A 57,671-nucleotide genomic window follows, 5' to 3' on the forward strand; every position below is an offset into this window, starting at 1 on the left:
TAGAAATAGTCGGGTCAAACAGTGAATCGATTTTCGCTACTTCTAGGTTCTTCTTATAGACTTCTTCCGTCATATTATTGAAACGGAGTTCATCTTCTCGTTCCTGCACATAAGCCCGAACTACCCGAACTCCCGCAATGGATTCAAGTACTTTATCATTTAAATGACCAAAAGCAGATTGTGCATCTGTAAAACGTTTATGAATTCTTTTGCCATATACTTGCAACATGATTGCCATAATTGGAAGAGGTAAAACGGCTGTGAGTGTTAACGTCCAGCTGATCGTAGCGCCCATCACAAGCAGAATGGTTAAAGTAAACAATACAGCATCGGCAAGAGTTAAGACTCCAAATCCGGCCGTCATGGAAATAGCTTTCAAATCATTGGTAGCTCGGGCCATCAAATCGCCTGTTCTATTTTTTTCATAAAATGTAGGGGTCATTTTCAAAAGATGGCCCATAAATCCAGTCCTTAACTTACGTTCGACCAAGTGAGCGCCACCAAACAGTAAGTAACTCCATAAATAGCCAAAGACATAGGTTGCCAACCCAACTGCTACTAAATAAACGATATATCGAATAATCCCTTCACTCGTTAATACTCCATTGCTAATGTCATCAATTACCATCCCAATCAGCTTTGGCGGAATGACCTCCATAATATTTACTAAGCATAAAAAGAAAATCGCAATTGAATATCGTCTCCATTGTTCCTTAAAGTACCAGGATAATTTTCTAAAAATCGAAAACATCTATTTTCCTCCCTTGTTGTTAAATCTGCTCTGCCTAACCGCTTTCTGGATCTCCTACATTGAATTGTCTCACCTTTTTAAGTACTTTCATTTTTGTCCCTCCTTAAGGTTGATATTGCTTATATTGAAAGGATGCGAATGCACCTTATTCAAAAAACAAAAAGCTCCCGCCACTTAGCGAAAGCTTTTACATAACTTTACGTTCAAACAAGAACGCAAACCATAGAAAAAGCGCAAGCCACGACAATCTCGCAGCCTGCACTTGTTTAAGCACCAGTTAATAACTCTGTCAAAACGTCAAGACAAAGTACATGGGTAGGCTGTGATTGTATTCAAATAGATACGTTTATGGACTCGCATAGCTATTGTCATCATCACGATCGCCTCCCATTAATTGGATTTTTTATACATTTATGTTAATTAGATTACTACCGGTAAAATTTTTTGTCAATTTATTTTTTGATTTTTTGTATATTATTAACAAATTTATTACGAAGTACTTTCTTATCTGTATAAATATCATTACTCAGGTAAAACTAAGTCTTAAAAACTCGAGGTGGAAAAATGAACGGTATTATTCTCATAAACCCTAATTATGCTATTAATGATACAAGCCGACAGGAAAGCTTTATCATTCAGAAAACATTATTATCCAAGTACGCAGAAGAGAACAACATACAATATACTATATTAAACCCTTACCAAATACATTCTTTCTACACGATTCCCCACGCTCTTCTTTATGACCTAAATAATATAAAGGAAGGTGTCTTGGATTGTCTACTTCTCTATTCCATGAATACGCAGAGCCGTTTTATTGGCATGTATCCCGAGAAATGGCTCGCAATTGTAAGTTTTTTTAGAAATATTTATACCATAAAGGATGGCCTGACTACACAAGAAGAAAAAATATCTTCATGATCAATTATCTATTCCTTCTGTTGAAGGGGCCACACTTTGAATTTCACTTCTCCAATAATAGATTTCATGGGAATGTATCCAAAATACCGGCTATCATTACTAATCAAACGGTTATCTCCTAAGACAAATACATAGCCATCAGGGACTATCGAAAGTCCCGTCACACTTTGCAATGTAAAATCTCCCGTAAGCACTGTTGTCCCATTAAGTTGTTCCTTTGCTTTCAATAAATAGGATTCAGGATGCGGTGCTCCATTAATATATAAAAGGTCATCTTTCATTTCCACTCTATCCCCTGGCAGACCGATTACTCGTTTCACATAGTTTCCATCCCCGCTAGGCGCTTGAAAGACGACTGTATCAAACCTATCAATCTCACTCATTTTACTGATGATTACACAGTTACCATCTTGATAATTGGGCATCATGGATTCACCACTCACCAAAGTGGGTGTAAATAGAAAGGTACGGCAAATTATAACAATCATGATAGCAATTACACACGCTTTGAGACACGATACAATTTCACTCTTAACTTGATTAAAGCTCATCAAATCCCCCCTTCCCCAGTCATTACTTTAAGTTTACCATTCTTTTTTTCGAATAATATTAAGATTATGAAAATATGTCGAAAAAATCTTAATATTACAATTGTAAGGAGAAGCGAAAGTTGAATATCGTTTGAGATTTGCTAGCCTGAGCCAAATTTACACCTAAATTCATTAAACTACCTTTCTAAATTTGTACGATCCCCCCCTTTTATTACGGTTTTTATAAAAAATCGTAACTAATTGTTGCAGTGCTGGCGATTATTAGAGGCTACACCGGAATTGGCGTGGGCATCCCCCTTCCTTTTCAAACATTTCAATCCGGTAATTAAATTTGCGCGCCGGATTTGCTTATTTGCGCGCCAGAATGAAAGGTTTTCGTGCCAGAATCTGCACTTTTCGAGCGAGATTTGAGAATTGCGCACCAGCGTACATTTATGCTGAAATTCATGAACCCACCTTTCCAAGTTTGCACGATACATCTTTTATTACACATTTAAAAAACTTCTTATTTATATGATGAAATGCGGATACTTATAGCTAATGGCATCAAAGCACTGTCTCCCCGGTCCTCAAGTAGTACTTTATACGCGAAAGGTCTAGAGAATATTGCTCCTTTTAAAAAAAGTTTCTTACATTACTTAAATAGAAAATTTTCCAGATTCATACATAACAAATAAAGGCCATCCTCATTATGATTGGATGACCTTTCATTTATTGAGCCTTTTACTATTAATAAAGTAAATACTGAGATCTTATTTTCTTAAAGTCACTTAATTCTTTTTCCCACTGCTTCTTCATATCTTTCACGCTTCGCCCTTCTTCAATTCCTTGTCGAATCCAACCATTGCCAACAAGTTGGTCGAAGAATGAGATGCCTGTGCTATTAGGTGCACGGAATTGGAACTGATTTGGATATAAATCATGAACAGCCTTTACCATATGAACACCTGTTTCAAATGATTGAAACTTCTTCCGATCTGTTATATGGATCTGTACCCCATGTGATAATTGGTTGGCAAATTTAGAAGTCGTCGGTGTAAAGGATGCCGCCCTGAAAGTTACCCCAGATAATTTGAGCGCGTTTAACTGCTGGGCTAACTCCGTTCCATCGATAAATGGTGCACCAATTAGTTCAAAAGGCTTTGTTGTACCTCTTCCTTCTGATATATTCGTACCTTCAAACAAAGCTGCGCCCGGATAGACGATAGCCGTGTCAAGTGTAGGCATGTTTGGCGAAGGCAGGACAAATTGCAAAGGTGTCTCATCATAATACATATCCCGCTTCCAGCCTTTCATCTTGATAACAGTTAAATCCGCACCGATTTTGAACTTGCTATTAAACAGCCGCGCCAATTCCCCTACTGTCATCCCATGCCTTAGTGGAATGGAGTAATTCCCTATAAAAGAAGCATACTTCATGTCTAACACGGTCCCTTCAAATTTAGATCCGGTCAATGGATTTGGGCGATCCAAAACGATGAATGGGATACCTTTTTCCTTTGCTGCTTCCATTGCATATGCCATCGTATAAATATACGTATAGAATCGTGTTCCGACATCCTGAATGTCAAACAAAAGCACATCAATATTTTCTAGCATTTCAGGTGTTGGCTTTCGTGTTTGACCGTACAAGCTATAAACAGGGATACCTGTTTTATCATCGGTATAAAACTCCACATATTCGCCAGCCTGTGCAGAGCCACGGACACCATGTTCTGGTCCGAATAAAGCAGTTAGTTTAATATCATCTTCTTCATTTAAGAGATCAACAATACTAGTAAGCTCTTGATCCACTCCAGTTGGGTTCGTGATCAGTCCCACTCTTTTTCCTTGCAGTAACTTCTTTTGTTCTGAAAGCAATACTTCAACGCCTAATTTGAAATTTTTATCTGTTATTCCTTTATCCTTGTTTGATTTTTCACTCTCCGCCCAGGTAAAGGATAGTGCTGAAAGAACGAGAGCCATGGTCAAAATCGCAATGAACCTTTTCTTCAACATTCCCCCTCCTCCTTTAAAAGGTTAGTCCATGACCATATTCATATAGCATTCCACCGTCTAGTGTTGGAATAGAGACTGGTAGCTTCCCTTGAGGAGTAATTTTCCCAAAAATAGCTGCTCCAGCGGCTTCAAAACTTACCGGTCTAAATCCGTACATAGCGAGATACGAATCAATCTCCGGAAATGCCATAACATCATATGGATTACGGATGCCAATTCCGATTACTGGTGCACTTGTCTCAGCAATTACGTGATTAATCATTCTCATTTGTGGATTATCAATTGAACGACCTGCCACTGTCGATGTATGTGATCCTATAATAACGACTTTAGCATCACGAATCCTTTCCCATTGTTCAGGTGATAGAGTATAGTCTGCATTCGCCTCAACAACCGTTACATGTTGATGGTGTTTTTTAACCGCGTTTGCTAAATCAATGAGATATGTTCGTCCAAGGACGACAATTTCATCCCCTTCATTAAGTTGTAACGGCAATACGTAATTGTTTTTTACAAGCGTTATCGATTGTTCAGCAACTTCTTTTTCAATTTGTTTATGCTCTAGAGAGCCAACAATACTCCGTGCATAAGCGATTTTTTCTTCAATTGGCTGCGGGGATTCTTCCTTCATAATTCCCCGCTTCAATTTCAAAGTGAGAATTCTTTCAACAGATTGTTCAATTCTTTTTTCTGATAGGTCCTTCGTTTTTACCGCTTTAACTAAACCACTGGCAACATCCTCCAAACCAACAGGCATTAAGACGATATCAGTACCCGCTTTTACAGCACGAATTGCCGCATCGACTGATCCGAAATGCTCGGCAATGGCGTTCATATTCATCGCATCTGTCGTGATAACTCCTTCAAATTTCATTTCATTTCTCATCAATTCAGTTAAGACTTTGTAGGATAGTGTTGCAGGGAGCGCAATTTCCTCTCCCGTTTTTTGCGAAATGGCTTTTGTATCATCGATTTTTGGGAAGGTAACATGCGCCGTCATAATCGTATCTATATTTGCCTCCATTGCTATTTGGAAAGGATAAAGTTCAACCTCTTTTAGCCTTTCTTTGTCATAGGGTACCTCAGGTAGACCAAGATGAGAATCGACTGCGGTATCTCCATGCCCCGGGAAATGCTTGGCCGTGGCCGCAACTCCAGCTGCTTGCAAACCTTTAGCATAGGCAGTCCCAAGTTCGGCGACAAGCTTTGGATTCCCTCCAAATGATCGAACACCAATCACTGGGTTATCAGGATTATTATTCACATCTAGGTCAGGAGCAAAGTTCATGTTGATGCCGAGTGAAGCTAATTCCTCTCCAATCGAAAGTCCAACCCTTGAAGCTAATTCAGTAGAACGAGTGGCCCCTAATGCCATATTTCCAGGCATATCAGTTCCAGATTGTAGCCGTGTAACAACCCCACCTTCCTGATCAATTGTCACAAGCATTCCATATTTATCAGCTGCTTCTTGATAATCTGCAACAAGTCTCGCTGTTTGTTCAGTTGATACGACATTTTCTCGGAATAGGATAACCCCACCTAAATGATACTTCTTAACAAGTGCTTCAATCTCTGGAAGCATTTTCGTTACATCACTACCTTTCCACGTTCGAAAGTCTGGCATCAACATTTGTCCAATCTTTTCTTCCAAAGTCATTTTTTTTATGGCTTGATCGATAACGTCATATCTTTTCCCTTTTTTCTTCACCAGCTCACCTTGCTCCTTGTACCGAACACCAATCCGATCCTTTAATTTTCCTTTCGAGACTTTAATCTGAGCACTACCCTTCGTGCCCGTAAACTCTACGTTCCCCAATTGATCAACCTTTGCTACCTTCGGATTCGTTGATTGCCACTTTACCTCTGAAGTTGTGTGTTCAAAGTGACCATCTTCATATTTATAAATCGCTTTTAATACAAACAGATTCCCTGCAATCGTTTCAGTTTGAGGAATATTTTGAAAAATAATCAAGTCTTGGACCATAGTATTCTTTTTCTTTGCTAGAACAGGACTCGCTACTACTAGTTGAGAAATAAGGATTACAATAGTCACCATATACATCCAAATCATTTTCATTCTTTGACTCATTACACTCCTCCTCTTTAACAGTAATTCATATTCTCCCCTAATCAAGAAAAAACTTCCTATTTTGAAAACGATTACAAATAGAATATCGAAAATTGATTAGCTCCGTCTATATTACTTTAGTCCTTTTCAATCGCCTTAAACCCCGAATATTCTACCTAACCTACCCGTTTATTAAGGTCCCTTTTATTCATTACTTAATAAAGTGAAACTTTGGTTTTCTCCATCCCCTATTGATTGTTAATCTATAGTCGCTAAGATCTCATGGCCTGTGAGCAACATAGACGCCCTCACATTTTGAGATAGTCAGACGGAATAATAAACATGAAAAAGGACAGCTTCCTAGGCTATCCTCATACTTTCTCTATTATATTTCCTGCCTTTTTAATTGAGTAATGGCAACAGTTAAAACAAGAGAGATTAACAAAACTGTACCAAGTAAAGGTCCTGCTAATTCAATTATGTTCCCTTTCATAAACTCATTAGCTCCATTCACCAAACCATGCGGCAAATTGTTTGCCCAGGGTGATTGAAAAAGTTTAGGGATATTCATGGTCAGCAAATAAAGGACCACAGCGGTAAACCCAGCTGTGACCGGAGTTTTAGAAATCGATGATGCGCAGATTGAAAATGTGATAATTAAAACGATAATCGGTAGATAAAGCAGGATACCAGCGGTTGCATTTGCCCATATTAGTTTCTCTGAGAATAATAAGTTCGTATAATAAGCAGTTAACAGCATACCGAAGATAAAGCTCCCAACAGCTAACAATGAATATGCTGACCATTTTGCGAGTAAGTAAACAGCTCTACTGACTGGTTTGACAAGCACCATCGCAGCTACTCCTTTTTCTCTTTCACCGGCAATGCTTCCCATTGAAATAAGAACTAATATGATGACACCCATCAGTTCAAAATTACTAAATGCAGCTGACATCATTTCTGATGTTGATAGTTCTGGTATTTCAATGACAGCCCCTTTAGGCATTTCACTCGCTAATAAATCGGGTAAAAGTTTCATTGATAGTGGGAAACTAATCATTAAGATAGCAAAGGCAATCGGTACGAAAATAATCTTGTACGTACACATCAGTTCTTTCCATTCTTTTTGGAACACACTTATGAAAGTCGTCATATTAACGCACCTTCCTTAAAAAGATATCTTCCAAAGATGGTGTGTCTACCTGATAAGAAACAAGCATGGCACCTGAATAAGAAATAAGTTTTGGCAATTGGGCACTTGCTATTGTCATATCCTTCACATGCAAGATATAGTCTGCCATGTTCACTTGAATATCCATGACCCACTCCTGTTCATTTAGTACCTTTGTTAATTCTTGCTTTGCTTCCGAAAGGGAAAATCGAATGACTGGACTTGTATATGTTGATTTTAGTTCTTGCATACAAGATGACAAAACGATCTCTCCTTTATCAATCATGATGATGTGATCAGCTATTTTTTCGACATCTTCTAGAATGTGACTTGACATAAAAATCATCATGTCTTCCTTTAGCTTCATAATCATCGTTAACATTTCATGACGCCCAACAGGATCTAAAGCAGATACAGGTTCATCAAGAATTAACAATTTTGGCCGGTTCATTAATGCTTGAGCGAGCCCCAATCTTTGTTTCATGCCTCCGCTGTATCCTGAAATTTTCCGATTGCGAGCCTCCCATATTCCACAATCCTTCAATAAGTTTTCTGTTCGCTCTTCAACCGTCTTCTTCTCCAAACGAAATAGCTGGCCAACCCAGTGCATCCATTCATTCCCTGTCATATATTCATAGAATGCAGGATGCTGAGGCAAATAACCCATTATTTCAGCTAATTTTTCTTTCTCTTGTTCCACATCCAATCCATTCACTTTCACAATTCCCGAGGTAGGCTTTAAAAGTCCTGCCAAGATTCGGATTGCTGTCGTCTTTCCAGCACCATTTCTTCCGAGAAAACCGAAACAGCCATTTCCTTCAATTGTAAAACTAATTCCATTTAGCGCCTGAAATGAATTATACTTTTTCGTTACATTCTCACAATATATCATAATACCTCTCTCCTCCCGAATCTCAATCAGTTTTTCTTCCGTATAGTAAGTAGAATATCGGTCCAATCGTGCTAATCAGTAAAATTACTAGCACCCAAACGAGTTTATTCTTCCCCTTCACCTCGCCCCTCTCTCGTTTGAGTAAATCCCTGATTGAAATCCCTTTTAAAATGAGTTCAAAAATAATAATTGGAAATAATAGTTGAATATATTCCATAATGCCTCTCTCCTTATCATTTAGTTATTTAGGTAAATAATTAATTATATGAAACGATTGTAAAATCCGTTATTTTTTTTGGCTGTTTTCACATACTTTGTTGCTTTTCAATCATTTTTACACTAATAACCCGGGTTGATTTCCGTTGCAGGTACTCGCTTTCCGCGGGCGGTCTCAGAAGCCTCCTCAGTGCTTTGCACTTGCGGGGTCTCCCTCAACACGCTTTTTCCGCAGGAGTCTCGCACCTTCCACTACAATCAACATCTGTTCGAATTGGTTTCTTGCTAAAAACAACATTCTTTACGAAAAGAGCCTTTTTTTTATTAATGGAAGCCCCTTTCATCCTAAATTCATACATGTTTGAAATAAGTCTAATATGTCGCCTTGTCCAATCAATTTTTCGAACCAAGAATATACTATATCTGTGTAGAGGAGGTGTTTTCATGAGTCACGGAAATAGGAATCATTCTTGCAAGCATTCGAATAAAGATTGCTGTCACAAGTATAGCCATTGTTATTGGGATAATTTCTTGGATAATGTATTATATGAATGTTCTAATTGGGAAGATCGGTATGGAGGATCTAACCGAAGGTAGTTTTATCTTAGACAAGTGATGAGAGAAACCATGTAAATTGCTGCATGGTTTCTTGTGTTTTTTTAACTGCATTAGCATTTACAGACAGTTCCATTGCATCTTCTTCATCACGGATATTCTCAGAGTATAATACTACAACTAAATAAAAGAGAACAATGAAGCCTAACGTGAGCTATTAGAATCGCTCATTCATGGACTGTTCCAAGAAGTCACAAAGGACTACCCTAGATCCGTTCTTCGGAATATCCAATACGAATAAGCAATAGGTAGAAGGATGATTAGAAAAATAACCGAAAACATGAATTTTCCAACCAATAGACTTGGTAAAAAAGGAATAAGCATAAATAATACACCAGCTAGAATAAAGATGCGTGACCCAAAGCGATGCGTTTTTTTCCAAACGGTATCATTGCTTAATGTCCAAGGTGTTCTTATCCCAATAAAATAATTTGGTTTGACAGAATGCATATAATTTCCCAGCACGATAAACAAGATGCCAACGATAAATGGAACCACCTTTCCAATAGGGATGTCATAGCCTATTCCAGTAAAAATAACGAGGGCATTTAACAAAAAAAGAAAAAATAAAATCGCCATTGTAATCATAGAATAAGGTCTTGAAAATTTCTGATAATTCTTCCTCTTTGGATCAAATTTAGGTGAAAAAATCAGCAATACGTGTAGAAAGATCATCATGCCTAGATTTATTAACAGTGCATTAAATTTCGTTGCATACCCATCTGCGACTCCATTGAGATTCCAATGAATCGGTATTCGCGCTGGCAACTGTTGATAGAAAACAAACCATAAGATAGCAGTGGCCGCGATCAATAATCCAGGTAAAAGATGCTTCTTCATTTCTGTCCATCTCCTTTGTCAATAAACTCCAGTGCCCAGCTGATTAATTCCTGGAACACCGTCGTATTTAACGAATATACAACAAACTGACCCTTTTTTTCATCCTGCACAAGATCGGCATTTTTCAATAATTTGAGGTGTTGAGAAATGCTCGGTTTTGTCATATTAAAATGATCGGAAATTTCCCCTGCCGTTAAATCTCGATCCTTCAATAAGTCCAAGATTTTTCTTCGGGTTGGATCAGAAAGGGCCTTAAACGCATTATTCATAGGTTTTTTCCTTTCGAATTCATTTAAGTATTTAACTAAATACTACACTAATCTGTTTTATTTGTAAATATAGAATTTATTTTTTGGCTCTGTTAAACTTGTCTGTTAATTGAAACGAAAGGCGTTTGCTTTCCGCGGGCGGATCGGGATCCTTCTCGGCGCTGTGCGCCTGTGAGGTCTCGCTTTTCCCGCAGGAGTCTCACGTCCTTCGCTCCAATCAACTTATACCAAAATCAGCAATGTACTTTAACATAGTCTATTTATTAATAGCGACAACGGTTACAGTATGTAATTTATACAGATCCGACGCGCAAATTCAACTTCTGGATCACAATGACCAAAAAGTATGATTGTGAAACAATGAGCAAAATCTTTTAAGCCCATATTAGAAAGCTCCCTTTTTTCTTGGATTCAAATAAAAAATCCGGGTCTCCTAAAAACGGTCCCCGAATTTTTCTATCAACCTATAATAACTCTTTCTTTCGGATAATGATAATTTGCTTCCTTTTTCTTGCCGCCAATAATAAATAAGAATGAAGTAAGACCAATTCTTCCTATGAACATCAATATCATTAGAACAAATTTCCCAAAAATGCTAAGATCCGGGGTAATCCCCATCGATAAGCCTACCGTACCGAAGGCCGAGCAAACTTCAAATATTATGGCAATAAGCTGATTTTGACTATCCGAAATACTGATTGCGACAACCGACATAAAGCACATGACAAGAGCCAGTAAAGTAATGGCCAGTGACTTCATAATATCATCTTGATGAAGCTCTCGATTAAACACTTTAATATCACGATTTCCTTTAGCAAAATGATAAATAAATAATATATTTAAAGCAAATGTCGTTGTTCGGATACCTCCCCCCACCGAGGTCGGCGATCCACCAATAAACATTAAAACACTCATGACTAAAAGCGTAGGCATCGTAAATTCAGTAACATCCATTGTAGATAATCCCGCACTCCTAGTCGTTGCTGCTTGGAATAAAGCATAGAAAAAGCTTTTATGCCATGTCATACCCTTAAAATAATGCTGGTATTCAATGATCAAAATAAGGATTGTCCCCAACACGAGAAGAATTCCATATGTTGTTGTCGCCAATCTTGTAAATAGTGAAAAACGGAAAGGATTTTCAAGTTCCGTCTTTTTCCTAAATAAAAATTCCTTTACTTCAATTAAAACAGGGAATCCAATTGCCCCAAGAATGATTAGTATAATGGTTATCAATTGTACAAAATAATCACTCGCATAAGGAACAAGGGATTGACCAGTTATATCCATTCCAGCATTAGTTGTCGCAGTTACAGATGCAAACAAACCATGGAGAAAAGCTTCCTTCCAAGTTGGATAATAGTTTAAGAAATGCACCCCTAAAACAAGTGCCCCTAAAAGCTCAATAAGAAGAATGAGCTTTAAAATATCTTTTACTAATTTAACGAGTCCTGATAATGCTAACTGATTATTATCGGCCATTATAAGACGACGTCCACGCAATCCAATTTTCCGACCTAAAATCATCCAGAGAAATGTACTAATCGCCATAATGCCGAGTCCTGCGAACTGCAAGACGATCATAATGACAAAATATCCAAATACACTATATGTTTCAGAAATATTAAAAACAGTTAAACCTGTATCACTTACCACACTGACAGCTGTAAAGACAGTATCGATAAAGGCCACTTCAACCCCAGGCTTATGGACCGCTGGAATACTGAATAATAGAATTGATACAGTTACGGCCAGTAGATAATAGCCTGTAATAATCTTTGCAGGTGACAGTTTCTCCAGCCTGCTTCTTACGTTACTCCACATTGATTACATATCCCTTCGGTGTTTTTCATATCCCCTATCATAAAGAATATTAGTTGGATTTGAAAGTACATTTTATCTTTTGTTGACTTTTTATTTTTCCCCTTGTTTAGTGCTGAATTCTCGCATTGAGATGTTAATCAAAATGTAACGTCGACTCCTTATGTCATATAAACGACCATATTGTACATCACTTTATAAGTATCTACGCCTGAAGGCAAGTCTAAGCGTCTGACACCTAAATACATTAGAATCTCTTTATCTTTCTTAACTATTTATTTGTTTACAAGTAATTTCCGATTGTTCTTCAATTTCGACCAAATATCTAGATAGCACGAAAATAAAGATGTCCCGTAAAAGGGAAAACTTCGCATTCCATCCAACAGTTTACATAAAATGTAAATTTCTCTACAAACTAGATGGCGAGTGCGCAGTCAGACCTTTATGGGACATCCTCATTATTTAATCATATATATTTTTAAACTTTGCTATTACACGACTATTTCCTCTTCTGTACTTATTAATTTTAAAAGATGACGCACTGCATAAGCAAACCCATCTTCATCATTTGTCTTTGTAATTAAATCCGCTTTTTGTTGAATATGAAGGGGAGCATTTCCCATCGCAACTGATTTAGTTGCTACCTCAAATTGGGCAAGATCGTTGCCCCCATCTCCAAAAGCATAAATCTCATCAAACGATAGGTTCATAATTTCTTGATATCGAAACAACGCTTTCCCCTTATGTGCTTCATGTGAAGTAATTTCTAAATTATTGGGGAATGAAGAAGCCATCGTAACGTCATCGATACCCGCTAATGCCTTTGTTACTTCTTCAATTCTTTCCACATCTTCTTGGTGGACCAATGCAATTAATTTATAGATTTTAAGATTGTCATATTTTAAAATGTCATCGTAATTATATTCATGAAATAGAGTATTTAGTTCTTCTTTGCTCTTATGATGTAAAGGTGGCAAAGTAGAAGGGAACCCACCATAATTCGTATAGACAAGAATACCCACGTCTAATTTTTGTAAAACAGAGAATATCTTTTTATATGTCGAAATAGAAAGGGTTGCTTCATATAATATCTCACCGCTTTCTGAATATAGAACAGAACCATTAACACAAAAAATCGGTACATCCAACTTCTGTACAGCTTCTAGTTTCACTACATCCGCATGAGCACGGCCCGTATTCAAAATGAGCTGATAACCTTTTTCAGTTAACTCTTCTAAAGCTCTTATACTTCCTTCGGTAATTTCATCTCGAGAAGTTAACAACGTCCCATCTAAATCAATTGAAATACATTTCATCTTCATCCCAATCCCTTTCTTCTTTTAATATATATATACGTACATACTATCTCAAACGAGAGTTTAATGCTCCTGTTTTTTTATGTCAAAGGGTTTTAACTTTTCCACAACTATGTATTTTTAGGAATTTTACTTTTTATGGATGCGATTCAGTCCTAATTTCCCTCTATTCGGACTACCATGTATCAAATCAATGTGCTTCTTTTAAAATAGGCTCTGTTAAAGGTAAATGTTGATATATGATACCTGTCCGAAATCTTGATATAATCAACACAAGAACAAGTATTCGGGGGGTCAAGGTGTGCAAGCGTTTAGCAACTTGTTAAAGTATATCGACAAATTACCACACACCAAAAAAGAACAAATCTATCAATGGGTTAAACGCTATGTTGAACCTTCTTCCTTTGCTGGTGGGCGTTTAATCCTTCAAGGAAGGATTTGAGTGTCCCCATTGTTCATCAGAACACGTTGTTCGGTTCGGGAAATATAAACTTGTTAAATAGGGGGAAACTATCATTGAAAAAGTTTCGTGGAAAAAAGCGTTATTTTCGTAACTTGTGGCGAGAGTTAGATGTAGAGCAATATGATTTAGACTTTGGGCAGGAAGGTTGGTTTGATACTTGGCATACCCATCTTGATTTTTACGGGTTTGGGAATAATAGTGTGAAAATAAGAAGAGAGCATATAAAAGCACATATAGTTTTATATAACAGTTTATTAGAAAAGCTCCGAACATTCGATAAACCTTATCAATTGTGGATTGGATTAGTTGATGAAGATGCAGGTTTAGATGCAGTCTATATCCACACTCCTAATCCTAATGATGACAATTACCCGCTTAAAATAGAAAATTTAAGTTGGGATTGCACTATCCCAAAATATTTCAAGGATTTAATAAACCTAAACGAATTTAATGTAGGTCATTATAAGTCGGAATCGAATAACCACTACATTATCCAATCAAAAAATAATGAGATTAAATTGTAGAATTATATTCAACTAAGAGACTTTTGTTTATAAGAATAGGGGAACTTGCAAAAATAACAGTTCCTCCAAAATTTTATCAAAAAATCAACATTAAAATTTAACAGAGTCTTAAAATAAGAAAGAAACCGACCTAAAATTAGGTCGGTCATTTTAATCTTTTTAGCAGCAGTGTCCACCATATCCACCATATCCATACCCTGGACCGACTCCACCGCCGAAGCCACCACAAAAGCTAGCTCCGACAATGATTAAAAGTATAAACAAAACTACGATAAAGGCGAAACCTCCACCAAATCCAAAACCACCATCAACACAACCTGACATAAACAAACATCTCCTTTTTTTTGAGGAGGTACTTCCATGGGTTAATTTATAGTATGTTTGAATTAGGTAAGTGACACAAGAAAATTAAATAAAGTGGAAATTCCGATAGCGAGGTATGTCTACCTGTTAAACCGATAAATATTTCAAAGTGGTTTCGCCGTGTTCAGCTAGTTTTCTTAATCCTCAAAAGTACCTTTTACAATCGCTCCACCATTTTCAACCATTTTTCTTCCCATTGCAATAACCGTATCAATTTTGTAAGTCATTTTGTTCATTAACAAAAGATCCGCATCCAAGCCTTCTTCAATGCGCCCTTTTCCCTGTAATTTCAAAATATTTGCTGGATTTTCAGTTACAACTCTGATCGCATCTTCTATCGATACACCGTCCTCAATTATTGCATCTACAACCGATTCGTAAAGAGACATGCACTTTCCGACATTGAGCCCGAGCAACTTTCCAGCTCCATCAAAATTCGGAAGGCTCGCTTGGCCATCAGAGGTAAACGTAATCTTCTTAGGATCGACTCCTGCATCCAACGCTTGTTTTAAAGCTGTACTTGCTTTCACTTCTCCATCATTCAAGAATTGTTGGACTGTGCTTGTTGTGAAATCAATATAACCGCCCTTTTTGGCATATTTGATCCCTGCTTCAAATAGGTGACGATTACGATTGATATGTGTAGGATAAAACTGACTGATTGGCAGTTCTGTTTTTTCCACTACTTGCTCGATCACCTGTAAATGATCATGGCTATCTCCTACATGGATATTCACGATACCTGATTTCCCTGATAAAAGGCCCCCATTTCTAGCTTGGGAAGCGAGTTTGGCCATTTCTTTCACAGTCGGCTGCGATGAACGATGGTCAGCAATCGCAATTTCCCCAACACCAATAATTTTATCAATTAATATCAGGTCGTCTTCTATTTTACCTGTCAATGTTTTTACAGGTACTTGATACGAGCCTGTTTGGACAAAACAGGTGATGCCTTCCTCTTCAAGTGCTCTCGCTTTTGCCAATAATGCGGGCATCGTCCTCGTCGTCCCGTCCGTTCCAATAACTCCGACTAATGTTGTAATTCCTGCAAGGGTAGCATCTGTTAACTGAATTTCCGGCGTTCGCGTCTTATAACCACCTTCTCCACCACCGCCAATGAGATGAACATGTGCATCGATAAATCCTGGAACGACTAACTTTCCAGTGGCGTCGATTACTTCCATTTCAACGAAATGTTCTGGCTTTTCAATTTTATCTTGCACGAAACCGATTTGCTTCCCTACCAACAAAACGTCTTTTTTCCCTAGATAATTTGGGGCATACACTTCACCATTTTTTATTAAAGTTAACATGAATGTCTTCCTTTCTATATATAACTACTACTTTTTAACATTTAGCTAACAACCTATAATATCCCTTAACCAACATAGAATTTCAGGATTCTAAAAACTAGGTTCTCCTAATAAAATACCCACTTAAAAGGTTTTATTTAATAGAACCAGGGGTACATACCTATCATATCCAATATAAACAATGGGAAATCGAAGAACAAAACTTAACTTAAATAATTCCATAAAAGGAGGCTTTAATTATGAAACCAACTAAATCTCAAATTACGATTAACAAACAACTCAATATCCGACAAATTATGGATTTGTTCCAAATCATAAAAGACTATTCCGGCTCGATTACATTCCAATGTGAAACGCGCACTGTGGAACCAGAACGTTTAGCTAAACTTGTTTCTTTCATGCTTACTTTAAAAGAGTGCAACCAACTAACAATACATATATCCGGTAACCATACTCAGTATGTCCTAGCCAAAATTAATAATTGTTGTCAGCCTAGCCAACAACATCGAGAAACCTCATACAAGATTTACTTGAATAATAATAGGAAACTTCAATCAAAGGAGGCTGTCTCATCCCTTACTAATGGTTAGTCCCGTTCTATTGTCGCTAAATCACATTCTTACGATACATTAACATTTAGTAATCGATAGATAATAGGAAGTGAATGAATAAGAACAATTCTAATGATTATTGGTGCCATCGTGGTAATTGGTTTTCTTATTAACCTAATTTTTTAATACAATTTTAACAATAGGTGAGTTCCCCGGTCATAATCTTTACACCGTTTATCCCACATTAACGGGTAATCCCCCACTTCAAGGCTTAGAGATTTCAGAGATGCTTAGGTGGGGGATGAAGCCCCCACTGATTGAAGTTTCCCTTGATCTTCACAATCTAGCGATTAATTTTTCTTTATCACTTTAGCAAATTGTCCCACCATTTTTTCCAAGAATCCTTTAGTTCGTTTCCTTTATCACGCCAATATTGTTCTCGTTCTTGTTTTTCGAGTTCTTTTTTTCGTTCCTCTATTAACTGTTCCAAACTTTCTACACGAAAAGATTCCGCTTGCTGATTTTCAAGAACATTCGACATAACTTTTTGAAAAATAAGTGCTGTTCCTTGACTACTATGCGTGGTTAAATAATGATCTTTATCTGAACGATCATACCCCACCCAGACCGCTCCGACTAATGAAGGTGTGTACCCTACGAACCACTGGTCTTTTACACCACTTTTGACACCAGGAATTGTCACTTGAACAGAGCCCGTTTTGCCGGCAATTTCATAGCCGTCAACTGCGGCATTCTTTCCCGTGCCATATTCAACGACTCCTAAGAGCAATCGGTTCATTTGGTCTGCGACTTTTTTCTCGATAACTTTCGTACTTTTTTCATTCCATACCGCAACATCTTGACCTTGTGCATTCTCTATTTTCACGATAGTGTGAGATTCAAATCGTTTGCCTTTATTCGCAAAGGTAGAATAGGCTTCAGCCATATCCTGTGGCGATACTCCCCTTTCCATTCCACCAAGTGCTAGTGATAAATTCCGATCGTTTTCAGTTAACGGAATGGCAAATCGTTCTAATGCATGAATCGATTTTTCGATCCCAATCTCGTTCATAAGCCAGACGGTTGGAACATTCAATGACTTTATTATTGCTTCGTATAGCGGAACTTCACCTAAATATTGACCATTTGCATTAGATGGTTCATATCCTCCAAAGCTCATTTTTTCATCAACTAATAAATCAGTTAACTGATATCCTTCCTCGAGAGCTGGTGTATACACAGCTAACGGCTTTATCGTAGATCCCGGTGATGCCTTTAATTTAGTCGCTCGATTGTAGCCGAGGAATTGGTGCTTCCCTCTTCCTCCTATTAAAGCATTTATCCCGCCCGTTTTCGGATTGATCAACACCATACCACTTTGAACAAGAGCATCCGTCACTCCTTTTGGAAAGTTTCCATCATTTTCATATACTTCTTCAACTGCTTGCTGGATATGTTGGTCAAGTGTTGTGTATATTTTATAACCACCTCTCAGTAGTTCATCGATTTCCAAATTGTATTTTTGCGAAGCCTCTGTTAGCACCGCATCGACAAAATAAGGATATTTCCCTTTTACTTGATCTCCTTTTTGATTATGGGATAAAACAATTTCTTCACTTTTAGCTTGTTTTGCATGCTCTGCATCGATATATCCATTCGTTGCCATCCTCGACAGAACAAGATTTCTCCGTTTTAGTGCAGCATCATAGTGATTATATGGATCCAGCTTTGTCGGGATATTGATAACAGCTGCAAGCATAGCTCCTTCCGATAATGATAAGTCATTCACATCTTTACCAAAATAAATCTGAGCTGCTTTTTTAATCCCCCAGGCGCCATGACCAAAGTAAATTTGATTTAAGTACATTTCTAATATCTCATCTTTGGTGTATTCCTTCTCTACTTCTCTCGCTATAAAAAATTCCTCAAGCTTCCTTTTAAATGTACGATTCTGTTCTAGTAAAGCAATTTTTATTAATTGTTGAGTAATTGTACTTCCGCCTTCAACTACTTTGCCTGCTTTCATATTCACATAAACGGCGCGAAAAATCGCTTGATAATCAATACCAGTATGCTTATAAAACCGATGATCCTCAATGGCGACTACAGCATTTTTTACATGTTCAGGAATATCGTCTATCGAAACTCCTTCTGTTTTATTAGCGGTTATTTTACTAGCAAGCTTTAACTCCACATCATAAATTTCTGTTGAACGCTTAAGCTCTGTTGTTAAAAGGCTAATATCAGGTTTGTAAAAAGTTAGCACACAAATAATGAAAAGCAGAACTGCGGAAAATAATATGAGACCGGTATGATAAAAAAAGTACAAATTGTTTTTATTGAGTATTTTAGTGAACAAATCTTTCATTTATTCCTCCTAACATAATGCCGCTTCCTTTAGTCTATCGTCTGAGTGACGAATATCCTGCGGACCTCAACTAAACCTCTGAAGTTCACAGCGGTAAGTTTCACTGAATCTCACTAATCGGGATTTTACGAGCAGTTGTCCCCCACCTACGCTTTCTCGATACATCTAAGCCCTGTGGTAGGGTCGCACTGCTCATTAATGCGGGATAACCTTTAAAATCTCCTATCAATTTATATGAATAAAAAGTAATTTTTTAATTGACAATCAAGTAAAAAAAAGGATTTTTAAATCTATTGGCGAAATTTACATATATTATGTCGGATTTTTTTAATTGGAGGTTTAAATGTTATCAATTAAAGAATCAGCGATTGACTTTCTTATAACTAACAAAAACAAAATCATCAATGAATGGAATGAACAAATCCTTTCACATGAAGATCCTTTTTCCGATAAAACTTCCTTACATTTTGAACATTTTATTGAGTTATTAATCCAAAGTTTTATGCACAAAGATGCTCATACAGATAAGATGATAAAACAACTTGCACACATCGTAGCAGCAGAACGAATACAGGCTAAAACACCATTTGTGGATTTTATTAATCATGTTTCAAGCGGACGCGCCATCCTTATTCATCATTTATTGCTCCAGAACATGTCTTCAGCAGAAAATCAATCTATCTTAAAATTAGTCAATTCTTGTATTGATCAGTTTTTATACGATTCGATTTCCTATTATACTGAATTAAACTCCGAATTAAATATGGGGCAATGTGAGACTCTTAGTCAAACTCATAAAGAAAGATTAACTCTTCTCGGCAAAATGACGTCCAGTTTTGTTCATGAATTTAGAAATCCGCTTACTTCTATCATGGGATTTATTCAGCTCCTTCAAGCTGAAACACCAGACATAAAATATTTGGACATTATTTCAACTGAACTTCAACAGCTAAATTCGAGGATCACTCAATTCTTAGATATTTCAAAAAAGGAAACAAACGAAGCAGAAAAACATATCTTCAATATTGGTCACTTAATTTATGACGTGATTGAATTCCTCTACCCAAGTATTCTAGAAGTAAATGCCAAGGTTACTACGAATCTAGCGGACAATATTTTTATTTCTGGTTCTAAAGAAGAATTTCGTCAAGTTCTTTTAAATATTATTTTAAATGCATTAGATGTATTATCCTTTGAGAATTCGAATCCTATCATTAATATTTCTACAACAGAAGAAATCTCGAAACAATTGACCATGAATATTTCCAATAACGGACAAAAAATCCAAGAGGATATAATTCGTGATATTTTCAAACCGTTCATTACAACCAAGGAACGTGGTACAGGTCTCGGATTATTTGTATGCAAAGAAATCATTGAAAAAAATCAAGGTTCTTTGTCATGCAGTTCGAATGATGAACTAACAACATTTACGATTAGAATACCTTGTGTTTGACTAACAATTATTACCACATGATACCATAATATTTCCGAATATCTAATAGAGGAAGTTCCATAAAGATAAGACCCCATAACTACTAGTTACAGTTTATGTAAAATATTGCACCAAATTAAAGTGAAACCTCAATCAGTGGGGTTTTTACTGCCCGATAATGCGGGATAAACTGTATGATCAGTGCTGGGGCATCTTTTTTTGGGATATCCTTTTTTTATTCTGTCATCATACGACTGAAATCGTCCGTTTAATTTTGAGAATAACAATTTTTTTTATAAAATAAAGTTAGGTATCGTTAGAAATAGGTAATAGCTATATATAAAGTGAAACTTCAATCAGTAGGGTTTTCTTTATCCCCCACTGATTGTAAATCCCTTTCTACTGTCGCTAACATCACAGCGGTAAGTTTCACTTTATCTCACCAATCTGGCGTTAACTGGCAGTTATTCCCCTACTATGCTAACTCGATTCTCTCCAAGCCTTGAGGTGCGGGTCTTACTGCCCGTTAATTTGGGATAAACAATATGGGTGGAATTATTTCCTAATTATTTATTTCCGCCAGAGATTTCTTTTTCATTTTTATATTATTTTTTGGGAGGTGACAGGTACGAAATAATTCGTACAATCTAGTAATACGTGAGTTTAAACAAGTTTTATTACATCTTTACGAATTCTTTTCGTTCCTTAACTTTTGGACATTGTAAAAATATTTTTTGTGATCATACTGATTATTTTAACCGCTTTTTTTGTGGCTTCAGAATTTTCTATTATCCGTGTTCGTGGTTCAAGAATTAATCAATTAATTGAGAATCAGCACCCAAAAGCAACAGCAGTCAAGCAGGTTATCTCTAATTTAGACGAATATTTATCCGCTACCCAACTGGGGATTACTATTACTGCCTTAGGTCTAGGCTGGCTTGGGGAGCCAACGATGCGGCATATTCTCAAACCTATCCTTGACGTACTCCATGTACAAGAGCAACTCGTTCATGTTCTAAACTTTCTTATCGCGTTTTCAATCGTCACTTTTCTAAATGTTGTCGTTGGAGAAATGGCACCGAAAACAATCGCTATCCAAAAAGCTGAACAGGTAAGTCTGTTCGTATCAAAACCACTCATTTGGTTTCATAAGATTGCGTTTCCGTTCATTTGGGTATTAAACCATTCAGCAAGTTTTATTACTAGCATTATCGGTATGAAGCCGGCCTCAGAAAGCGATGTTGCACACTCAGAGGAAGAGTTGAAATTATTATTATCCGATAGTTACAAAAGCGGAGAAATAAATCAGTCAGAATTTAAATACGTGAATAACATCTTTAATTTTGACAACCGAACCGCTAGAGAAGTCATGGTTCCTCGTACCGAGATTATCAGTTTTTCAAAAGATGATATGCTACAAGAATTTATTCAACATGCCAAAGACTTAAGATTCACCCGCTATCCAATTGTTGAAGAGGACAAGGATCATGTTGTTGGACTGGTGAACATAAAAGAAATTTTTTCTCATATTACTAAAAATAAAAACGTGAAAGGCGTCACTTTAGAATCATTTACACGTCCTATAATCCGGGTGATAGAAAATACCCGAATTCAAGATTTGCTCATAAAAATGCAAAAAGAACGGATTCAAATGGCAATACTGATGGATGAATACGGCGGTACGGCAGGATTGGTAACCGTTGAAGATATATTAGAAGAAATTGTCGGTGAAATCCGCGACGAATTCGATGTTGATGAAATCCCTCCTGTCCGCAAAATAACAGAAGACCATTTTATCGTTGACGGTAAAATCCTTCTTACAGAAATCAATGATAAACTTGGGATTAACTTAGAAGACGATGATATCGATACAATTGGCGGATGGATGCTAACTCAAAATTACGATATCCAAACAGGTGATGTAATCGAGGTAGAATCCTTTATCTTCAAAGTAAATAAAATGGAAGATCATATGATTCGCTATATTGAAATAAAAAGAGTCCCGATAGAAGTTCAAATGTCCAATGAAATATTAAAAACACCATAGCACTTGTACTGTTTAGGCTATTTCAAAGGATCTACTCCATCAGGGAATTAGACCCTTTGATTTAGCTTTATCCCGCTTTAACGGTCAGTTACAGTGAAACTTACCGATGCGTGTGCAGAGGTTTAGTTGAGGCCCACAGGATGTGGGTCACACAGACGTTGCCGCAGGAAGCGGCGTACTTAGTCTGAGTTCGTTGAATCGGGTTCGTACTCTCGATTGATTGAAGCTGTCGCTGCGATCTTAGCGACAGTAGAGCGGGACTAACAATCAGTGGGGGATGAAGAAAGCCTCCACTGATTGATGTTTCACTTATTTCCTTTTGGTTACAATGACGATTGGTGGTTCTTGTTTTCTTTTCCATATCGTATAAATTATGCCTCCGATTACCGCAACAATAATAATTGGGACAATGATCGGCTGAGCAATATGTTTAATCTGAGTCCAATTCTCACCTAACATATTACCTAGTAATAAAAACAGGACCGTCCATGGAATCATAGCAGCTATCGTATAGCCAGTAAATTTCACGAATGACATTTTAGCTATCCCTGCTGGAATCGAAATTGCGTGGCGAACAATTGGGATAAAGCGCGCAGTAAATACGACACCTACTCCATATTTCTCAAACCATTGTTCTGCAGCATCAATTTGTGTTTCTTTTATGAAAATATACTTCCCATATTTCAGTAAAAATGGCCGACCTCCAAAATAACCGGCCCAATACAAAAACAACTGTGCGAATGTCCCCCCAATGACACCAGCAAGCAGTGCACCCCAAAAATTAATTACACCAGTACCAATTAAATAACCCCCAAACCCTAGCACAAGCTCACTAGGAATAATCTCAATCATTAAGCCTAACGCAATGCCTACGTAACCCATTTCTTGAAAAAACGTTAATATATTCATAATAAAATTTGACATAATTAACTCCTAGTCTTCATTGTTTTATTCATAGTATATAAGCTTGGCTCTATTTTTATTCTAGGGACGCAACGAAAAAAGAGGCTTTCCCCAAAGGGTCCGGCCTCAAACTTTACCTCTGCTAAAAATCATCGATAAGTTTCACTGTATCTCACTAATCGGGGTTTTACTGTCCGGTATAGCGGGATAAACAAAATATAGTTGTTGTGGGTAATATCCTTTCTATGGGCGAGCTTAAGCCTTGGCTTATTTAATGATATCATTTGACTGTGAGGATTGATCTTTCTGGGTACTTAAATCTAACAAACTCGGATCTACTTCGTATAAATTCGAGAAAATATCATGACGAGATTTCGTTTTGGCAATTTTGATACCTTTACTTCTAAATTTCAAAATACAATGATTTACCATCTGAATTCACCTCACTTGGATTTTCCGTAATATGTTATATTGCAACTATTACCCAGTTCAAACCGATTATATTCATATCCATCTAATTATTTACTTGCAATCTCAATCACTGGCAAGCTGTTTATCGTTACATGAACAACAACGTATTATTTTCCCGCTTCTTCAAATGTGCAGATACGACTATGATCCCGCATAACTTTTGAGTAGTTTCCAATACCATACATATTGATGCCCTTATTACTACTTTTTTAATCAGGTCTTCTGACTCTTCATTTTGTATCATACTTTAAGCAATAGTTTCCATTTGTCATTGAATTATACACATGTTTAAAGTAATAAAATTCAGACTCTTTTATTCCGAATATATATGAAATCCCTTAAAAAGCGCTAATATTTGTTTATAAACAGTCATATAGCTGAAATAATGACGAAATTCGGTCCTTTTTACAGTTTGACGATTTGACTTTCCTTTTCTATAATGAACATATTTACTTAATTTTGAAGCAGGGGTGATATGATGGGGTATTAATTAATGGACGAATAAACAAACAATTTTTCCTTGACCAATTTGCTGGTAGAAACATTTTTATCGGCAGACAGGTCGACGTGATTTCCCGTCCGTATGCCACTGGTCCCTGCGCTTAATTTGCACGGTGCAAAACAAATGAAGTTACTAAACAACTTATTCTTTACTATTTTAGGAGGTGGACTCCTTATTCGTCTTCATGACGAGTTAAGGGAGACTATTTGGACATAATAAACTTGGTTTTCATAGCCATTTTAATTGCTTTGACGGCATTTTTTGTAGCCTCGGAGTTTGCAATTGTGAAAGTGAGAAGTTCACGAATTGATCAGTTAGTTGATGAAGGACGAACCAATTCAGTTCCAGCTAAACATGTTATTTCCAACCTAGATGAATACCTTTCAACCTGTCAGCTAGGAATTACTGTCACTGCTCTCGGACTCGGGTGGCTTGGTGAACCGACGATTGTAGAGCTACTTAAACCTTTATTGACGCAATTTGACATTCCAACTTCTGTTTCACATTTCATATCGTTTGCCATTGCTTTCGCTTTTATTACCTTTATTCATGTGGTAGTTGGCGAATTGGCACCGAAAACTGTAGCCATTCAAAAAGCTGAGCAAATAACCTTACTAGTAGCCAGACCATTGATTTTATTTAATAAAATCATGTATCCATTTATTTGGATTTTAAATGGTTCAGCTAGATTGCTCGTAAAAATGTTTGGAGTCGAGCCTGTTTCAGAAAATGAATTGGCTCATACAGAAGAAGAACTTCGTATAATCGTGTCTGAAAGCTATAAAAATGGCGAAATTAACCAATCAGAGTTTAAATATGTGAATAAAATTTTTGAATTTGACGACCGGATCGCCAAAGAAATTATGGTACCTCGTACTGAGATTGTTACCTTATCGATTAATGATACGATAGAAGAATTTTTTAGCGTAATGTCAGAAGAGAAATATACCCGCTATCCTGTGATTGACGGCGATAAAGACCATGTTATTGGGATGGTTAATATTAAGGAACTTTTCACCGAAATGATTGCAAATAAAACACAGCCTACTCAAACGATAGAACGGTACATCCGTCCAATCATTCGAGTGATTGATACAATACCCATTCACGATTTACTAGTAAAGATGCAAAAAGAACGTGTTCATATGTCCATTTTAATGGATGAATACGGCGGAACCTCCGGATTAGTGACAGTTGAAGATATTCTAGAAGAAATTGTGGGCGATATTCGAGACGAGTTTGACCTTGACGAAATTCCTGAGATTCAGAAAATGAAGGAAGATCATTATATTCTTGATGGCAAAGTATTAATAAGTGAAGTGAATGATTTGATTGGACTTGAAATCATCGATGAAGATATGGATACAATCGGCGGCTGGATCTTATCAGAGAATTACGAGGCCAAACAAGGTGACATCATCGAACATGAAGAGTATTGCTTCAAAATAAAAGATATGGAAGACCATCACATCCGTTATATAGAAATTTACAAAACAGTAAAGGCAGCAAACGAAGTGAAAGAGTTTCCTCAACATGCCCAAGTGCATAAACAATCAAAGGCACAGCCTTCTACTGAAATCGTTTCATAATATAAAAAGGCTCTTTTCGTAAAGATTGTTGTTTTTCGCAAGAAACCAATTCGAATAGATGTTGATTGTAGTGGAAGGTGCGAGACTCCTGCGGGAAAAGCGTGTTGAAGGAGACCCCGCAAGTGCAAAGCACTGAGGAGGCTTCTGAGACCGCCCGCGGAAAGCGAGTACCTGCAACGGAAATCAACCCGGGTTATTAGTGTAAAAATGATTGAAAAGCAACAAAGTATGTGAAAACAGCCTATAAAAATGAGGAAGGGATCAGATCCTTTCCTCATTTTTACTTTATATCCTCCATTTAATCGGACTAACAAGTAGAGATTTCCCCATTTGTTTGGCAATCTTAAATCAAGTTTCTTTTCTTTTTAGAGAATAAGCCATGCAATCAGAAGCGCAGCCGCTAGTATTTGGACAATGGTCAATAGACCAGTATAGATGGCAACCTTCCCACCTTGTTCAACTAAATCTCTCAGTTGAACTCTTAATCCGATTCCCGCAAGAGCGATTACTTCAAGAAAGGACCCAGTATTTTGTATTATTCCCTGCAATAGAATCGGAAAAGCAAATATGCTATGTAATGCACATAGAAGCAAAAATCCTGAAATATACCAAGGGATTGGCAATTTTATTTTTTTACTCTTCTCAACAGGGGCTTTCTTGCTATATCTCATCAACCCGTAAATGACAACACTAAGCAATAAGATTCTTACCATTTTATAAACGGCAGCTTCTTCCTTTACAACTTCACTTACCATACTTCCACTTGCTACAACTTGTCCAACTGACTGAAGCACTCCTCCAATCATCGCTGACGAAGGCTGCATCTCATTTTTATATAATAGAGTTGTTATAAGAGGCAAAATAAACATAAGGACAGTGCCGGTTAAATTGACAACTGTTATGGCAAGTGATTTCTCCTTTTCCTCAGCTTGAATAGCAGGAGCCGTTGCTGCAATCGCTGAAGATCCACAAACAGCATTCCCGCTCGCCATTAATAGTCGAAAGTTTTCTGGTAGTGCTAACTTTTTTCCAATCCAAAGTGCTGCCAAAAGCGTTACAGCCATTTGTAACAGAATAAAAATCACTCCAGATAAACCAATCTCTACAATAGAATGAAAACTGATAGTACCGCCTAATAAAATAATTGCATAATATAGTAATTTAGATTCTGAATATTTCGTTCCTGCATTGAACCGCTTAATCTTACCAGTACCAATATTACCGACAATAATCCCGGCAATAATCGCAAAAGTTCCTGCTCCAAATAAAGTGAACTTATTTGCGACTAAAATGGAAAAACAAGCGATTACGATACATAAAACTAAACCAGGTATAACTTCTTTCACTTTCGACATTCTTAAACCTCATTTCTAGGGGCTCTTAACAAAAGACTCATTTATTTTAATGCTTTATATGATTGCATTCAATCCCAAAATTATAAGCATTTTCTTTTCTACTTTGGAATATGATTTATTAATAAGTTAATTACGTATCATAAAATAGCTGTTTTTTTAGACCAGACAATGAAAAAGAGAAACAAATAAAAGAGGGTGTCCCAAAAGTATCTGACACTTTTGTTTCGGGACAGCCCTCATCATTAGTATTTCTTTATGTGAATCATTCTTTACTTAATCCATTTTTCCATAAATACCAATTCATCTGTGTTATACCCAAGATTTTCATAGAAGCCAATGACTTTGGAGTTATCGTATTCAATTAAAAGATTGATCTTTTTACAACCGATTCTTTTTAACCTCTGTTCTAATTCCTCCATAATCAATTTACCTACTCGTTTTCCTTGATAATCAGGATGAACAGCTAAATGATTGATCCAGCCCCGGCGTCCATCATACGAGCCCATTACAGATCCAATAATTTTCTCGTTTTCTTCTGCAACTAAAAATAGCTCTGAATCCCTTCCTACTTTATGTACAATCCCTTTTAATGAGTCCGAAACTGATAATGTAATCCCTGCCTGTTCCCAAACATTTGCTACCTCTACATAGTCTCCTAATGTAAACTCGCGTATCTTCATTGTACATCCTCCGTTATGATTCAAAATTATTGTCTCATTCATCCATATGTATTATTTCATTCACATAATTCCACTTGTCATTTCTTTTCCATCCCAAGCGTATTCGTATGCTTCTTGCTGTCAGGTATCTTGCCATATATTTAGCTTTAGAAATTTGCTCAAAGTATTATTTGTACCGCGATCATGTTGAATTTAGATGAAATATGACAGATTTCAATATTTTTCTAGCAGAATCACTTATTTCACTGTTAGGAGCAAGATTCTTGATTGCCTCCTATTGGAAAATATCAGCAACCATTCATCCACTAATTTTTACATTATAATTTTATCATTTTCGCATTATTATGAAAACATTATTTGTGAGATATCAAAAAAAGACGTGTGCCATTTCACACGCCTTACAATGTTCCCTCTATAAATTTCTCGGAATTATTATACAGACTTAACTGTTTAAATCGTACAATTGTCCTTTTACCATGAAAACAATATTTTCGGAAATATTGGTTACGTGGTCACCAACTCTTTCTAGATCGCGACAAACGAATGATAATTGTGTAACTTGGGACGTTAGTTCAGGGTTTTGCGCGATATATTCTAGCAATTCCTGGATCAGTCGACCATACATTTCATCAATTTCATTATCGAGCTCTGCCGTTTCTCTTGCCTTCTCTTCATCTTGTACATCATAGGCGAGCATAACTTGATTTAACATTGTAGCTGCTTTCTCAGCCATTAAAGGAATGTCATATAACGGTTTAAATAATTCCTTTTCGCCGATGCGAATAGTAGATTTTGCAACATTTACAGCTAAATCACCTATTCTTTCTAAATCTGTAGAAATCTTAATGCTTGAAATAATTCTCCTTAAATCTGATGCAACAGGCTGTTGCTTAGCAATCAACCAAATAACTTTCTCGTTTATTTCCTGATTAATTCGATTAATTTTATAATCATTGTCGATAACTTTTAGCGCTCGATTAATATCCTGTGCGACTAAAGCCTCTATGGATTCATGCAAAGCATTTGCTGCTCTTGTACCCATTTCAAGCACCAAATTTTTAAGTGAAAAAAGCTCTTCTTCAAACCCTTGACGCACATTCATTATTTATCCTCCTTTAAAACCAATATAGAAAGCCACTTTGCTTCTATTAATAAAGCATATAATAGAAAGATCATTATTTTCAACTAATTTACATAACATTTACATTCCATAAAAGTTTATTCATGATCCACATGAAAGAACAATAGCACCGTCATCTCTTAAACGATTAACAGAGCAACGATGCGCCCGTTCAAACTCCAACAAACGTTCTTCAATTTTTCTTCCTTGTTTATCTGGATACAATTTTTCATCACCATAATGTGGAAATACACGCACATCCGTTATTCCTAACCCTGTTAATTCTTCTAATCCTTCTATTGCTTTTTCTGGAAAGAAATGCTCTACCAGTTTAATATCAGGGCCAAGAACAATCGAACCAGTGCTCACCCCTACAAGAAGTCCACCATTTTCAGCAAACTCTCGAATAATCTTATCAGCCCCGCTCTCCTTGAGATGATACAGTAAATTAAATGGATTACCTCCATTCAAAAATATAACATCTGATTGGCGAAGTATCTCAGGTTCTTCAAACTCAATATCTACAATACGAACATTCTTCATTCCCATTTCGTGAAAATCTCGCAATGTCTTTAAAACAAACTCGTTATTCCACTTCTCTGTATTTGAAGCAGTCGTTATTATGGAAATTCTCGCATCCTCAGGATTGATTTTAATGCAATGCAAAAAACGACTTCTAATTGCATCTGTATAAAAGCCAGCTGATGTTAATAAAATTTTCCCCATCGACTCTCTCCCCCTCGATTTCTATACTTTATCAGTTCAGCAGTGATCAGGAAAACTCCTGCTGAATTTCATAAGATATTCTTACATTGTCCTCTATGATGTATTGCTGAAATTCCATTCCATGTTTGTATCAGTTTGATTGAAAATCATCCCACATGATTAACAACAAGAATCAACAATATCATTTGCCAGGGGCACTTAGCAGAAATTAAGCTACGTTATGTAAGAGGTTGTATAACATTACTATTAAGATAAGAGTCGACTTTTCTAAGAAACAACAATTGAGTTTTTACTTTAGAAGATTATACTTTGACTTTTTTTGAGACAACTAGCAATTCACTATAAAGTTCAACTAAACTTCTGCTCAAGCATTGGTAGCTTTTACTGTATCTCACCAACCGGGATTTCACTTCAAAAAGCGAGGCGACTGCCCAGCCCTAACAAGCATGATGGTGTACTCTGCCACAGAGAAACAGCTTATAACCTCAGACGTGCTAATAGCCAGCAGTTATCCCCCACCTACGCTTCTTCGCCTCCCTAAGACATGAGGTGAAGGTTTTACCCCGTTAACGCGGGATAAAAGGATATGTAGTGACATGAACTCTATTCATTACCATAGTCACATGTTATAATCAATTTTATTGTAATCCACATGTTTACTATTTAATCAAGTTATTTTTTATATAAGGAGTGTTTATTTGAATACCGCTAGATTAAAACAAGAATGGTTTGGCAATACACGGGGAGATATTCTTTCGGGCATTGTTGTTGCTTTGGCCTTAATTCCCGAAGCGATTGCATTTTCAATCATTGCAGGAGTAGATCCAATGGTTGGCTTGTATGCCTCGTTTTGTATTGCAATTGTTATTGCCTTTGTGGGCGGCCGCCCCGGGATGATTTCAGCCGCGACTGGGGCAATGGCACTTGTCATGGTTGATTTGGTTAAAGATCATGGCCTGCAGTTTTTATTAGCTGCGACTATTTTGACTGGGATCATCCAGATTTTCCTTGGTGTATTTAAAATTGGAAAACTGATGAAATTTATTCCAAGACCAGTTATGGTTGGCTTCGTCAATTCACTGGCAATCTTAATTTTTTCTGCTCAATTGACTCACTTTGTCGGTGAATCATGGGTGATGTACGTGATGACTGCTTTCGCACTTGCGATTATCTATTTATTTCCTTATGTAACTAGAGTCATACCCTCACCACTTATCGCTATTATTGTCATAACTATCATTGCTGTTATGACAGGAGCTACTGTTCGGACTGTCGGAGATATGGGGGTACTTACGCAAGCTTTACCAACGTTTTTCCTTCCTGACGTTCCTTTTACGATGGATACGTTCATGATTATTTTTCCTTATTCACTTGCATTAGCATTTGTAGGACTATTAGAGAGTTTATTGACTGCTCAAATTGTAGATGATTTAACGGACACGGAAAGTAATAAGAACACAGAAGCACGAGGTCAAGGAATCGCGAATATCGTTAGTGGGTTCTTCGGTGGTATGGCTGGTTGCGCCATGATTGGACAATCTGGCATTAATATTAAATCTGGCGGTCGCGGCAGACTCTCTACCTTTGTTGCTGGGGTTTTCTTGTTAACCTTAATTGTTCTTTTAAATGATGTTCTTGTGAAAATTCCAATGGCTGCCCTGGTTGGCGTAATGATCATGGTTTCGATCGCGACATTTGATTGGTCATCACTAACAAAGCTACATCTTGCTCCTATCACGGACACATTGGTCATGCTGGTGACAGTAATCGTTGTTCTTTACACAAATGATCTTTCCAAGGGCGTATTTGCTGGTGTAATCTTAAGCATGATTTTCTTTTCAGCAAAAGCTTCTAAAGTGCAAGTTGAAAAGATAGCCGGTGAAAACAGCAAAGAAACCTTATACCACGTAAGAGGCCCTTTATTCTTTGCTTCCGTACAAGATTTTGTGAAACAATTTGACCTAAAAGAAGCAACCAATCATGTTGTAATTGATTTTAGCCGCTCGAAAGTATGGGACGATTCTGCAGTAGGAGCGGTGGATAAGATCATTTTGAAATACCGAGCACATGGTAAAACGGTCCAACTTAAAGGTCTTGATACAGAAAGCTCACAACTGCTAAAGAAACTAGCTGCAGATAAAGTTGAGACAGTAAATTAATCCAAACAAAGAGGCTGCCTGAAAGGTTCAGACTCACACTCTATACACCGTTTATTGTGTCATTTACACGTTATATAAACGATATATTGGCGATGTGAGGTCCTGATCCTTTAGGGCAGCCTCTCTTTTATTGATTAATTCGTGAAAATGTTTGTTAACACAGGCACGATTTGTTTCTTACGTGATACAACACCTTCAAGTACAGCAATTTTATTATTCAATGTGACATTATACGCACGTTCCACAGCTTGAGCTTGTGCACCTAGTGCAAGTCCGACAGAATCGTTTGTCAAAATATCAGTTACGACAAATAGAAACAAGTCTAATCCTTTGTCTGCGATGACAGCCTCAATTGCCGTTTCCAATTCTGCTTGGCGTACTAACACTTCATTCACATCGACTGCGTTTACTTGGGCGATTTCAACCTTAGCATCTCCCATTGTGAATTCTTTAGCATCAAGCGAGATGAGTTGAGAAATTGTTTTATCACTAAGATCTGCTCCTGCTTTAAGCATTTCAAGACCATATGTTTCCGCATTAACTCCAGCAATTTCTGCTAATTCCATGGCAGCCGCAACATCTTGTTCTGTGCATGTTGGTGATTTAAATAATAATGAATCAGAAATAATCGCAGAAAGCATCAGCCCTGCAACTGCTTTTGGAACTTCAAGATTGTTTTCTTTATAAATTTTATTTAGAATCGTAGCTGTGCAACCTACTGGTTCAGCACGATAGTACAACGGATCACTCGTTTCGAAATTAGCAATTCGATGATGATCAATTACTTCAATAACTCGAACTTGATCAATGTCATCTACACTTTGTTGACGTTCATTATGGTCTACTAATATCACATCAGAAGCTTCTCCTTTTGCTGCTACAATTAAGCGAGGTGCTTCGAATTTAAATGTATCAAGTGCATATTGCGTTTCACCGTTTACTTCGCCTAGTCGAACGGCTTCAGCATTCATACCTAATTGTTTTTTTAGATCAGCATAGGCAATTGCTGAACAAATTGTATCAGTATCTGGATTTTTGTGTCCGAAAACAAGTACTTTTTCCACGTTATTGCTCCTTTAAATTAAAATTATTTCAGTTCTTTTATTTTAGCATAAAGTCTTGTGCAAAACACATTTCAAAATTGCAAGTTTTTTTAATTTCGCCTGCCTAATTTATTGAAAACATTTGTTGTGCTGTACATTCCGCTATTTCATATAAATTTATTTTTTTATGCCTAACATCATCCTTGCTCATTCTATCAACCATTTGATAGTATAAGCCATTCAAGCACTTATTCAACAATTATTTTAGCAAGAATTATACTTTTTATAAAAATCAAGATTTGATTTATTTTTATTTATCCATTACGATATTAAATAGCGAATCACAATATATAGATATTGAAAACCTAAGAAATATCTATATATAGATGTCAAGCTTTTGATGCTAAAATCCAGTTACCCAGAACCGGACAGTACATTCGACAGAACCTTACAAATTCACCTAACTAGATATAGTGACTCTCTAACTTATGTGAGTAAATGAAAAGATCGTCTGCAAACTAACTTTTTTTATTTTGCGAGATTTTTTGATTCACTCACCATGTGAGAAATTACGAATCGGCTTTTTACAAATAACGCTACGATTTTTTGATGTATTTAAGGAGGAGCACTTTCTATGAACCTACCAATTAATAATTCTTTTGCCTTTCCTGATGTGGAAAATTTAACAGAAGATGAAAGTTCACTACAGTTGAACCACCTGTCTAAAGAATTTGAAGGCAAGCTGGACATGGACAAATATAAGAAACGCTTTATGAAGTGGCTTGATCGCCAAGATGGGCCTACAGAAGAGCAAACTTCAAAAAAACTCATCCAAATGGCACTTGAGAGTGTCGACATTGACTCTCCAGACTGGACGTTCGTCGCAGCAGCTGAGTTACTGAACGCCATGTATCGTGAAGCACAGGCTAATCGAGGCTATAAAGGAATGAAATACGGCTCACTTTACGAATTGATTCACTTAATGTCAAGTGTCCAAGACGGGCAACGCTACCCAGTTTATAAAGCTGAATTGCTTGACGCTTATTCAAAAGAAGAAATTGACGAATTAGGCTCAACCATTGATCCTGAAAAAGACAAGCTCTTCTCTTATATCGGTCTCTATTTGTTAAACGATCGATATCTTGCACGCCCAACGAACAACGCTGTCTATGAGTTGCCCCAAGAACGGTTTATGATCATTGCAATGGAAATTATGCGTCTTGAACCGAAAGAATATCGACTGCAATTTGTCAAAGAAGCATACTGGGCGATGTCAAACCTCTATATGACTGTTGCAACACCGACTCTTTCGAACGCGGGGAAAACACACGGACAGTTAAGCTCTTGCTTTATCGACGCAATTGAAGACTCTATTGACGGTATATATCTATCAAACTATGATGCTGCAAAAGTATCTAAATTTGGCGGCGGAGTTGGACTTTATGTCGGTAAAATCCGTTCACTCGGTTCAGACATTCGTGGTTTCTCAGGAAACAGTTCAGGAACAACACCTTGGATTCGCCTGTTTAACCAAACAGCAGTAAGCGTTGATCAGCTGGGACAGAGAAAAGGTGCAATTGCGATCTATCTTGATGCATGGCATAAAGATATTATGAGTTTCCTAGATTTAAAAACACAAAATGGTGATGATCGTCTGAAAGCGCATGATATTTTTACTGGCATTTGCATTCCAGATCTTTTTATGGAAGCTGTAGAAAATCGCGATGAATGGTATTTGTTTGATCCACATACGGTTAAACAAACACTTGGCTTCTCTCTTGAAGATTTTTATGATGAGAAAAAAGGCGAAGGTAGCTTCCGTGATCATTACGCACTTGCTGTAAAAGCAGCCAAAAATGGTGTTCTTCCAAACTATGCTTTTGAAAAAATCAACGCAATTGAAATTATGAAAAGTATCATGATTTCTCAGTTAGAAGAAGGCGTTCCTTACATGTTTTATCGGGATGAAGTGAACCGGAAAAACCCAAATAAACATAAAGGTATGATTTATTGTTCGAACCTTTGTACAGAAATCGCGCAAAACTTAAGCCCTTCTTCAATTACTGAAGAATACGAGACAGAAGATGGCGATGTTGTCATGATTCGTAAGAGCGGTGATTTCGTTGTATGTAACCTCTCTTCTATCAATCTGCCACGCGCTGTTTTAGATGATGTTCTAGACCGACTTATCCCGATTCAAGTACGAATGCTTGATAATGTAATCGACGTAAATAATCTTCCAGTCAAACAAGCAGAAATCTCAAACAAACGGTACCGCGCGATTGGTCTAGGTACATTTGGCTGGCATCATCTGCTTGCAGAGAAAAATATTTACTGGGAGTCTGACGAAGCTGTTAAGTTTGCTGACACACTCTATGAGGAAATTGCTTTTCTAACAATTAAAGCTTCAAATGAGCTAGCAAAAGAAAAAGGTAGCTATCCATATTACGAAGGTTCTGACTGGAATACTGGGAACTACTTCGAACTTAGAAACTACCAAGATGAATCATGGACAGCTTTAAAAGAACAAGTACAAAAGCACGGCATCCGAAATGGATACTTGATGGCAATTGCACCGAATTCCTCGACGGCGAAAATCGGGAATTCAACAGATGGGATTGACCCGCTTTATGAAATTGAATTTTACGAAGAAAAGAAAAACTTTAAGTTCAAGGTAACGGCTCCAGGATTAACGCCATCAACCTATGAATACTATAAAAAAACTCGATTCCACTTATCGCAAAAAGAAAGCATCCGTCATAACGCAGCTCGTCAGCGTCATATCGATCAGGCGATCAGCTTTAACCTTTACGTCCATAACACGATTAAAGCAAAAGATTTACTTGATATACACATGTCCGCATGGAGCAGTGGAATGAAGTCAACTTACTATGTTCGTTCCACTTCTTCTGAATATGATAATGCTTGCGAAAGCTGTTCAAGTTAAGTTAAAAGCGTATGCCTGCTGATTGTCTCAAGGAACATTTATTAGCTATGTGAGTTTTATCGGCAGCAACATATTAGTACACATTCGAGGCTGTCCCATAACGAAAGGGTCAGACCTCACCCTCTATATATCGTTTATATGACTTGTAAAAGACACAATAAATGGTGTATAGAGAGTGAGGTCAAGACCCTTTTGGGACAACCTTTTTATACGAGCTTAATACGAACTTATATTCCCTATCAATGAGTGTTCAATAAGAAAGATCCACGCCAATAAAATTCAAGGAGCGATCATCTACAAAGTCTAGCATTAAACATTCGTCAACTTGTATTTCGATGCAGTCTTTTTCTTTTACTAAGAATTTTTATTGGGATTTTGAACACCCTCTAATAACAAAGGAGCGATTACATGACATACCACATTAATAAGATCCGATTGTTAGAACCTACATATCCTACAAAGGCTACTGGTGTATTCAAAGGGGAAGGTTCAGGTTTCCTCCTGTGGAATGATATTCAGTACGAGAAATTTTATGATATATATACACAATTAATCAACAACTTCTGGAAGCCATCAAGTGTAAGTATGATTCAAGACAAGAAGCAATGGGGCGAGCTAGACGAAGATATTCAAGATGCATTTCTGGATATTATCACGATGATAGCAGGTCTAGATAGTTTACAAACACCGACATTGATCGAATTTTTACGATATGTTAAGGATCCTGCGGTAAAAGCAATCCTGGCAAACATGGCGCAACAAGAGTCCATTCATAACGAATCATATTCTTACATTCTTGCTTCATTAGTTCCTCTTGATAAGCAGAAGCAATTGTTTGATCGAATTAAACAACATCCGCAGGTTATAAAACGAAATAAACCAATTGTAGATGCTTATCAGAAATTCGTTGATGAACCTAGCCCACAACATTTATTCGAAGCTTTAGTTCATTCTACGAATCTTGAAGGCATTTATTTCTATCTTGCATTTGCTTTCTATTACAACTTAGGCCGCCAAAACTTAATGACTGGTTCTGCGACGATGATTTCCTATATTCATCGTGATGAGATGGTTCATTTTGACTTTGTCGGAATGCTGATACAAATTTTAATGTATGAATATCCAGAGCTGAACAATGAAAGCAACACGAAATTTATTTATGAAACATTGGAAAAAGCTGTTGATCTAGAAAAAGAGTGGTCTGAATACATGCTTGAAGACATTCAAGGAAAAGCAGATCTTGATTTAGAAGAGTTTTACGAATACATTGAGTATATTGCTAATAAACGATTGCGCATGCTTGGATTGGATAATCTCTACAAAGAATATCCAGAAAATCCAATGCCTTGGATTAAGACTTTTGATGATGAATCAATTAGATTGACCAAGACAGACTTCTTTGAACAAAAATCTAGAACGTATAGCCAGGTCAATGCAAGTAATGGCTTCGATGAACTATGAAAACAGCAATTGTGTACCATTCTGCGGGCGGAAATACAAAAGCTCTCGCAGAAGCCATTTATTCCTTTTTGCCAGAAGCGAAGCTATTCAGAGTAAAGGATTTTGACCTTAGCACAATTTCTCAATATGAAGGTTTATTGGTTGGTACCTATACTTGGGGCGATGGCGATTTACCTGCAAAAATCATCCCATTGTATGAGGAATTAGAAATTGCTCAAGTATCGCAATTAGTCACAGGGGTATTTGGCACAGGTGAAACAAACTACAATCATTTTTGCGGAGCTGTAAACCGTTTCCGTGACATGCTCTTCGCTAACACACAATTAGCCGTTACCTTGAAGATTGAGCAGATGTATCAAGAATCTGATCTATCGCGAATAAAAAAATTCACGGAAATTTACAAAGAGAAATTAAGAGTTCAACAAAATAAGCTTGTAAAATAAAGTTTTTTCAATAGAGTCAAACCACGCATTCTAACCACAATTGATAGGCTACTTCCGCTTAAATTAGCCTATCAATTGTAGTTGCAGGGTTTGACTCTTTCGTTATGGGAAGCCCCCTAAACCCGCGTTTAACTATCAGCCAGTTTCATTGCGCCTCACCAATCGGGCTTATACTTCAAAATATGAGGCGACTGATGTAGGATCGTCTCCTTTGCTCATGTCCCGTGAGCAACAGAGACGCCATCAAAACCTGTGATAGTCCGTGCATAAGCTTGTAATACTATATCCTTTGTCGTTCTAGGGGCCGCAACTAGAATAGAAATAGGCTGTTGCTATTCCTCTCAACCTGGATGCTAGGAGTCATACTAGCCGTTAATGCGGGATATACAAATGCGAATTTGCTATATTCCTATGTATACATTTTTTGTCTTTGTTTATTCTATGTGTATAGGAGGTGGCTTTCAAAATGGATCGTTTTGAAGATGCATACAATCAATATAGACAGCAAGAAAATACAGATAATCTGATAAATGTAGAGGTTGATCATGGCAAGGAGTTTATTGAAGCTGTTCGGAAAAACGATGATGGTAATATCATAGCTGTCAAAACAAATACTGGCAGAGAGTTAGATTACCCTACCGCTCTATCTGAAGCAAAGAATGGAAAACTTGCTCATGTAGATGTATTTCATAAATATGGACGAGATATTTTACGAAGTGAACCGGACGGGTTAAAAGAAAATAACTTGGATGAGCTACCACATTTTTAACAAGTTCTTCAAACACGAAAAAGGCTCCAAACCGGAGCCTCTTTCTTAGAGAATTCAAAAATTATTTTTGAACGTTTGCAGCTTGTGGTCCACGAGCGCCTTGTTCGATTTCGAAAGAAACTTCTTGACCTTCTTCAAGAGTTTTGAAGCCTTCTCCTTGGATAGCTGAGAAGTGTACGAATACGTCGTCTTGACCTTCAACTTCGATGAAACCGAAACCTTTTTCTGCGTTAAACCATTTTACTTTACCTTGTACCATGTATAGTGCCTCCTGTTTGGAAAAAATCCTTTTATTACTATTCTTGATCTAGGATAATGTCTTCAAGAGGAAACCATATAGGTACTTCCTTCTATGAATCTTATTCCGAACAAAAATAATTGATTATAGTATACCATGTATTTCTTTTAAAAAACAAGGCTATTGCCAAAAAAACTATCGACAATTTCTCCTATTTTTCTACATCTAACTTACTTCTTTTTCCTGAAGCGTTCTTCCATTAAATAACGCTCTGCCTCAATCGGAGATTCAAAGCATTCCTCGATATTAGTTCCAGAATAAATATTCCATAACAAGTCCTCATGAACTAAAGTAAGCTCGTGTTTGTCACGACCAATCCAGGTCCCTACAAGGTGGGCAAATTCCTCTTCTGCTTCTTCCACTTCAGCAAACGGTTCTGATAAGTAATGAAGGCTTGATGCAATAATTTTCTTCAACTCGTCCTCAGAAAAATCTCTAATGTTCACGAACCCTTTCGGCCCTCTCTCTTTCTTAGGCAAATGTCCTGCAAACACAAATCCATTTCCATTCGGATGTAAGTGCTGCACTACAATTTTTTTCTCATGCAAGCTTTCTTCATAATGAAAATTCACTCGTCCAAGCGAAACATTTTTTCTTGTTAATTCTGGAAATGCTTCAATAATCTTTAATTTTTCTTCAAAGGTTAACAAAATCGTTCCTCATTTCATTCATTCAATAGTGTTCGTCGATTATACCATAAATGAAGATGAAAGAATAATTTTCTATAAAGTGAAACTTCAATCTATAAGGGTTTTCTTCATCACCCACTGATTGTTAGACCCGTTCTACTGCTGACTGGTGTAGGAACGTCTCGTAAGCTCGCTCACAGCCTATGATAGTCTGAGCCAAGCATATGCCACAGAGTATTAATGCTTATGCTCCTCTGACAGGCTAGGAGTCACAGCTAGATAAGATTGTTTTCTCTCCCTTCTATTTCTTCACAATTTTAAGGCGGGGATTATACAAGCTATTAAAACAGGAGAAAAGTAGCAAAATTAATTTTTCTTAAAAATATAGAAGTCTGACATGTAGCTGACACAAACAAACGGTAAAGTAAGAGTATCAAGAAAAAGCAAATCAATGTTCTCACCGTAGAACTTAGTGAAAAAGGTAACGTACTTTTCCGATGAGAGTTTCGTAATTTAACAGTTACTTCATCATTAAACAAACAACAACTATACATTGAATAATTAAAACTATTAAATTTTCTAGAAGGAGTCGATTGAATTGGTTACTATTTATACTACTCCAAGCAGCTTAGCATGCAGAAAAGCAAAATCATGGTTAAACAAACACGATATTACCTATACAGAACGCAATTTGTATGCACAACCATTAAGCGTTGAAGAAATTAAGGAAATCCTTCGTAAAACTGAAGGTGGCACAGATGAAATAATCTCAACACGCTCAAAAAAATTCAAAAATTTAAATATTGATATTAATACAACACCATTAAATGAACTTTGCAAGATCATTCAAAAGAACCCAGATTTACTTCGCCGACCTATTATCTTTGATGAAAAGAATTTACATGCCGGCTATAATGAAGAAGAAATGGGACGTTTCCTGCCTCGCCAAGTTCGCCATATTCAATTATGGAGAGCAATTAGTTTGATCAATTAATCCTAACTTTTTATTAAAGAGGCTGTCTTAGTAGACAGCCTCTTTTCATGTTTAAAACATTTTCAATTGTTTCGTTTTCGAAATCTTATCCGTAAAGATGGCATTTGGGATGTCCTAGACCGCAAACACTCTTTACAACCGTTTATTATGCTATTAAAACGTTATAAAGTAGATTGAGATCTGACCCTTTGGTTATGAGACAAGTCTCAACCTTATCTAAATCTTATGTCTCCGCTTTTCTAAGATGAATCGTAAAGGTCGTACCGTTTTCATCGCTCTCTTTTAGTGTAATATCTCCTTTTTGCGCTTTGGAGAGCATTTTACTGAATGGTAGACCTAACCCTAATCCCCTTACTTTGAGCTTCTTCTTCTCACCTCTGTAAAAAGGCTCAAAGACATAATTTATCTCGTGTATTGGGATACCTCGTCCGTTATCTTTCACATCAATTCGAATTTCATTTTCCTCTTCATACAAGCAAACGTCTATTTTCCCATTTTCTACTAACGCTTGTTTTGCATTATTCAACAGATTGATAATAATTTGTTGGAGCCTGAAGGAATCAACATAGCCAATTACAGCTTGATCAGGCACTTGAACGCGTAGATCAAAGTCTTGTTCCTCTTGTGTCATTTTCCAGCGATACGCCATTTCTCGAAGAAATTCCTTAATATCGGTATTTGCCATGAGCATAGTAAATGATCCAGCTGAAAGCGAATTATAATCGAGTAAATCTTCAATCATTCTTTGCAATCGATGGGTCTCTTTAAGTGATATATCCAAAAATTCCTTACTTTCTTCCCCTGTCACAACATCATCTTTGACTGCCTGAATTAAGCCGCTAATAGATGTGACTGGCGTTTTTAAATCATGTGTAACCCCTGCAAGTAATTCGGCTCGTAATTTCTCCATTTGAATTAACCGATTTGTCATTTCTTTGAATGATTCGACCAACTCATAAATTTCCTCTTCTCGTATCTCTTCTTCTTTTAGTTGGATATCATAATTCCCTTCACGAATTTGCGCCGCAGCATTCGCTACATGTTGAATCGGTATCGAGATTTTTCGAGAAAGGGCATAGATAACACCCCAACCAAGAATCAACAGACCACACATCATTACAGCAAGTAGACCATGATCAGTGTTAATTTCATTTAAAGATGCTTCTTCCTGGGCGATAATCACCCATCCTTTTATCTCATCATGATCTATGATTGGAGACTTCACGATATATACTTCGTTTTCTTTTTCAAATTTTACTTTCTGAACCGTTTGTTTATGGGTCATTATAGCAGCTGGAAGTTTACTTGAACTGCTATCAATATAAATTTGAGGTATGGTAGAAATAATTTCCCCATCTGGCTCTACAATGTAAATAATCGGTGTTTTATTTAGATTAATCATTTTTTCCCGTTCTTCAATCGCTTTCGCCAGAACCGGCCCAACAACGATTTGTCCGTTTCCTTTTATTGCACGGTCTGCTGTTTCTTCAGCTAAGTACTTCAACAAATTGAGCCTATATTCTAAAGCAGTCTTTTCCATCCACCAAAACGAAACAGCTGATAATATAAGCAAACCCGTTGTCAGTGTTATTAAGTATCTTGTTGTCCAATAGCGTATAAGTGTCGTTCTTTTCTTAATTTTCATAGACAAGGAGCTGATACCCCATTCCGCGTAATGTTTTTATTTCCCCTTCTGTATCGGGCCAGTTTTCAAGTGATTTCCTTATTCGCTTAATTGCAAGATCAACAGCTCGATCACTACCGTCGTAATCCATCCCCCAAACCTGATCGAGTAATTGCTCTCTCGTAAAAATGTGGTTAGGATGTTTCACCAAGAACATGAATAATGATAGATCACGCGGGGTGAAAGGTATCTCTTCTTCATTTAAATGAACCTGGTAGGAATTAAAATCAATCTTCAAGCTTCCTATTTGTTTAAAATTTGCAGTTTCCTCATCAACAAAAGCGGGGGATCTTCTAAGTACTGCCTGTACTCTTGCAACAACCTCATCAGCTACAAAGGGCTTTGTTATATAATCATCTGCACCAGATTTAAATCCAGACAAGCGATAATCCACATCTCCAAGTGCTGTCAACATGATAACCGGACAAGAGCTACTCTCACGGATATTATCCAATATTGTCCACCCATCCATTCCAGGTAACATGACATCTAGGAGTACAAGATCAGGTTCATGCTCCTTATATGCCGTTAAAGCTTGCGAGCCATCGTATATTTGAATGACTTCATATCCTGCTCGCTGCATATATGCTTTCAACACCATTGAAATGGCGATTTCATCTTCTACAATTAATATCTTTTTCATTACCTTCTTCACTTCCTTGAATAAAAGTATAGTGAATTTATCACCGAAGTGCTAGTCGTTGGTCACAAGTCCTAAGACTATAGCAAAATCCATCAGAAAACTTCGCTCTGATGGACCATTTTAAGACAGTATATAGGACAAATGTGTCAGTATGATGTTAAAATCAAAACCTTTTATACAACATCAGATAAAAAAGAAAAAAGCTAGCAAGAGATAGGACTTCCCTGTTACCGCAACACTAAAGGGTTGTCCCATACATTACGATTTTTAAATGTAGGCAAGACCCTTCGCGAGACAATCTTCAGCCAATCAATTACATGTTTCATGTGGGGTTGGGCATCCTTTATCATAGCATTCGACTTGTAGTGTACTATGCTCAATACTGAATTGATCATGTAGCAATTTTTGCGCTTCATGAAGTACGGTGTCATGACCAACTGTTTTGTCGATAGCAATATGACAACTCAAACTCATATAGCCAGATGTAATAGACCAAATATGTAAGTCATGTACATCCTTAACATGGGCAATTTTTAATAATGCAGATTTTACTTCTTTTACATTCACTTGAGCAGGTGTACCTTCCATTAATATATGGAATGATTCCTTTACGACCCTCCAGCCACTAATAATGATTAAGATCGCAACAATAATACTTGCAATTGGATCAGCAATGCCCCAACCGAAGAAATAGATGATCAGAGCAGCAACAATGGCCCCGACCGAACCGAGCAAATCACCGATAACATGTAAAAAAGCACTTCTGACATTTAGATTTTCTTTATCACCGCTCATTAATATCCAAGCGGCGATAATATTTACAATCAACCCTATCACAGCAATTGTCAGCATGCCGACACTTTGAACTTCAGGCGGGTTTTGAAAACGACGAATTGCTTCAATAAAAATAACAACAGAGATTACGATTAATGTGAGACCATTTAAAGCAGCCGCGATAATTTCAAATCGCTTATACCCAAATGATTTTGATTGTGTCGCTTTTCGTTCACCAAGTTTAATCGCAGCAAAGCTCAACCCTAATGCAGCAGCATCGCTAAGCATATGGCCAGCATCCGATAATAGCGCAAGGCTATTCGTGATAAATCCTCCTATTACTTCCACCACCATAAAAATGGAAATTAATAAACATGAACTCAGTAATGCTTTCTTGTTTGCTGAGTGATGATGGTGATGACCGTGATCATGTGAATGTCCGTGGTGATGCCCCATACTAAATCCTCCTATCCCTAAAAAACATATTTTTATTAGGCCATATTAAAGCTCTTTGTTGATTTTGACACTATGTTGATTGGAACGGAAAGCGTGAGACTCCCGCGGAAAGCGAACACCTTTTGTTTCAATCAACAGGTAAATTTAACAGAGCCTTATATTAAATAAATTACAGCTAAGGACGCTAGATGCCCATCTAAATCGGGCTTACCATCCGTTAATGCGGGATAAATCCAATCATGTTTAGTATGGATGAAAAGAGAATTTGTTTCAACGGAATTGCACAAAACGAATCTGCAATATAATTTCTATAAGTTTGTTACTATTATTCCCCATACATACTTTTTTCGATTTCTCTTGGAATTTGCGTTTATACAGATTCGCAACTTAATCGGAATCCTCATCGAAAAAGACTAATCCTAAATGAAATCTTTTGATCTACTATAGGTCAACCGGTCTTGAACAGCATCATCTAACGCCAATTTTAAAAACAGGCAAACATTTTTGGGTATTAGACATATGATGAATTAGCTTAGATCATTTAATTTTACTAAGCCACTATAAAGCTTTTCAATATTGAGGAGGATTTACTATGTCTTGTGTAGAAGATCGCGATTGCGGTGGATTCAATAATGGTTTTGCTTTAATTATTGTGTTATTTATTCTTTTGATTATTATAGGGTCCAGTGGATTTGTCGGCGGCTTTGGTGGAGGCTTTGGTGGCGGCTTTGGTGGAGGCTATCCAGGGGGTTATCCAGGGGGCCATCCAGGGGGCTATCCAGGGGGTTACCCGGGAGGCTATGGCTGCTAATAAAGGGAAACTTCAATATGCAGTGGGATTCATCCCAATGATTGTTAGTCCCCCACCTACCTTCTTTGTTCCTCATAAGCATGAGGTGTGGGCCTTGACTTCCCATAAATGCGAAATAAACTTAAATAATCATGGAAGGCGCTTGTATACGCGCCTTTCTTCATTGTGTTTCGCTCTAAATCTAATTATTGTTTCGTCGTATGAATTAAGTCCATTTGAAGGGCACTTATGATATATGGGTGAAAAATGCTTCTAAGATAGTCTGTTAGAAAAAGGAAAAAGCTTGCAGAGATAAGAAATGACTCTCTCAACAAGCTAATGTTTCAATTTAGTTTGCTCTCTTCGCTTTCTTTGCCTTCACAAACATCCAAATGATGATAATTGCAATTGGGATAAGAAGAAGGTTTGCATATTGACCGAAGATTGCACCGGCCTTTTCCCACTGAGGACCGAGCTTATAGCCTAGATAAACATAAATAGCTGTGACAGGTAGCATAGCCACATAGGTATATACAATAAACTTCCAAATATTCATCTTCATCATACCACATGGGATAGATATAGCTGTTCGGACACCCGGTATAAATCGTCCGAAAAAAGCCACACTCCCACCGTATTGTTTAAAAAAATGATCTGCTTTATCAATATGTACTTCTTTCACAAGAAAGTATTTACCGAATTTCAAAACAATCGGTCTACCGCCATAACGTCCTAATGCATATAATGTTAAAGGTCCTAACACACCGCCAATCGAACCTGCGAAAATTGCCATATAAAGATTCATATCTCCTTCGTACACCCAATAGCCTGCAAGCGGCAACACAAGCTCTGCTGGTACAAATTCAAAGGTCAAAGCAAGCATGATTCCAAAATAGCCCAAACCTTTAAAAGCCTCGATCATATCCATAATCATGGATTCCATTTGTAATACCTCCATCTTCTAACAATTGCATATTAACCCCCTATGGCGTTAAAACGCCACCATTCATTTACTATGAAGATCCATCAGCACCCTACACTCACCTAATCTCAATGGTGGTGGTGCGGAGCAGGATTTTGGAGTATTTTCTTAATAAAGGTAGTATATTTACACAGTAGATTTGGCTATTTAAGTAGGTCGGGAAGCCCTGTCTCCATGTCCTACATACTAAAAAGGATACCAGACAATGGCATCCGTTTCATTCTGACAAGTAACTGTCACCTATAAAACAATTGTTAGCCAATCTACTCTTCTACGATACGACCAGTCTATACTCTAATTAGAGTATAATATACAAGTCTTTCCGTCAAATCCAAATTACTAGAACAAGTTCTAGAGAGCTATTTTCATAGAATCTTCTCATTTTATTCATAATTTATTCATCTTTATCATATACTATAAAGAATAAGCAACTTACCTTTTTCTCCTTATCTGAATCCAGCAACTTTTGTTGGATTTTTTTATGTAATCTTTGTCATTCCCTTGAGGTTTACATAAGAATAAAAGGGTTAGACTTCAGAACAACTAAACAAAGTAAGATACGTGTATGAAACACTTCATACTGATTTAGAGTGTTAAGCCTGGCCCTTATTATCCCTTTTATTTGACAAACTTTAATCAGCATTCTTGACAACATAAGTTTGCTTAATTTGATTATATTCTTGTTCAGTAATGATTCCAAGTTTCCTAAAGATCGCTGAATACCCAACTATTTTCTTTTGAGTTCGCTGTGAATAAGACATCTCTTTCCCTCTCCTTTTTATATAGAGTATTCGAAAAATGTTTACTTCGTGCAACATAATTGCTACAAGTAATAAAAAGTGGGATTATACTCAGTTTAATAATAGTATTATTAAACCGAAAATTTAACATACTGTTTTCGTCTTACCCTATTAAAAACACCGTCCTTGTTAGAACGGTGTTTTAATAATGAAAATTTTAGGATTAAGGCTCTGTTAAACTTGCCTATTGATTGAAACGTAAGGCGTTCGCTTTCCGCGGGAGTCTCACACCTTCCGCTCCAATCAATATATTGCCAAAATCAACAACGAACTTTAACATAGCCATGATAGAAAAAACTAAACATATATTTATTTTTTTAATACATTGTAATGCTTAATAACTTCCTGCGTAATTTCACTATTTTCATCTAATCCACTTACTTCTTTTAGCACATGCCCGACACCATGTTCTTGAATCATAGCTTGCAATTGTACTGCTTCTTCATCTTCCTTGTTATCAAAAAGCAAAGCTGAAGCGATTGCCTTCGTAAGATTCGTGTAAGATAATCCAGCTTTTTTTGCTTCAGTAGCTGGGCGCACTAGTCGGTCATTTGCTCCAAGCTTGCGAAGAGGTGAGCGTCCCACTCTAGTCACATCATCATTTAAATAAGCATTTTTAAAGCGATTAATAATTTTATTAATATATTGTTGATGCTCCTCTGGATTTAAACCATATCGCTTGATTAAATAGGCACCAGTTTCACCAAGAGTTGCTAGAACTTGTTCGAAAATCCTTTCATCGACCAATGTTTGGTCAATCGTCGACTTATTCTCAAGATAACCAAGATACGCAATTACAGCATGCCCCGTATTCACTGTAAAAAGCTTTCTTTCAATAAATGGTGCAAGTTCTGGAACAATAGTCATCCCTTCAATTGGCGGAATGCTTTCACTTGTTTCTACAACCCATTCATAATAAGGCTCAACTAAAACATCAAGAGAATCTTGATTGTTTTGGATTGGAACAATACGGTCAACAGCAGAATTAAAGAAATAGACTTTTCCAGATAAATTTTCTTTAGTCTCTTCATCTAAACTATCTAATATATAGCCTTTTAATAAGTCTGTTGCCGAGATTTGATTCTCACAGGCAATTACATAAATTTTTTCATCATTTTCTTTAACTCGAGCAGCCAAGCCCTTTGCGATCAATGGCGCAATACGTGGTAGGATATTCGGTCCAATTGCAGTCGTTAAGTAAGTCGCACCTTTTATCGCTTCAATAACTTCATTTTCTTGTCTCATATTATTTAATCCGGATACATTTTCTATCGTTACAGCTTCTTTCTGATCTGTGGCCAATTTAACCTGATACTTCTTCTTCTCATTTAACTGATTAATGATTTGATCCGCAAGATCAATAAACGTTACATGATAACCAGACTGTGAAAAAAGAGCTCCAATAAATCCTCTTCCAATGTTTCCTGCTCCAAAATGTACTACTTGTTTCATTCATATCATTCCCTTATTAAATTAGTATGTAAATAATCTAGAAAAACGGTCTCTAATTTTTCGCGTATCATGTCCTCATTCGACGAGGAGAAAATCATAATTGATTCGTTATTTTCAATTAAACTTGTACTTATCAAACTGACGATCTCCTGCTTACTTACACTTAATTCCTCTGGCGCTAACATTAACAGCAGATTCTTCATAAACATGTCATTGCCGTCCATCCCTTTTATTAGACAAGGCTCTTCTAAATGGGCGATTTGGAAAATCAGCTCATGAACGTTCTCACTCCTACAGTGAAAAAGCGCCATTCCTGTGTTCGGAATACCAAGCCCGCCTTTTCTTTCCCTATCCATTAACAATTCAAACACTTCATTTGGATGAATTAAAAGGTTTTCCTCTGCCGCCATCCATACCATTTCTTCAATGACTTGTTCATAGCCTTTTAAATGAGGTTTCCGATACACTCGAAAATGATTTAGAACAGCAAGGATACTTTCTTGTACGTCCTTCAACTCTTGTAAGATTTCCCTAATCCCACCCTTTGCTACACGGGGCGTGGAAGATTCTGTTGGCGCTGATGTTTTATAATGCTTATTTTTTGTTAATTTCTCGATGTTATTCCGTAAAAACTTCCTGATTGTTAATATATTTTCTTCAGTTAACAGTGGAGATACTAGAATATTATCAATGTCGATAAAAGGAAGCCGGACGGTGGAGATAATCACATCAAAGTTTTTTAAGTTTCCATGCCTCTGAAGATCTTTAATCGAACTTATTTCTACTGTATCAATCTCTGCAATTTCCTTTTTTATTCGGCTTGCTAACATCTTGGAAGTGCCAATACCGGTTGGGCATACGATTAGTGCTTTTATTGATATTGCTTCTTCTCTCATAACGAGAGCTGATCCAAAATGCAAGACAATGAACGCAATCTCATCTTCAGGGAAAAAATCAATTTCTGCAAATTCCTTTTCTACGCTATTTTGTACGGCCATAAATAGAACCGGATATTTTTGTTTGATTTCCTCTTTAAGCGGGTTAAAAAGTCTCATTTGTTGTTTAAGCCGAAACAAAGAAGGTTCCATATGAGCGAGAAGCCCTTGATACAAAGAAAAATCCTTGGTTAAATCTACATGTAACTTTGAAGACACATTTCGGATGAAACTTTTTACCTTTTGACTAAGTACAACACTATCATAAGGAATAGTATCAGCTGCTTGAAGCTTGGAACCTTTAAGAATAACTGCCAAATAAATGAAATCAGATTCTGTAAATACTACTGAGTAATTTTTTTCTAATTCCTTACATATGTTTACGATTAAATTATATTCTTCAGTTAGTTCATAAGAATAGTCTATATAATCTTCTAACAGATAATCAGCTTCTGTTCTTTGCATCGTAATACACATATGAACAATTAATCCGATATAATCGCCATCCGCAAGACGTGTTTGTAAACGATTTAAAGTAGCCATAACTAAACGATCAATAGTAAGAAAATACTCAGGAAGAAAATAATACAAGACCATTTCTTTCGAGTATTTCCCAGTTTGCAATAAAAATAAATTCTCAATAAGTTCTTCACTAAAATACAGTAAGAAGTAGTTTGCCAAGGCTTTTCGTTTATTTACTTCCGTTCCGAAAAGCTCAACCCCTACTCCTCTTTTTCTTGTTATTTGCACATCTGAATGTGTTAGTAACTCTGTTAATTCATCCAAGTAGGCAGTCAATGTTGTAATGCTGACACCTAAACTAGCGGCTAACGACTGGATTTTATATGATTCTTCTTGCAAAAGTGCAATGAGCAGCTGCAGTTTTTTTTCCTCTGGTGTTTCATCAATTGTCTGGATCCCCATTAAGTATTGGATCAGTCGAAATATTTGTTCATTCTTTCCCTCAATCATGAGTCCCTTATCTGAATTACGGACTAAATCAAGCTTATATGACTGGAGAATTTTTTCGATCGCTTTTAGATCGCGATGAATGGTTCTGACACTTACATTTAGATAATTTGCAATAGAAAAAGCAGTATGTTTTCCAGATGTTTTAATAATTAATTCAATAATTGCTTTTTCCCTTGAGGTAATATACATGATACCAGCTCATTTCATTAGAAAAGCGCAAGGCGCAGGTTCCGGCGAAAAGCACAAGACTTAGCAAGCTGCATTTGGAGTGTTCTGCTCCCCAGTTTGTTTGTCTTGTGACTCCAGAGCCGATCGCCGCCTTGCGCTAGAAACCATACTTGTTATAAGATTCATTTCTCATAAATAAAGTGAAACCTCAATCAGTGTGTTCAGTTTCAAACTGGATATTAGTTGAACCAATCCGGCTTTTACGGGCAGTTATCCCCTACCTAATCTTCTTCGATTCCTCTAAGTTTTGAGGCAGGGGTTTACTGCCCGTTAATGCGGGATAAAAGGGAATAGAAAAGCGCATATACATGACACTTTTCTAATACGTTACATAAAATTATTTATTCTTTACCTAAAATATCCATTAATTCTTGGGCTGTTTTCGCTTCAACTAACTTTTCAATATTCTCCATATCGGAACACGTCACAGCTATTCCAGATAATATCTCAAGATGTGTACCATCTTTTCCTGCAATACCGAAAATCAATCGTACTTTTTGGCCATCAAAGTCCACTCCATTTGGTACTTGTAAAACGGTAAAGCCCGATTTAAGGACCGCTTTCTTCGCTTCTTCAGTACCATGTGGGATCGCAACATCATTTCCCATATAGGTTGAAGTCATTTCATCTCGAGCAATCATGGCTTCAATATAACTTTCGTCAACATATCCAGCGTTCACTAATGCTCGTCCAGCGAAGCGAATGGCCTCTTCTTTATTAGCGAACTCTTGATTAAGAAATACATTTTCCGGACGAAGTAAGCTATCATTGTCATACTCACTATCAGGGTTACCAGGTACGACTTCTTCAGCCTCTTCAACGATTTCATGAAGCTCTGCATTGGCAGGAAACTTTAATTGGCTGATTAATCGATCATATTCTGGACTTGATAAGAAATTATCCACTGAAATGTGATAAGCATTCGGTACTTGTTTCTGTGCTCTTGGTGTCAGTTCTTCTTGTGTGATGACAATTTGTGCATCAGACGGGAGATTACTAATAGCTGTATTGGTAACAGCGATATCCATTCCTGCTTCCTTCACTTTCTTGCGAAGAAGAGAAGCCCCCATTGCGCTAGACCCCATTCCGGCATCGCATGCAAAGAAGATTTTATTCACGTTATCCGGCATCGTACCTTGTGAGACAAATACATCTGCAACCGAACTTTTCTTGCCTTTCATTTCTTGCATTTTTTTTGCTGCATCTTCCAGGCTTTCTTCAGTTTGCTTACCTGTTTTCAGAACAAAAGCAGAAATAATAAATGATACAATTGCAGCTACTATGACGCCTGCAAAGTTCGCAATAAACGCACTTGTATGATGTGGAGTAACCGCAGCAATTGCTAGAATACTACCAGGTGATGAAGGAGCGAATAGTCCTCCATTTAAAAGAACTAATGTAAATACGCCACTCATTCCGCCCAGGATAACGGCCAAAAATAACATCGGACGCATTAATATATATGGGAAGTAAATCTCATGGATTCCGCCAAAGAATTGGATAATAGCAGCTCCTGGTGCTGATTTCTTAGCTGTCCCTTTTCCAAAAATACTATAAGCAAGCAAGACGCCGATACCAGGTCCTGGGTTTGCCTCAAGTAGAAATAATACCGACTGTCCAGTCTGTTTAACTTGTTCAATACCAATTGGTGAAAGAACACCATGATTAATTGCATTATTCAAGAACAAGACTTTGGCAGGTTCAATGATGATGCTTGTTAAAGGCAATAATCCTGCCGCTACGAGCCCATCAACGCCACTGACTAACCATCCTGTAAACACAGTAACAGCAGGTCCAATTGCTTTAAAAGATAGAATAGCTAGAATTCCACCAAGTATACCTGCTGAGAAGTTATTAACAAGCATTTCAAAGCCAGCTTTGACCTTCCCTTCAGTCCACTGATCAAATTTCTTGATCGCATAACCGCCAAGCGGCCCCATAACCATGGCGCCAAGGAACATTGGAATCTCTGCGCCTACGATGACACCCATTGTTGCAATAGCCCCAACAACACCACCGCGCTGATCATGTACAATCTTACCGCCTGTATACCCTATTAATAGCGGCAGTAAGTATTTAACCATTGGGTCAACCATCTGACCCAAGCTTTCACTTGGAAAGAACCCTGTAGGAATAAAAAGTGCAGTAATTAACCCCCACGCTATGAAAGCTGAAATATTCGGCATGACCATCGAACTAAGGAAATTACCGAACTTTTGTACAGCTACTTTTATATTAAGTTGAGCCATTTTCTCTCTTCCCTTCATTATTATCATGATTTAATGGTAAAGGACGAGTCTCAAGCATTCAATAACGAAGAAAGCTAACTTTGTCGCGACAAAGGAGACAAAGATATTGTTTCTCAATTGTATAGGTGTTATCCATAAATAGTATTCTTACTTATACAAGAAAAAAACATAGAACAAGACGAACTTCAATCATTTTTTAGACAAAAGCTGTAATTTTGCATGTTATAATGTATTTCTATTTGAACCTTCGGAAGAAAAAGTCAATCTAAGCTAAATTTTTTTGTTACTCATTACATCCCCTGCTTCATACAACAGTTATGTAATTTAATAAATATTACTGTTTTTACCTTATATTCGTTTTCTTTGCTTGACCCATTATTGCCTTGGTGCCCATAACATAACAGATACACCAATTAAACAAATGACAGCACCTACCCAATCGTACAAATCTGGAGTTTTTTTATCAACTCCCCATCCCCATAAAACTGATAGTATAATAAATACCCCCCCATACGCTGCATAAACGCGACCAAACGAAGGAAATGTTTGAAACGTAGCTACAACTCCATATAAAGCTAGAGCAAGTCCACCTAACATTCCCAAATAAAAGGGCCTTCCTTCACGAAGCCATAGCCAAATGAGATAACCTCCTCCAATTTCTGCTAATCCAGCAAGTAAGAAAACAGCAATCGTATAAATAATCATCTTTACTCACATTCTCCCTAATACATATTGGTAATATTTATTATACATGATCCCATTCAAAATTCGCTTCATTCTCCATAGCCTATTGGAAATAACTCCAACTAAATGTGTAGCATCGACAATCTAAATATCCTTTCACCAGAACTTTTCATTTAAATAGGCTATGTGGTCTTAAAAATTGGCTATGTTATACTTGCCAGGTGATTGAAACGAAAGGCGTCCGCTTTCCGCGGGCGGTCCGGGAGACTCGTATCTCCCACAGGTGTCTCACGTCTTGCGCTGCAATCAACATAGTCCCAATAACAACAATGAGCTTTAACATAGCCTAAACATTAAATTACAAGAAAAAGCCATCCTCCTTTTACAAGAAGATGACTTTGAAATACATTTAGAAATAATAACAACATATTTGTATATGGATCTATACTGTCATTGATAACATCAATCCCATATACATGGCAACCATAAAACTTATTCCGAATAGCAATCCTATATATGGTTTTCTATTTTTAAAACTTACAATAATCATCGCCAAAAATACACATGACATAATGATTAACAATATAGTTTGAAAAAATGGTATGAACTGTACATGCAACGGAACAACAATATCTTTACCTAATATCCATTCTACCCATGTAGAGGCACCTTCCGAAATAACTGTCATATCAATCGCATGAGGGGGCGATAATGTCCCCATTACAGCGGTGAAATAGAATACAAACATTAATAAAATACCTTCACAAATTAACCACGGACGTGGGTTGAAAGAAGAATGATTCATTGCTTTTTTCACTAGAAATCCATTAACAAAAGCAAAAACAACGACAGGTATAATGCTAATATGTTTTAGCAACAGCATCTGTCCATAGGGTAAGACCCAAGATTTCACATAATCTTTCGGTTCTACAATGGGTATCATCAACATAAATCCACTTAGTACAATTACGACTAAACAGACGATAGCAAATGGTGTAAACCAGCGCAAAAATTTTAACCAAGAGGAATGATTTTTTGAAAACCATGAAATATGTATGAGTATACCTGTCCATAAAGAAACGATTAAAAAATGTGTCGTATGAGAGAATAGCCCCTTCCAAAAAGACAGCGATGCACTATGGCTAGCATATCCTACTCCCAGAATCATTAAGAATAACAACAATGCTTGTAAATATTTAGATCCTTTTACATAGATGGTCATCCACAAAAACGTTGCCATAAAACCTATGAAAACCCACGACTTTCCAATCTGAAATTCAGTAAGTACTGTCATGGTCGCCTGCTGCATCCCTACACTGTCCGTAAAATAGGAGATGACTTTCACAATCGGCATTAAAGTAAAAATAATGACACCAAGAGTTGAAAGTAGTAATACAGATTTAGAGACATTCAGCTTTGGCTTACTTTCTTCTGGTACAAACTGCAATGCGATATGTCCGGCCAAAATCGAAAACATTAGATAATTTCCAAATTCCGAAATCGGAATTAGTATATTCATCATTTACGTTTCTTCTTGAACAATACAACTAGACCCATAATTAAAATGGCTAAAAGAAGTACTGTAATAATTGTTGTTACTGTTTTGGTAGATGTTTGATCTTTTGTTTGATCTTTTGTTTGATCTTTTGTTTGATCTTTTGTTTGATCTTTTGTTTGATCTTTTGTTTGATCTTTTGTTTGATCTTCTGTTTGAGTCTCTATTTTATCTTGCTGTTCATTCTCTTGTTTGTTTTCTTCTACCTTTGGTGATGTTGTTTCATTTTTATCACTCATTTGTTCTATTTGTACAGTGAATGAAACCTTGCCAGTTATGGGATGCCCGTCTTCCCCCACAATATTCCAATCAATGATATATGAACCATTCTCAAGTGGTGCAGATAGTGTTCCAACCATTTGCTTGTCTTGTACTAGGATTTGAGAAAGTGGTACTTCTATTCCATCTTTCAATACCTTCATGGTGCTTAGTTTTTCAACCGTTCCTGCGTAGTCGAGCGTGATTTCTTTAAGTTCGTCGGTCACAATTTGACCTTCTTTAGGATTGGATGAAACTAGTTTAGTGTGTGCACTTGCCATTGTAGGGATTGATATGAACATACATATCAATATAAAGAGTAACTTTTTCATTATCGATCCTTTCTTTTGACTAATATTTTTCTATACAACCCTTTCATCATAACATGTTTATCCTCGATAATTTCGCAAGCATTTTCGACAATTTTGTAAACTTCATAAAAATCTAGCCCGATATCAGTACCGATTACTTTAATGATTGGACGCAATACTTTTTGCCCTATACTCATCTTTTTATTTTTTGGTACAAACTTATCAAACACTAAGAATCTTCCATTCTTTTTTAATACTCTGACCATCTCTTTTATAGTTTTTTTCGCATCTGGTACAACTGTTAAAGTTAAGTTAGCGACGATAAAATCAAATGTTTCATTCTCAAACAGCAACTGCTGCGCATCCATTTCTCTAAATGTTATCGATGGATCAGCAAATTTCTTTTTTGACTGTTTCAACATATCCGTAGAGTAGTCAATTGCAGTAATCTTATATCCCTTATTGAGAAGGTAAGGAAGGTCCGCTCCGGTTCCAACACCAATAACTAGAACTTTACTTCCTTGTTCAGTACTTACTACATCAAAAATTTCTTTTCTCGCCCTTAAAAACAATCCCGTATTAAAGACATAATCATATACTGGTGCCCACCACTTATAAATAAATATATTCCACTTGTTATTCAACGTAGCGCAAGCTCCCTTACAATACATTTAAACTATCTGTAGTAGCATCCCTCTGAAGCATCTTTCTCATTTATTTGTCTTTTAATCTAAGAAGCCGTAAGCTGTTGAGAGTAACAAGTATTGTAGCACCCATATCTGCGAAAATAGCGATCCAAAGTGTCAACCATCCAGGTACTACTAATAATAAAGCTACTAGCTTGATGCCTAATGAAAATGTGATGTTTTGTTTGATAATTGATAAAGCCTTTCTGCTGAGTTTTAGCGTATATGGCAGTTTTTCTAAATCATCTGCCATTAGGGCGACATCTGCCGTCTCTAAAGCAATGTCAGTTCCAGCACCGCCCATTGCGATTCCGACCGTGGATGCAGCAAGTGCCGGCGCATCATTTACACCATCTCCAACCATAGCTACTTTTTCATATTTACTTCTCAGATCCTTAATAAAAACTAATTTGTCTTGAGGAAGTAGCTCAGCCTCAATCTCAGAAACACCAACCTGGTTTCCAATTGCCTTTGCTGTACCTACATTATCCCCCGTCAACATAATCGTTCTCTGAATACCTAGTGAGTGAAGCTTTTCTATAACCGCCTTACTGCTTTCCCTCAATTCATCCGCGACCGCTAACAAGGCTAACACACGATTTGAAGTACCAATCAACATGACTGTTTTCCCCTGATTTTGCAATTCAGTGATCGTTTCTTCCATTGTTTCCGGGATTCCTTGCTGAATTATTTCACTAAATAAATAGGGACTTCCTACATAATACGTCTCATCTTTAATCTGTCCTTTTACGCCCTTCCCTGTAATGGCTATGAAGTCTTTGATACTAATTTCTTTATAAGAGATCCTTTCATCTTCTGCCTTTTTCATAATAGCTGAGGCTAATGGGTGTTGAGACCCGTTCTCTAAAGCTGCAGTAATGGCTAGAAGCTCATCCGAGTTCATATCTGTTTGTGGGAGATAATCCGTTACAACAGGTACACCTTTCGTCAATGTCCCCGTTTTATCGAAAGCGATGGCTTTAATTGAGCCCATCTCCTCCAAATGGATTCCTCCTTTAATTAAGACACCATTTCTGGCAGCATTTCCGATTGCTGTTACAATCGAAACAGGCGTTGAAATAACTAGGGCACAAGGACAGCCTACCACCAATACAGCTAATCCTTGGTAAACCCACTTGTTCCAATCAGCATCCAACATTAGCGGCGGAATAACAGCTAGCCCTAAGGCTATTAACATAATCACGGGTGTATAGTATTTTGCAAATCGATCCACGAAAGCTTGAGAAGGGGCTCGTTCCGCTTGTGCTTCCTCAACTAAGTGAATAATCTTAGCAATCGTTGTGTCATCCACAAGTTTAGTAACCCGTACTTCAAGCAAACCTTCCTCATTTAATGTTCCTGCAAATACTTCATCATCCACCTCTTTAGCAACTGGCACCGATTCACCTGTAATAGCCGCTTGATTAATAGTCGATTGACCGTTTACTACGACTCCATCCATCGCAATTTTTTGGCCCGGCTTAACAATCATAATATCGTCAACTTTAATGTCATCCACTTCTACTAAGAAATCCTTAGTACCTCTGCGAATTAACGCTTCTTTCGGGGCGATATTCATTAAGGAGCGAATCGATTGGCGAGCCTTATCCATTGAATAGGATTCTAATGC

General features: G+C 37.1%; 48 protein-coding genes and 1 pseudogene (2 of these 49 running past the window's edge). 13 read left to right on the top strand and 36 right to left on the bottom strand.

The features are described from left to right. The 11 genes from HNP81_RS02910 to HNP81_RS02960 all read right to left on the bottom strand — a co-directional run. On the bottom strand, positions 1-751 hold the 5' portion of the coding sequence (locus HNP81_RS02910; RefSeq protein WP_182501488.1) for an ABC transporter ATP-binding protein. 1,001 nt of this gene lie to the left of the window's left edge; only the first 751 of its 1,752 coding nucleotides appear in the window; its start codon is at positions 749-751; its stop codon lies off the left edge, out of view. A gap of 929 nt (positions 752-1,680) precedes the next feature. Continuing rightward, positions 1,681-2,223, bottom strand: a complete 543-nt coding sequence (gene lepB, locus HNP81_RS02915; RefSeq protein ID WP_182501489.1) for a signal peptidase I — start codon at positions 2,221-2,223, stop codon at positions 1,681-1,683. Between the two features lie 729 nt (positions 2,224-2,952). Next, entirely contained in the window at positions 2,953-4,218 is a 1,266-nt protein-coding gene (locus HNP81_RS02920) for an exo-beta-N-acetylmuramidase NamZ family protein (protein WP_376766711.1), read from the bottom strand. A 16-nt stretch (positions 4,219-4,234) separates the two neighbouring features. Beyond that, positions 4,235-6,292: a glycoside hydrolase family 3 protein gene (locus HNP81_RS02925; RefSeq protein WP_376766712.1), complete on the bottom strand. Its 2,058-nt coding sequence runs from the start codon at positions 6,290-6,292 to the stop codon at positions 4,235-4,237. A gap of 382 nt (positions 6,293-6,674) precedes the next feature. Continuing rightward, positions 6,675-7,442: an ABC transporter permease gene (locus HNP81_RS02930; RefSeq protein ID WP_182501492.1), complete on the bottom strand. Its 768-nt coding sequence runs from the start codon at positions 7,440-7,442 to the stop codon at positions 6,675-6,677. Between the two features lies 1 nt (position 7,443). After that, a complete protein-coding gene (locus HNP81_RS02935) occupies positions 7,444-8,352 on the bottom strand; it encodes an ABC transporter ATP-binding protein (RefSeq protein WP_182501493.1) in 909 nt (302 codons plus the stop codon). A gap of 22 nt (positions 8,353-8,374) precedes the next feature. Then, a complete protein-coding gene (locus HNP81_RS02940; RefSeq protein ID WP_182501494.1) occupies positions 8,375-8,569 on the bottom strand; it encodes a PLD nuclease N-terminal domain-containing protein in 195 nt (64 codons plus the stop codon). Between the two features lie 815 nt (positions 8,570-9,384). Next, positions 9,385-10,023 carry an SdpI family protein gene (locus tag HNP81_RS02945; protein WP_028393274.1) on the bottom strand — a complete coding sequence of 213 codons (639 nt, stop codon included), beginning with the start codon at positions 10,021-10,023 and terminating at the stop codon, positions 9,385-9,387. Further along, complete coding sequence (locus HNP81_RS02950; RefSeq protein ID WP_028393275.1) at positions 10,020-10,292, bottom strand: autorepressor SdpR family transcription factor; 273 nt, start codon at positions 10,290-10,292, stop codon at positions 10,020-10,022. Before HNP81_RS02950 ends, HNP81_RS02945 begins: the two co-directional genes overlap by 4 nt. Before the next feature lie 459 nt (positions 10,293-10,751). Further along, positions 10,752-12,116 carry a TrkH family potassium uptake protein gene (locus HNP81_RS02955; RefSeq protein WP_182501495.1) on the bottom strand — a complete coding sequence of 455 codons (1,365 nt, stop codon included), beginning with the start codon at positions 12,114-12,116 and terminating at the stop codon, positions 10,752-10,754. Between the two features lie 488 nt (positions 12,117-12,604). Continuing rightward, positions 12,605-13,435, bottom strand: a complete 831-nt coding sequence (locus HNP81_RS02960; RefSeq protein WP_246399215.1) for an HAD family hydrolase — start codon at positions 13,433-13,435, stop codon at positions 12,605-12,607. A 295-nt stretch (positions 13,436-13,730) separates the two neighbouring features. On the opposite strand from HNP81_RS02960, the pseudogene HNP81_RS02965 reads away from it, so the two are divergent. Both HNP81_RS02965 and HNP81_RS02970 read left to right on the top strand, forming a co-directional pair. Further along, a pseudogene (locus HNP81_RS02965) lies at positions 13,731-13,917 on the top strand (IS1595 family transposase); the annotation flags it as partial. Positions 13,918-13,945: 28 nt separating this feature from the next. Then, the gene (locus tag HNP81_RS02970; protein WP_182501496.1) at positions 13,946-14,416 is read left to right on the top strand and encodes a hypothetical protein; all 471 of its coding nucleotides are present in this window, start codon (positions 13,946-13,948) and stop codon (positions 14,414-14,416) included. A gap of 159 nt (positions 14,417-14,575) precedes the next feature. Here HNP81_RS02970 and HNP81_RS24215 read toward each other — a convergent pair whose 3' ends face one another. Next, positions 14,576-14,740 carry a YjcZ family sporulation protein gene (locus HNP81_RS24215; protein WP_182501497.1) on the bottom strand — a complete coding sequence of 55 codons (165 nt, stop codon included), beginning with the start codon at positions 14,738-14,740 and terminating at the stop codon, positions 14,576-14,578. Positions 14,741-14,916: 176 nt separating this feature from the next. After that, positions 14,917-16,092: a beta-aspartyl-peptidase gene (gene iadA / locus HNP81_RS02980; protein ID WP_182501498.1), complete on the bottom strand. Its 1,176-nt coding sequence runs from the start codon at positions 16,090-16,092 to the stop codon at positions 14,917-14,919. A 239-nt stretch (positions 16,093-16,331) separates the two neighbouring features. Between iadA and HNP81_RS02985 the strand changes: the two genes are divergently transcribed. Further along, positions 16,332-16,682 (top strand): hypothetical protein, encoded by a 351-nt coding sequence (locus HNP81_RS02985; protein WP_182501499.1) that lies wholly within the window; start codon positions 16,332-16,334, stop codon positions 16,680-16,682. A gap of 325 nt (positions 16,683-17,007) precedes the next feature. Here HNP81_RS02985 and HNP81_RS02990 read toward each other — a convergent pair whose 3' ends face one another. Further along, positions 17,008-19,011, bottom strand: a complete 2,004-nt coding sequence (locus HNP81_RS02990; RefSeq protein WP_182501500.1) for a transglycosylase domain-containing protein — start codon at positions 19,009-19,011, stop codon at positions 17,008-17,010. A gap of 343 nt (positions 19,012-19,354) precedes the next feature. Here HNP81_RS02990 and HNP81_RS02995 point away from each other — a divergent pair, with 343 nt between their 5' ends. Together HNP81_RS02995 and HNP81_RS03000 are read left to right on the top strand one after the other, a co-directional pair. After that, complete coding sequence (locus tag HNP81_RS02995; RefSeq protein ID WP_182501501.1) at positions 19,355-20,467, top strand: histidine kinase N-terminal domain-containing protein; 1,113 nt, start codon at positions 19,355-19,357, stop codon at positions 20,465-20,467. Positions 20,468-21,158: 691 nt separating this feature from the next. Continuing rightward, a complete protein-coding gene (locus HNP81_RS03000; protein ID WP_182501502.1) occupies positions 21,159-22,493 on the top strand; it encodes a hemolysin family protein in 1,335 nt (444 codons plus the stop codon). A 309-nt stretch (positions 22,494-22,802) separates the two neighbouring features. Here the strand turns inward: HNP81_RS03000 and uptA are convergent, their stop codons facing one another. Both uptA and HNP81_RS03010 read right to left on the bottom strand, forming a co-directional pair. Continuing rightward, entirely contained in the window at positions 22,803-23,417 is a 615-nt protein-coding gene (uptA, locus tag HNP81_RS03005; protein WP_028393284.1) for an undecaprenyl phosphate transporter UptA, read from the bottom strand. 246 nt (positions 23,418-23,663) lie between these two features. After that, positions 23,664-23,828 (bottom strand): Lmo0850 family protein, encoded by a 165-nt coding sequence (locus HNP81_RS03010; RefSeq protein ID WP_154664023.1) that lies wholly within the window; start codon positions 23,826-23,828, stop codon positions 23,664-23,666. Between the two features lie 747 nt (positions 23,829-24,575). On the opposite strand from HNP81_RS03010, the gene HNP81_RS03015 reads away from it, so the two are divergent. Further along, a complete protein-coding gene (locus HNP81_RS03015) occupies positions 24,576-25,958 on the top strand; it encodes a hemolysin family protein (RefSeq protein ID WP_034302147.1) in 1,383 nt (460 codons plus the stop codon). Positions 25,959-26,323: 365 nt separating this feature from the next. Here the strand turns inward: HNP81_RS03015 and HNP81_RS03020 are convergent, their stop codons facing one another. The 4 genes from HNP81_RS03020 to HNP81_RS03035 all read right to left on the bottom strand — a co-directional run bounded on the left by HNP81_RS03020 (position 26,324) and on the right by HNP81_RS03035 (position 29,839). Further along, entirely contained in the window at positions 26,324-27,313 is a 990-nt protein-coding gene (locus HNP81_RS03020) for a YeiH family protein (RefSeq protein ID WP_182501503.1), read from the bottom strand. Between the two features lie 269 nt (positions 27,314-27,582). Further along, a complete protein-coding gene (locus tag HNP81_RS03025; RefSeq protein WP_028393286.1) occupies positions 27,583-27,993 on the bottom strand; it encodes a GNAT family acetyltransferase in 411 nt (136 codons plus the stop codon). Positions 27,994-28,435: 442 nt separating this feature from the next. Beyond that, the gene (gene phoU, locus HNP81_RS03030; RefSeq protein WP_028393287.1) at positions 28,436-29,095 is read right to left on the bottom strand and encodes a phosphate signaling complex protein PhoU; all 660 of its coding nucleotides are present in this window, start codon (positions 29,093-29,095) and stop codon (positions 28,436-28,438) included. A 120-nt stretch (positions 29,096-29,215) separates the two neighbouring features. Then, the gene (locus HNP81_RS03035; RefSeq protein WP_182501504.1) at positions 29,216-29,839 is read right to left on the bottom strand and encodes a Type 1 glutamine amidotransferase-like domain-containing protein; all 624 of its coding nucleotides are present in this window, start codon (positions 29,837-29,839) and stop codon (positions 29,216-29,218) included. A gap of 698 nt (positions 29,840-30,537) precedes the next feature. Here HNP81_RS03035 and HNP81_RS03040 point away from each other — a divergent pair. Then, the gene (locus HNP81_RS03040; RefSeq protein ID WP_182501505.1) at positions 30,538-31,998 is read left to right on the top strand and encodes a SulP family inorganic anion transporter; all 1,461 of its coding nucleotides are present in this window, start codon (positions 30,538-30,540) and stop codon (positions 31,996-31,998) included. 134 nt (positions 31,999-32,132) lie between these two features. On the opposite strand, the gene HNP81_RS03045 is transcribed toward HNP81_RS03040, so the two are convergent. After that, a complete protein-coding gene (locus HNP81_RS03045; protein WP_028393290.1) occupies positions 32,133-33,062 on the bottom strand; it encodes a manganese-dependent inorganic pyrophosphatase in 930 nt (309 codons plus the stop codon). A 613-nt stretch (positions 33,063-33,675) separates the two neighbouring features. Here HNP81_RS03045 and HNP81_RS03050 point away from each other — a divergent pair. From HNP81_RS03050 to HNP81_RS03065, 4 genes are all read left to right on the top strand, one after another. Continuing rightward, positions 33,676-35,988 carry a ribonucleoside-diphosphate reductase subunit alpha gene (locus tag HNP81_RS03050; protein WP_182501506.1) on the top strand — a complete coding sequence of 771 codons (2,313 nt, stop codon included), beginning with the start codon at positions 33,676-33,678 and terminating at the stop codon, positions 35,986-35,988. A 408-nt stretch (positions 35,989-36,396) separates the two neighbouring features. Next, a complete protein-coding gene (locus tag HNP81_RS03055; protein ID WP_028393292.1) occupies positions 36,397-37,449 on the top strand; it encodes a ribonucleotide-diphosphate reductase subunit beta in 1,053 nt (350 codons plus the stop codon). After that, complete coding sequence (locus HNP81_RS03060; protein WP_182501507.1) at positions 37,446-37,892, top strand: flavodoxin domain-containing protein; 447 nt, start codon at positions 37,446-37,448, stop codon at positions 37,890-37,892. Before HNP81_RS03055 ends, HNP81_RS03060 begins: the two co-directional genes overlap by 4 nt. Before the next feature lie 466 nt (positions 37,893-38,358). Then, entirely contained in the window at positions 38,359-38,661 is a 303-nt protein-coding gene (locus HNP81_RS03065) for a DUF3892 domain-containing protein (RefSeq protein WP_182501508.1), read from the top strand. 61 nt (positions 38,662-38,722) lie between these two features. Here HNP81_RS03065 and HNP81_RS03070 read toward each other — a convergent pair whose 3' ends face one another. Together HNP81_RS03070 and HNP81_RS03075 are read right to left on the bottom strand one after the other, a co-directional pair. Beyond that, entirely contained in the window at positions 38,723-38,920 is a 198-nt protein-coding gene (locus HNP81_RS03070) for a cold-shock protein (RefSeq protein WP_028393295.1), read from the bottom strand. 209 nt (positions 38,921-39,129) lie between these two features. Beyond that, positions 39,130-39,609, bottom strand: a complete 480-nt coding sequence (locus tag HNP81_RS03075) for a hypothetical protein (RefSeq protein WP_182501509.1) — start codon at positions 39,607-39,609, stop codon at positions 39,130-39,132. Between the two features lie 577 nt (positions 39,610-40,186). Here HNP81_RS03075 and spx point away from each other — a divergent pair. Then, on the top strand, positions 40,187-40,582 hold the full coding sequence (spx, locus tag HNP81_RS03080) for a transcriptional regulator Spx (RefSeq protein WP_028393297.1): 396 nt from the start codon (positions 40,187-40,189) through the stop codon (positions 40,580-40,582). A gap of 223 nt (positions 40,583-40,805) precedes the next feature. Here spx and HNP81_RS03085 read toward each other — a convergent pair whose 3' ends face one another. The 3 genes from HNP81_RS03085 to HNP81_RS03095 form a co-directional block, all read right to left on the bottom strand. Next, the gene (locus HNP81_RS03085) at positions 40,806-42,227 is read right to left on the bottom strand and encodes a HAMP domain-containing sensor histidine kinase (RefSeq protein ID WP_246399225.1); all 1,422 of its coding nucleotides are present in this window, start codon (positions 42,225-42,227) and stop codon (positions 40,806-40,808) included. Continuing rightward, positions 42,217-42,909 (bottom strand): response regulator transcription factor, encoded by a 693-nt coding sequence (locus HNP81_RS03090; RefSeq protein WP_182501511.1) that lies wholly within the window; start codon positions 42,907-42,909, stop codon positions 42,217-42,219. The genes HNP81_RS03085 and HNP81_RS03090 overlap by 11 nt, the downstream gene beginning before the upstream one ends. Positions 42,910-43,218: 309 nt before the next feature. Beyond that, on the bottom strand, positions 43,219-44,139 hold the full coding sequence (locus tag HNP81_RS03095) for a cation diffusion facilitator family transporter (RefSeq protein WP_028393300.1): 921 nt from the start codon (positions 44,137-44,139) through the stop codon (positions 43,219-43,221). A 592-nt stretch (positions 44,140-44,731) separates the two neighbouring features. Between HNP81_RS03095 and HNP81_RS03100 the strand changes: the two genes are divergently transcribed. After that, complete coding sequence (locus tag HNP81_RS03100) at positions 44,732-44,950, top strand: YjcZ family sporulation protein (RefSeq protein WP_182501512.1); 219 nt, start codon at positions 44,732-44,734, stop codon at positions 44,948-44,950. Positions 44,951-45,278: 328 nt separating this feature from the next. Here HNP81_RS03100 and HNP81_RS03105 read toward each other — a convergent pair whose 3' ends face one another. The 10 genes from HNP81_RS03105 to HNP81_RS03145 all read right to left on the bottom strand — a co-directional run. Next, positions 45,279-45,872, bottom strand: coding sequence for a DedA family protein (locus HNP81_RS03105; protein ID WP_182501513.1), 594 nt, complete (start codon positions 45,870-45,872; stop codon positions 45,279-45,281). 671 nt (positions 45,873-46,543) lie between these two features. Next, complete coding sequence (locus HNP81_RS24220) at positions 46,544-46,672, bottom strand: hypothetical protein (protein WP_268745211.1); 129 nt, start codon at positions 46,670-46,672, stop codon at positions 46,544-46,546. A 348-nt stretch (positions 46,673-47,020) separates the two neighbouring features. Beyond that, complete coding sequence (locus HNP81_RS03110) at positions 47,021-48,163, bottom strand: mannitol-1-phosphate 5-dehydrogenase (RefSeq protein WP_182501514.1); 1,143 nt, start codon at positions 48,161-48,163, stop codon at positions 47,021-47,023. A gap of 5 nt (positions 48,164-48,168) precedes the next feature. Beyond that, the gene (locus HNP81_RS03115) at positions 48,169-50,259 is read right to left on the bottom strand and encodes a BglG family transcription antiterminator (protein ID WP_182501515.1); all 2,091 of its coding nucleotides are present in this window, start codon (positions 50,257-50,259) and stop codon (positions 48,169-48,171) included. 380 nt (positions 50,260-50,639) lie between these two features. Further along, entirely contained in the window at positions 50,640-52,547 is a 1,908-nt protein-coding gene (locus HNP81_RS03120) for a PTS mannitol transporter subunit IICBA (RefSeq protein WP_182501516.1), read from the bottom strand. Between the two features lie 375 nt (positions 52,548-52,922). Then, positions 52,923-53,252, bottom strand: coding sequence for a YnfA family protein (locus HNP81_RS03125; protein WP_200868692.1), 330 nt, complete (start codon positions 53,250-53,252; stop codon positions 52,923-52,925). 421 nt (positions 53,253-53,673) lie between these two features. Then, complete coding sequence (locus HNP81_RS03130; RefSeq protein ID WP_246399216.1) at positions 53,674-54,753, bottom strand: CopD family protein; 1,080 nt, start codon at positions 54,751-54,753, stop codon at positions 53,674-53,676. Beyond that, entirely contained in the window at positions 54,750-55,376 is a 627-nt protein-coding gene (locus HNP81_RS03135; protein WP_182501517.1) for a copper resistance CopC family protein, read from the bottom strand. The genes HNP81_RS03130 and HNP81_RS03135 overlap by 4 nt, the downstream gene beginning before the upstream one ends. Beyond that, positions 55,376-55,999, bottom strand: a complete 624-nt coding sequence (locus HNP81_RS03140) for a class I SAM-dependent methyltransferase (RefSeq protein ID WP_182501518.1) — start codon at positions 55,997-55,999, stop codon at positions 55,376-55,378. Before HNP81_RS03140 ends, HNP81_RS03135 begins: the two co-directional genes overlap by 1 nt. Positions 56,000-56,069: 70 nt before the next feature. Further along, positions 56,070-57,671: the 3' portion of a heavy metal translocating P-type ATPase gene (locus HNP81_RS03145; RefSeq protein WP_182501519.1), read on the bottom strand. 534 nt of this gene lie beyond the right edge of the window; only the last 1,602 of its 2,136 coding nucleotides appear in the window; its start codon lies off the right edge, out of view; it ends in the stop codon at positions 56,070-56,072.

It is taken from the genome of Peribacillus huizhouensis (genome assembly GCF_014138605.1).
GTDB lineage: Bacteria > Bacillota > Bacilli > Bacillales > DSM-1321 > Peribacillus > Peribacillus huizhouensis.

What these genes read in the sequence shown, in the direction of transcription:
- HNP81_RS03010 (WP_154664023.1), bottom strand. Translation starts at nt 23,828, where the DNA reads ATGGTAAATCATTGTATTTTGAAATTTAGAAGTAAAGGTATCAAAATT.
- uptA (WP_028393284.1), bottom strand. Translation starts at nt 23,417, where the DNA reads ATGTCAAATTTTATTATGAATATATTAACGTTTTTTCAAGAAATGGGT.
- lepB (WP_182501489.1), bottom strand. Translation starts at nt 2,223, where the DNA reads ATGAGCTTTAATCAAGTTAAGAGTGAAATTGTATCGTGTCTCAAAGCG.
- HNP81_RS02960 (WP_246399215.1), bottom strand. Translation starts at nt 13,435, where the DNA reads ATGAAGATGAAATGTATTTCAATTGATTTAGATGGGACGTTGTTAACT.
- HNP81_RS03125 (WP_200868692.1), bottom strand. Translation starts at nt 53,252, where the DNA reads ATGATTATTTATACGATTGCTGTTTTCTTACTTGCTGGATTAGCAGAA.
- HNP81_RS03135 (WP_182501517.1), bottom strand. Translation starts at nt 55,376, where the DNA reads ATGAAAAAGTTACTCTTTATATTGATATGTATGTTCATATCAATCCCT.
- HNP81_RS03120 (WP_182501516.1), bottom strand. Translation starts at nt 52,547, where the DNA reads ATGGCTCAACTTAATATAAAAGTAGCTGTACAAAAGTTCGGTAATTTC.
- HNP81_RS02995 (WP_182501501.1), top strand. Translation starts at nt 19,355, where the DNA reads ATGTTATCAATTAAAGAATCAGCGATTGACTTTCTTATAACTAACAAA.
- HNP81_RS02990 (WP_182501500.1), bottom strand. Translation starts at nt 19,011, where the DNA reads ATGAAAGATTTGTTCACTAAAATACTCAATAAAAACAATTTGTACTTT.
- HNP81_RS03095 (WP_028393300.1), bottom strand. Translation starts at nt 44,139, where the DNA reads ATGGGGCATCACCACGGACATTCACATGATCACGGTCATCACCATCAT.
- HNP81_RS03090 (WP_182501511.1), bottom strand. Translation starts at nt 42,909, where the DNA reads ATGAAAAAGATATTAATTGTAGAAGATGAAATCGCCATTTCAATGGTG.
- HNP81_RS02950 (WP_028393275.1), bottom strand. Translation starts at nt 10,292, where the DNA reads ATGAATAATGCGTTTAAGGCCCTTTCTGATCCAACCCGAAGAAAAATC.
- HNP81_RS03105 (WP_182501513.1), bottom strand. Translation starts at nt 45,872, where the DNA reads ATGGAATCCATGATTATGGATATGATCGAGGCTTTTAAAGGTTTGGGC.
- HNP81_RS03025 (WP_028393286.1), bottom strand. Translation starts at nt 27,993, where the DNA reads ATGAAGATACGCGAGTTTACATTAGGAGACTATGTAGAGGTAGCAAAT.
- HNP81_RS02925 (WP_376766712.1), bottom strand. Translation starts at nt 6,292, where the DNA reads ATGATTTGGATGTATATGGTGACTATTGTAATCCTTATTTCTCAACTA.
- HNP81_RS02955 (WP_182501495.1), bottom strand. Translation starts at nt 12,116, where the DNA reads ATGTGGAGTAACGTAAGAAGCAGGCTGGAGAAACTGTCACCTGCAAAG.
- HNP81_RS02985 (WP_182501499.1), top strand. Translation starts at nt 16,332, where the DNA reads ATGAAACCAACTAAATCTCAAATTACGATTAACAAACAACTCAATATC.
- HNP81_RS03060 (WP_182501507.1), top strand. Translation starts at nt 37,446, where the DNA reads ATGAAAACAGCAATTGTGTACCATTCTGCGGGCGGAAATACAAAAGCT.
- HNP81_RS24220 (WP_268745211.1), bottom strand. Translation starts at nt 46,672, where the DNA reads ATGTCTTATTCACAGCGAACTCAAAAGAAAATAGTTGGGTATTCAGCG.
- HNP81_RS02945 (WP_028393274.1), bottom strand. Translation starts at nt 10,023, where the DNA reads ATGAAGAAGCATCTTTTACCTGGATTATTGATCGCGGCCACTGCTATC.
- HNP81_RS03085 (WP_246399225.1), bottom strand. Translation starts at nt 42,227, where the DNA reads ATGAAAATTAAGAAAAGAACGACACTTATACGCTATTGGACAACAAGA.
- HNP81_RS03100 (WP_182501512.1), top strand. Translation starts at nt 44,732, where the DNA reads ATGTCTTGTGTAGAAGATCGCGATTGCGGTGGATTCAATAATGGTTTT.
- iadA (WP_182501498.1), bottom strand. Translation starts at nt 16,092, where the DNA reads ATGTTAACTTTAATAAAAAATGGTGAAGTGTATGCCCCAAATTATCTA.
- HNP81_RS02935 (WP_182501493.1), bottom strand. Translation starts at nt 8,352, where the DNA reads ATGATATATTGTGAGAATGTAACGAAAAAGTATAATTCATTTCAGGCG.
- HNP81_RS02940 (WP_182501494.1), bottom strand. Translation starts at nt 8,569, where the DNA reads ATGGAATATATTCAACTATTATTTCCAATTATTATTTTTGAACTCATT.
- HNP81_RS03115 (WP_182501515.1), bottom strand. Translation starts at nt 50,259, where the DNA reads ATGTATATTACCTCAAGGGAAAAAGCAATTATTGAATTAATTATTAAA.
- HNP81_RS03065 (WP_182501508.1), top strand. Translation starts at nt 38,359, where the DNA reads ATGGATCGTTTTGAAGATGCATACAATCAATATAGACAGCAAGAAAAT.
- HNP81_RS03035 (WP_182501504.1), bottom strand. Translation starts at nt 29,839, where the DNA reads ATGGGGAAAATTTTATTAACATCAGCTGGCTTTTATACAGATGCAATT.
- HNP81_RS03110 (WP_182501514.1), bottom strand. Translation starts at nt 48,163, where the DNA reads ATGAAACAAGTAGTACATTTTGGAGCAGGAAACATTGGAAGAGGATTT.
- HNP81_RS03070 (WP_028393295.1), bottom strand. Translation starts at nt 38,920, where the DNA reads ATGGTACAAGGTAAAGTAAAATGGTTTAACGCAGAAAAAGGTTTCGGT.
- phoU (WP_028393287.1), bottom strand. Translation starts at nt 29,095, where the DNA reads ATGAATGTGCGTCAAGGGTTTGAAGAAGAGCTTTTTTCACTTAAAAAT.
- HNP81_RS03020 (WP_182501503.1), bottom strand. Translation starts at nt 27,313, where the DNA reads ATGTCGAAAGTGAAAGAAGTTATACCTGGTTTAGTTTTATGTATCGTA.
- HNP81_RS24215 (WP_182501497.1), bottom strand. Translation starts at nt 14,740, where the DNA reads ATGTCAGGTTGTGTTGATGGTGGTTTTGGATTTGGTGGAGGTTTCGCC.
- HNP81_RS03055 (WP_028393292.1), top strand. Translation starts at nt 36,397, where the DNA reads ATGACATACCACATTAATAAGATCCGATTGTTAGAACCTACATATCCT.
- HNP81_RS03130 (WP_246399216.1), bottom strand. Translation starts at nt 54,753, where the DNA reads ATGATGAATATACTAATTCCGATTTCGGAATTTGGAAATTATCTAATG.
- HNP81_RS02930 (WP_182501492.1), bottom strand. Translation starts at nt 7,442, where the DNA reads ATGACGACTTTCATAAGTGTGTTCCAAAAAGAATGGAAAGAACTGATG.
- HNP81_RS03050 (WP_182501506.1), top strand. Translation starts at nt 33,676, where the DNA reads ATGAACCTACCAATTAATAATTCTTTTGCCTTTCCTGATGTGGAAAAT.